This is a genomic window from Streptomyces viridochromogenes (assembly GCF_001270495.1).
GTDB classification, from domain to species: Bacteria; Actinomycetota; Actinomycetes; order Streptomycetales; family Streptomycetaceae; genus Streptomyces; species Streptomyces viridochromogenes_A.
In genome coordinates, this window is sequence record NZ_LGUR01000129.1 from 54505 (window position 1) to 110436 (window position 55932).

Below are 55932 nucleotides of genomic sequence, written 5' to 3' on the forward strand. Positions count from 1 at the left end.
GGCCACCACGCACATGCCCACGGCCACCGGCACCGACCACAGGCGCACGACGCCCCAGGCCAGGACGAAGAGCGTGATGCACGTCCCCATCATGGCGAAGTAGACGTGACGTCGCCGTGCGTACATGACTCCAGGGTAGGTCCGCACACGCCGAAGGGCCGTACCCCAGGCGTCCAACCCACGGGGTACGGCCCTTCGACCGATCAGGGTGTTCCTCAGACCGCGATCGCGACCTCCGCCAGGCCGCCCTGCTGGGCGACGACCGTGCGGTCGGCGGTGGCGCCGGGGACCAGGGCCCGCACGGTCCAGGTGCCCTCGGCCGCGTAGAAGCGGAACTGGCCCGTGGCGGAGGTGGGGACCTCCGCGGTGAACTCGCCGGTCGAGTCCAGCAGTCGGACGTAACCGACGACGGGCTCGCCGTCCTTCGTCACCTGGCCCTGGATCGTGGTCTCACCGGGCTTGATCGTCGAGGCGTCCGGGCCGCCGGCCTTCGCTCCACACATGTCTTTCTCCATAAGGGGTCTGACCGGAAGGAAGGCCGGTCGGTCGGGTTGCTGCGGGTCTGTTCGCTTACTGCTGCTCTTGCTGCTGCTCTTGCTGCTGGTCCTACTTGTTGGCGCCGAGCTCGATCGGAACGCCGACGAGCGAGCCGTACTCGGTCCAGGAGCCGTCGTAGTTCTTGACGTTCTCCACACCGAGCAGCTCGTGCAGGACGAACCAGGTCAGCGCGGAGCGCTCACCGATACGGCAGTAGGCGATGGTGTCCTTCGCCAGGTCGACCTGCTCCTCGGCGTAGAGCTCCTTGAGCTCCTCGTCCGACTTGAAGGTGCCGTCGTCGTTGGCGTTCTTCGACCACGGGATGTTGCGCGCCGACGGGACGTGACCCGGACGCTGCGACTGCTCCTGCGGCAGGTGGGCCGGGGCGAGCAGCTTGCCGGAGAACTCGTCGGGCGAGCGCACGTCGACCAGGTTCTGCGAGCCGATCGCGGCGACGACGTCGTCACGGAAGGCGCGGATCGACTTGTCCTGCGGCTTGGCCTTGTAGGTGGTCTCGGTGCGCTCGGGGACCTCCTCGACCAGCTCGCGGGCGTCAAGCTCCCACTTCTTGCGGCCACCGTCGAGGAGCTTGACGTTCTCGTGGCCGTAGAGCTTGAAGTACCAGTAGGCGTACGACGCGAACCAGTTGTTGTTGCCGCCGTAGAGGATCACCAGCGTGTCGTTGGCGATGCCCTTGGCCGACAGGAGCTTCTCGAAGCCCTCCTGGTCGACGAAGTCGCGGCGGACCGGGTCCTGCAGGTCCTTGGTCCAGTCGATGCGAATCGCGTTCCTGATGTGGTTCTTCTCGTAGGCGGACGTGTCTTCGTCCACCTCCACGATCGCGATACCGGGGTTGTCCAGGTTCTCCTGGACCCAGTCGGCGTCGACGAGGACGTCGCTGCGGCTCATGCTCTTTCTCCTCCGGGGCAGTTGCGGCGGGGCGTGCGAGTGTGCGGGGTGCGCGTTCAAGGCCGAGACGACGCACCTGTGCCCTGGTCAGGGCAGCGGGGAAACGCGGAAGTCGGGGCTTCCGCTCAGAAGGGGCGACAGAGCATGGCGGCAACGCGGCAGAGGTCTACTGCCCGCCGCTTCGTGAGATCCGCCTGTCGCTTCATGGGCTCGATCGTAGGGACGGACATGCGGGCATGTCACCGGTGTGTCGCATGGTGAGACGAGACTGTCCGGGATGTGAGAACGAGAGGCCGCCGAGGCCGGTACCGCACGGCTTCCGGGCGGGTGTATCGGCGGTCACACCTACGGTGCGGACGACGCCGTCTCGCCTGTTGGACGCAGGGCGTCCAACAGGGCCGTAGCCGTACTACCCCGCGAGGCGGACGTTGGAACCCTTCACCGTGATCTCGACGCCGTTCTTCGCCGCCTGGACCTTGTCGAGCTGGATGCCGCCGGGGAGACCGTCGATCTTCTGCTCGAAGTCGGTGATCGCACGGGCCCGGTTCTCGGCGATGTCGGCGCCGCCGAAGTTGGGCAGGTTGTCGGCGTGCACCTTCACGGTGTCGCCCTCGGTGGTGACCGAGCTGAGGACGTAGACCGGGTTCGGCAGCTTGGTGCCGAGGACGGTGGCCTCGACGGCGACCTTGATCTTGCCGTTGCCGCCGTCCGACAGGCCGATGACGCTGGCGGTGACGCCGGGGGCGACCTCGGTGGGCTCGGACTTGGCGGTCTTCAGCAGCTCGGCGTAGGTGATGGACGCGGTGCCGGTGGCGGTGGCCGCGGTGGCGGAGCTGTAGTCGCCGGAGAACTCGACGCCCTTCATGCTGGCGGTGAGGTCGTCGATCCGGATCGTCTTGCCGTCGGTGCCGGTGTCGGCCTCGTAGTCCTTGATGCCGACCTCGACGTCGTCCAGCGAACCGCCGGCGACCTGCGTCAGGAACGGGAAGCCCTTGATGGACACGTCCGGGGCGGCGGCGAGGTTCTCGGAGGTCTGCAGCTTGCCGGCCGCCTCGTCCTCGGCGAACCCCACGGCGAGCCGGTCGGCCAGTACGAAGAGGCCGCCCAGGATCACGACGGTTATCAGCAGTATCCGAAGGGCTCGCATGTCGTGGTGTTCCCCCACCTCAGAGTCGTCAACGACGACGAGCGTAACTCTGCGGAGAGCTTGACCCGGCGAATTGTCGATCACCTGTGACAGCGGGGCATTTCTTCGCCCCCGCCGCCCCTACCCGTCCCGTCCTCCTGGGGCTCCGCCCCAGACCCGCCCCTCAAACGCCGGAGGGGCTGAATTGTCCGGGGGCGCAGCCCACCAGAAGGGGCGCGGGGAACGGCGCGACCAGCCCCCACCGGCCTGCACCCGCCCGCACCCGAAGAACACCCGGGGTCGAAGGGGCGGAGCCCCTGGGGATGGGACGGGTAGGGGCGGCGGGGGCGAGGAAAGCCGGGCTCAGGCGAAGGCCCGTCCCAGCAGGTACACCGCCGGTGCCGCAGCCGCCAACGGCAGCGCGACGCCCGCCGTGAAGTGCACGAACCGCGACGGATAGTCGTAGCTCGCCACCCGGTGCCCGATCAGCGCACCCGCCGCGACCCCCGCCCCGAGCAGCGCCCCACCGGACCCCACCCCGGTCAGGGCACCGACCACACCCCCCGCACCCGCAGCCGCGAGCAACGCGACCACCACGGAGACCGGCGTCGGCAACGGCAGCGCACGGACCAGCACCGCGACGGCGACCGCCACCGCGCCCACACTCACCGCGTCCGCCTCGGCCGCGAGATACCCGCCCGCGATGATCGACAGCGCCGCCGAGGCCACCGTCGCCATCAACCCGTACATCCGCTCGTCCGGATCGGCGTGCGAGCGGAGCTGCAGAACCAGGGTCAGCAGCACCCAGACCCCCAGCGTGCCGAGGATCGCCGCCGGGGCACGGCCGGACGCCAGCAGCGCCACGTCCGCCGTCAGCGCCCCCGCGAAGGCCAGCGCGATGCCCTGCCGGGCGGGCCACATGCCGTTCAGCCGGAACCAGCCCGCCGCCGTCACCGCCTGGAGGGCGACCAGGGGGACGAGAAGGGCGTACGACCCGATCGCCGCCGCGCCCGAGAGCAACAGCCCCAGCAGCGCCGTCAGCCCGGCCGGCTGGATCCCCGGCTCGATGATCGGGGAACGGCCCTCGAGCCGGGCCCGCTGGGCGTCCGTGATGCGGGCGTTGCCGGCCACGGTCGCGGGACCGTACCCGGGGTCTTCACCCGACTCCGCTTCCCTTTCCGGCTCGGACCGAGGCCGGGGCGCCTGCGCCTGTGCGTGGGCCGACCGGGCCTGCGCGTGTGCTTGGGCCTGCGCCTGTGCTTGGGCCTGCGCCTGTGCTTGGGCCTGCGGCCCGCCGTACCCCGCGTACGCGCCCACGCCGGGTGTACCCGCACCCTGCGACGGCAGATAGGACGTCTCCGCCGCCGAGCCGGGAGCCACCGGCGGCTGCACGTGCGTCTCCCAGGTCTGCCCCTGCCACTGCTGCGTGTACTGCTGGGCGGCGGCCTGCTGCTCGTCGTAAGCCTGCTGCCCGGGCCACGCCTGCGGGGCCTGCTGGTGAGCAGGGTGTTGGGCGGGGTGTTGCGCGGGCTGCTGATACGGGTCGTACCCGTCGTACCCCTGATACGGCTGGTCGGTCATCGTCACCCTCCTGCGAACGGCGGGAGCACCTCGACCGTGCCGCCGTCGGCCAGCCGTACCGTCTCATGTTCGCGGGTGCCCACGGGGTCACCGTCGACGAGGAACGAGCATCGCTGCAGGACGCGCACGAGTTCACCGGGGTGTCGCTCGCGGGCGGCGTCGAGCGCCTCGGCGAGCGTGGCCGCGTCGAGCGGCTCCTCGGCGATCCCGGCCGCGGCCTTCGCGGCGGCCCAGTAGCGCACCGTGACCTTTGGCATTCCGGTTCCTCAATCGATCGGCTGTGTACCCCGTCAGGCTAGCCGCCCTGTGCGACGGCCCAGTCCCCGATGCGGGCCAGCAGCGCGTCGCCGGCCGCGTGCTCGGCGTGGCCCATGCCGGGCTCCAGCCAGAGTTCACCGTGGTCACCGGCCGCCTGGGCCAGCATGCGGGGGTGGTCGAGGGGGAAGTAGCCGTCCCGGTCGCCGTGCACGATCAGCAAGGGGGTGGGTGCGATCCGCGGGACCGCCTGCACCGGGGAGAGCGGCACCGGATCCCACTCTCGGTGGTGGATCCGCGTACGGAAGCCGTAGCGGCCCACCAGGCGGCCCTCGGGCCGGGTCACCAGCCAGTGGAGCTTCCGCATCGGAGCCGTGCCCCGGTAGTACCAGCGGGCGGGCGCGCTCACGGACACCACCGCGTCCGAGTGCGCCCCCGCGCTCCCCTCGTGGCCCTCGTGCCCCTCGTGCTCCGATCCGTCCGCGCGGTACAGCGCCGCATGCCGCAGCACCACCGAGCCGCCCATGGAGAAGCCGACGGTCACCACGCGCGCGTGCCCGAGCTCACGGGCCCAGCGCACCGCGGCCGCCAGGTCGAGCACCTCGCGGTCCCCGACCGTCGAACGGCCCCCGGACGCTCCGTGCCCGCGGAAGGAGAAGGTGACGACGGCCCCGTGCCGGGTGAGGGCCTGCGCCACCCGTCGCACATGGGGCCGGTCCACATCGCCGGTGAAGCCATGGGCGACGACGAACACCAAGTCACGGGCAGATGGACGCGAGGCGTCGTATACAACCGCACCCAGGTCGTATACGGAATCGATCGTCACGCCGTCGTCCGTGTGCAGAAACGTCCGCAAAGGTGTACGTCTGGTTGTCTCAGAGTGCGGACGAAGCGTGGATCGTGCCACATGACCTGCCGGACCGTTGCTCATGTGGGCTATTCTGCTGGGCAGAGGACTCGGGCAGCGTAGCCCCCGGGTCCTTTTGTGCTTTCGGAAGCGTTGTATACGGCGCGGGAAACCGCAGGTGTACGGGGCCTTCGGGATCGCAGAGCAGTTCCGTACCGCACACGTCCTCGCAGGGACCGAGGAGGAACCAGACGTATGAGTTCTCTGCTGCTCCTGACCAACGCCCTCCAGCCGTCGACGGAGGTGCTCCCGGCACTCGGCCTGCTGCTGCACAACGTGCGCGTGGCTCCGGCGGAAGGCCCGGCACTCGTCGACACCCCAGGTGCCGACGTCATCCTGATCGACGGCCGCCGCGACCTCCCACAGGTGCGCAGCCTGTGCCAGCTCCTGCGCTCGACCGGCCCCGGCTGCCCCCTCGTTCTCGTCGTCACCGAGGGCGGCCTCGCCGCCGTCACCGCCGACTGGGGCATCGACGACGTCCTCCTGGACACCGCCGGGCCCGCCGAGGTCGAGGCGCGGCTGCGGCTCGCGATGGGGCGTCAGCAGATCGTCAACGACGACTCCCCGATGGAGATCCGCAACGGCGACCTCTCGGTCGACGAGGCGACGTACAGCGCCAAGCTCAAGGGGCGGGTCCTCGACCTCACCTTCAAGGAGTTCGAGCTCCTCAAGTACCTCGCCCAGCACCCCGGCCGCGTCTTCACGCGCGCGCAGCTGCTCCAGGAGGTCTGGGGCTACGACTACTTCGGCGGCACCCGGACCGTCGACGTGCACGTACGACGGCTGCGCGCCAAGCTCGGCCCCGAGCACGAGTCACTCATCGGGACCGTCCGGAACGTCGGTTATCGATTCGTTACGCCCGAGAAGGTCGAGCGGGCCGCCGAGGAAGCCAAGGCCAAGGCCGACCGGGCAAAGTCGGCGGATCCGGACGAGACGGCCGCCCTGGACGGCACCGAGGTCCGTGCCGACGTCTAGCGGGCGAGTGGGCAGGGCGCCGAGGGCATTGCTTTCGCACAGGGGAGTGACCACCCGGCGCCAGGGAAGCGCCTTCACGCCCTGCCCAGAGCGGGTCCATCCGCGTAGACTCCGCGCGTGGCCAAGGTGACTCGCGATGACGTGGCGCGACTGGCAGGTACTTCGACTGCCGTCGTCAGTTACGTCATCAACAACGGACCCCGGCCGGTCGCCCCGGCCACGCGCGAGCGTGTCCTCGCCGCGATCAAGGAGCTGGGGTACCGGCCCGACCGGGTCGCCCAGGCGATGGCCTCGCGGCGCACGGACCTCATAGGCCTGATCGTGCCGGACGCCCGCCAGCCCTTCTTCGGCGAGATGGCACACGCGGTCGAGTGGGCCGCCGCCGAGCGCGGAAAGATGGTCCTCGTCGGCAACTCCGACTACGTCGGCGAGCGCGAGGTCCACTATCTGCGGGCGTTCCTCGGGATGCGCGTCTCGGGGCTGATCCTCGTCTCGCACGCCATGAACGACCTGGCCGCCGCCGAGATCGAGGCATGGGACGCCCGGGTCGTCCTGCTGCACGAGCGGCCCGAGGCCATCGACGACGTCGCCGTCGTCACCGACGACCTCGGCGGCGCCCAGCTCGCCGTACGCCACCTCCTGGAGCACGGCTACGAGTACGTCGCCTGTATGGGCGGCATAGCGGAGACCCCGGCGGTCGGCGACCCGGTCTCCGACCACGTCGAGGGCTGGCGGCGCGCCATGCAGGAGGCCGGGATCTCCACCGAGGGCCGGCTCTTCGAGGCCCTCTACAGTCGCTACGACGCCTACCACGCCGCCCTGGAGATCCTCTCCGGGCCGAACCGCCCGCCGGCGATCTTCTGCTCTACCGACGACCAGGCGATCGGCCTGCTGCGCGCGGCGCGCGAGCTGCGCATCGACGTGCCGGGGCAGCTCGCGGTCGCCGGCTTCGACGACATCAAGGAAGCGGCGCTGGCGGATCCGCCGCTGACGACGATCGCGTCCGACCGGTCGGCGATGGCGCGGGCCGCGGTCGACCTGGTCCTCGACGACGGTCTGCGGGTGGCGGGCTCGCGACGTGAGCGCCTGAAGGTGTTCCCGTCGCGCTTGGTGGTACGGCGGTCCTGCGGCTGCAAGTGAGGGCGGCCGCAAGTGAGGGCCGCCGCACAGTGCGGCTCTGAGGGCCGGCGGGCCTTTATGAAGCCCGTCTGAGAGGCCGCGGCAAGCCGCGAGAACGGCCTTTACATCGGGCATACGAGCTTCTGCCGGGCTTCTCAGGGAGCACTCAGGAAGCTCTCATGGTCGGGCGACAAGCTCATTTCCATGACCGAGAGCTTCCGCCGCAGCGGCGATTACGAGAACCCGTACCAGGGCGCCCAGCAGCACGCCTCCTCTCCCGTGAACCCCGAGTGGCCGCCCCCGCCGGCGTACGAGCCGACGGCCCAGGCCCCCGCGGGGACCGGAACCGGCGCCACTGCCGGCGAAGCCCCCACCGCTCTCCTCACCGAGCCCGTCACCCAGCCGCCGAAGGCGCGGCGCCGGCCCCGCGGCCCGGTCGCCCTGCTCGCCGCCGTGGCGATCGTCGCCGCCGCGATCGGGGGCGGCACGGCGTACGGCATACAGGAGCTGACCGGCAACGACACCGTCGCCACCACCAGCTCCACCAGCACCAACGTCATCCCCTCCAGCCAGAAGGGCACGGTCTCCGGGGTCGCCAAGGCGGTCAGCCCGAGCATCGTCGAGATCAACGCGACCTCGAACGCCGGCTCCTCCACCGGCTCCGGCGTGATCATCACCAGTGACGGCGAGATCGTCACCAACAACCACGTCGTCTCCGGCGCCTCCTCGATCAAGGTGAGCACCAGCGACGGCAAGACGTACACCGCCGAGGTCGTCGGCACCGACAGCAGCAAGGACCTCGCGCTGATCAAGCTGCGGAACGCCTCCGGGCTGACGGTGGCCACCCTCGGCGACTCCTCCGGCGTCCAGGTCGGCGACCAGGTCGTGGCGATCGGCTCCCCCGAGGGCCTGACCGGCACGGTCACCAGCGGCATCGTGTCCGCGCTCCACCGTGACGTGACCGTCTCGACGGACGAGAGCCAGGGCCGGCAGCAACAGCAGCAGGGCGGCGGCGGCTGGCCGTTCGAGTTCGGCGGTCAGGAGTTCAACGGCGACACCGGTTCGTCGACGACGACGTACAAGGCGCTCCAGACGGACGCGTCCCTGAACCCCGGCAACTCCGGCGGCGCGCTGATCGACATGAACGGCAACATCATCGGCATCAACTCCGCGATGTACTCGGCCTCCGGCTCGGGTTCGTCCGACGCGGGCAGCGTGGGCCTCGGCTTCGCCATCCCGATCAACACCGTCAAGGCCGACCTGGCGAAGCTGCGGTCGGGTTCACAGAACTAGCCGGCCCTCTGAGCCGACTCGCCGAGCTGAAGGAGTACGCCATGATCAAGCAGGTTGAGCACACCGCGACCGGCGTCGGTGCGGCCGACTTCGCCCTCGCCCTGGAGGTCGCCGGTGTCCTGCACACGCCCGCGGCCCCGTCCCGGGCACCGGAGCTGGCGACCGCGCCCCTGAACGCCGGTCGCCGGGCCGCCGCGGCCCGCGCCCGCCGCCGTACCGTACGAGGCTGAGCAAGCCGAGAAGCATGCGAGGCTGAAGGCGTTCAGCCGCTCAGCCCCTGTCCCACCGCACCCCGAGGATCCCGAGCCCATGAGCCCCGCCGATGGCGACCGTGACCCGCAGCGCATCCTGATCGTCGACGACGAGCCGGCGGTACGCGAAGCACTCCAGCGCAGCCTCGCCTTCGAGGGGTACGACACCGAGGTCGCGGTCGACGGCGCCGACGCCCTGGAGAAGGCGACCGCCTACCGGCCCGACCTGGTGGTCCTGGACATCCAGATGCCCCGCATGGACGGCCTCACCGCCGCCCGCCGTATCCGCGGCGCCGGCGACACGACGCCGATCCTCATGCTGACGGCCCGTGACACGGTCGGCGACCGCGTGACCGGGCTGGACGCCGGGGCCGACGACTACCTGGTCAAGCCCTTCGAACTGGACGAACTCTTCGCCCGGGTACGCGCCCTGCTGCGACGCAGCTCGTACGCGGCGGCGGCCGGTGCGGGCACGGTGGAGGACGACGAGGCGCTGACCTTCGCGGACCTGCGCATGGACCTCGCGACGCGGGAGGTCACGCGGGGTGGGCGGCCGGTGGAGCTGACCCGTACGGAGTTCACGCTGCTGGAGATGTTCATGGCGCATCCGCGCCAGGTGCTGACCCGTGAGCAGATCCTGAAGGCCGTGTGGGGCTTCGACTTCGAGCCGTCGTCGAACTCGCTGGACGTGTACGTCATGTACCTACGCCGCAAGACCGAGGCGGGCGGGGAGCCGCGGCTCGTGCACACGGTTCGGGGTGTGGGGTATGTGCTGCGGCAGGGTGGGGCGGAGTGAAAGGGGTTCTGCGCCGGTACCGGTCGCTGCCGATCCGCTCACGGCTGGCCCTGCTGGTAGCGGCAGCGGTGGCCTTCGCGGTGGCGGCTGTGTCGGTGACCTGCTGGTTCATCGTGCAGGGGCGGCTGTACGACCAGGTGAACGACGACCTGGGGCAGGCGCGGATGAAGCCCGGGCAGTGGGTAGAGATGCAGAACGCGCTCACCAACTGCACTCAGTCCCCGGAGGGCTCGAAACCCTTCCGGAACCTGTACTCGCAGGTCGTCAAGGCGGACGGGACCCCCTGCGTCACCGAGGACTCCATCGGCGCGGTCAAGGTCACCCAGGCCGACAAGGACGTGATCAAGAACGGGATGGCCAGCCGGGGCATCATCCGCAACGGCACGGCGGACGACGGTACGCCGCTGCGCGTGATGACCGTGCCGCAGCTCGCCCAGAACGCCGGCACAGGTGAGCAGACCTACGTCGCCATCACCATCGCGGTGTCGCTGGAGGGCACCAAGTCCACCCTCAACGACCTCGCCCTCGTCCTCCTCCTCGTCTCCGGCATCGGAGTCATCGGCGCCGGAGCCGCCGGCCTCGCCGTGGCCCGCGCCGGCCTCCGTCCAGTCGACAAACTCACCGAGGCCGTCGAACACGTCGCCCGCACCGAGGACCTGAACATCCGCATCCCGGTGGAGGACGACTCCGAGGACGAGGTGGCCCGGCTCTCCCGTTCCTTCAACTCCATGACCTCCGCCCTGGCCAGCTCCCACGAGCTCCAGCAACAGCTCATCGCCGACGCCGGCCACGAACTGCGCACCCCCCTCACCTCCCTGCGCACCAACATCGAACTGCTCACCCGCAGCGAGGAGACGGGCCGCCCGATCCCCGAGGCCGACCGCAAGGCACTGCTCGCCTCGGTGAAGGCGCAGATGACCGAACTGGCCTCCCTGATCGGCGACTTGCAGGAGCTGTCCCGTTCGGAGGGCCAGCGCGGCGAACGCGTCCAGGTGATCTCCCTGGAGGACACGGTCGAGTCGGCCCTGCGCCGGGCACGGCTGCGCGGCCCGGAGCTGACGATCAGCGCCGACCTCCAGCCCTGGTACGTGCGGGCGGAACCGGCGGCGCTGGAGCGCGCGGTGGTCAACGTCCTCGACAACGCGGTGAAGTTCAGCCCCGAGGGCGGCACGATCGAGGTCGCCCTGACCGACGGTGTCCTCACCGTCCGCGACCACGGCCCCGGCATCCCCGCCGACGAACTCCCCCACGTCTTCGACCGCTTCTGGCGCTCCCCGAGCGCGCGTGCGCTGCCGGGCTCGGGACTGGGCCTGTCGATCGTGGCCCGTACGGTCGAGCAGGCGGGCGGCCAGGTCACGCTGGCCCGCGCGGAGGGCGGCGGCACGGTGGCGACCGTACGGCTGCCGGGGGCGCCGACGCCGCCGCCCGCGGAGCCGCAGGAGTCCTAGCTACGACGACGCGACTCCGGCGCCTGGTTCTTGAGGGCGGCGAGGAAGGACGCCCAGGGGGTCGCGCCGAAGACGAGTACCCGACCGTCCGGGTTCTTGCTGTCGCGGACGGGGACGACGCCGGGGTGGCCGTCGCCGACCTCGACGCAGTCGTTGGCTCCCCCTTCGCTGTAGGACGACTTGCGTCACAGTGCCGCGCTGAGGTCGGGGGTCACGCGGGGCCACCCTTCACTCCCGGCACACCCGCCCAGGGTCGGCCGTTCGGCCGAGCGTAAGGGTGGGGAGCAGGCACAGCCCGGCCTTTCGACTGAGGCGCAGCAAGCGCGCGGGGCACGAGAGTGGTAGGCACGACGCCCGGCCCGACGTCCCTCCCCCCGGACCGGGCCGGGCGCCCCCGCACGAGCGTGGAACATGATCGCGAACGCACACGGCAGCGGCCTCGCACCCCATGTCCAGGCGGTCACGAGCTCGCGTACCGTCCGCCGGTTTTCTCAACTCGCCTACTGGTCACCGGAGTTACTCACGTGAAGCGCCGACAGGCCAAAGCCGATAAAACCCGACAGACACCCCCACCCAGCTGTCGATGTCCTGTCATCCTCACCCGATCCCGACCCTACTCGTGAGTTCTCTGCAATCTTCCTGGCTGTCAGACAGGTGCCGGCCGTACCAGTCGGCGCCGTGCACAGCGCACAGGAGTGAGCCAACCCCCATGCGACTCATTCGCAAATCGACACTCAAGAAGAGCGCCCTGAGCATCGCCTCCGCCGCCCTCGCCATATCCGGCGTGCTGGCGGGCGCCGGTTCCGCCCAGGCGGCCGGTCCCGGCGGTGCTCAGAACGTCCGGGGCGTCGACCCCGGCAACACCGACCTGATGATCGAGCGGCTCTGCAACCAGGAGGGCAGCCTGACCGGCGTCTACGGCGCCCTCAACGTCGACACCGGCGAGTTCAAGACGCAGGACGAGTACCTGAGGGACGTCTTCGGGCTGTGGAAGCCCGCCGGGCCGTGGGAGCTGTTCCGCGGCTGGTGCGGCTACGCCGAGGCCTCGACCTGGTCCATCAAGGGCGAGCCGGTCCGTACGTCCCGGTGGATCGGGAACCGGGGCTCGGCGGACGACAAGGAGACGTTCGTCAGCAGCTACGGCACCAAGACGTTCGCCAAGAAGAGCGTCGGGGGCACCATCAGCCTCTCCCTCGCCAAGAGCATCTTCTCGGGCAGCGTGGGCGGCAGCGCCGGTTACGAGTGGGGCTGGGAGAAGGAGTCCCGCTTCGAGACCCGCAGCGAGAAGACCATCCCGCCGTGCCGGCAGGTGGCCGTGACCTGGACGCCGTACCAGCGCGTGGTACGCGTGAACCCGGTCTTCTACGTCGAGGACTACCAGTGGAACAAGGGTGACGGCGACGTCACCGCCCACACCTGGCGCGGCCGGGACGCGAGCTGGAAGACGATCTACTCGTACGGCTACTACATCGACGGCGTCTCCGACAAGCTCCTGCCCAACGGCCAGCCCGACGGCCGCGAGGACAAGATCGAGCAGAAGCTCGACCCCAACACCTGCACCAAGTAGGCAACCTTTCCGTGCGGGGCGGCGACCGCTCTTCGGAGCAACCATCCCCCCGCACGGAACGGATCGCCGCATGAGCGAGCAACACAGCAAGACCCGTCACCGCAGAAGGAAGACGGCCCTGGCGGTGAGTCTCCCCCTCGCCCTCACCGCCGCCGGAACCATGGCCTACGGCACGGACTTCGGCCTCTTCGGCGAGGACGCGCAGCGCACGGCGTCCGCCGCGAGCGCCGCCGCCCCCGCCTGGGCCACCGCCACCGCCGACGGCTTCGCGTCAGTCAACTCCCTTGGCCAGAACGGCACTTACGGTGGCCGGGACGGACAGATCGTCACCGTCAGGACCCAGGCCGATCTGGAGAAGTACGCGACGGCCGCCGAGCCGTACGTCATCGTCGTCGCCGGGGTCATCAACATGAACCCGGTCGGGAAAGAGATCAAGGTCCAGTCGGACAAGACCATCGTCGGGTCCGGGACGTCCGGGCACATCGTCGGCGGTGGCTTCTTCCTCGGGTCCGGCGTGCACAACGTGATCATCCGGAACCTGACCATCCGCGACTCGTACCAGGGCGTCTGGAACGACAAGGACCACGACTTCGACGCCATCCAGATGGACGGCGCCCACCATGTGTGGATCGACCACAACGATCTGCGGCACATGGCCGACGGACTCATCGACGTCCGCAAGGACAGCACGAACGTCACCGTGTCCTGGAACAAGCTCAGCCAGAACAACAAGACCTTCGGCATCGGCTGGACTGAGAACGTCAAGACGGACATCACGGTCCACCACAACTGGTTCCGCGAGACCGAGCAGCGCAACCCGTCCACCGACAACGCGGCCCACGCGCACCTCTACAACAACTTCCTGGAGGACGTGGCGGGCAACAACATCAAGTCGTCGTACGGCAACTACTCGCGCGGCAAGACGAAGATGGTCCTGGAGAACTCCTACTTCCAGGGCATGAACAACCCCGTCACCAAGGACAGCACCGCGACGCTCGTCCAGCGCGGCAACGTCTTCTCGGGGACGAGTGGCCGTAACGAGAGCGGCGGTACGGCCTTCGACCCGAAGACGTACTACCCGTACACGCTCGACTCGGCGGCGAACGTGCCCTCGCTCCTCAAGTCCGGTGCCGGTCCCCGTAGTTCGATCGGTACGACCAGCAGCTCCACCGTGAGCACCAAGGCCGCGACGACCCTCACCGTCGCCAAGGACGGCAGCGGGCAGTACTCGACCGTGCAGGCGGCCGTGAACGCCGTACCTGCGAACAACGCCTCCCGGGTCGTGATCGCGGTCAAGCCGGGCACGTACCGCGAGCTGGTCAAGGTTCCGTCCAACAAGCCGCACGTCACCATCCAGGGGACCGGGGGGAGCCGCAAGGACACGGTGATCGTCTACAACAACGCGGCCGGGACGCCGAAACCGGGCGGCGGCACCTACGGCACCGGCGGCAGCGCCACCGTCGCCGTCGAGGCCGACGACTTCCAGGCCCGCAACCTGACCATCTCCAACGACTTCGACGAGAAGGCGAACCAGAGCCTGAGCGGCCATCAGGCCGTGGCCCTGCGCACCGCCGCCGACAGGGTGTTCCTGGACGGGATCATCACCGAGGGCGACCAGGACACCCTGCTGCTGGACACGGCCGCGAAGGACAAGCTCGGCCGGGTCTACGTCAAGAACTCCTACATCACCGGCAACGTCGACTTCATCTTCGGCCGGGCGTCGGCCGTGATCGACCGCTCGGTCATCACGCTGAAGAAGCGCTGGGACGGCACGTCGGCCGGCTATGTCACCGCCCCCAGCACGGCGGCGAACCGCAAGGGCATCCTGATCGCCAACTCGGCCGTGACCGGCGACGTCTCCGCGTCCAGCTTCTTCCTGGGCCGCCCCTGGCACGCGGGCGGTGACGCGACCCTCGACCCGCAGACGACGGTCCGCAACACGACCCTCAGCGCGGCGGTCAGGTCCACGCCCTGGACCGACATGAGCGGCTTCTCCTGGAAGGACGACCGCTTCGCCGAGTACAAGAACACCGGCCCGGGTTCCGGTTCCGCGAGCTCCAACCGCCCGCAGCTGACCGACGCCCAGGCCACCGGGCAGGAGGTCGCGGACTGGCTGGGCGACTGGACGCCGTCGGCTTCCTGACGTCCGCGTGGGCGGTGTGGGGACGGAGGCCGGCGACCCCGCGACCCTTGCCGGCCGCTGGACGGCCTTCGTCCCCAGCCCGTCGCGACGGATCGGCCCAACGGCCGAAGTGGGCGGTTTCGCGCGCCACCTGCACGAAATCGCAAGGAGAACGACCATGACTGATGCCGGACGCCCGCAGCGCAGGGCCATCCTCACCGGCGCACCCTCCGCCTGACAGGCCCGGAAGGTTTGAAAGGTTTTAAAGGTTCGGAAGTACCGGAATGTCTAGTGGACCTTGGGGGGACACCTCGTCCAACTTCCCGGGTCGCCCCATGAGTTGACCGCCGAAGGTCAAGGGCAGCGCAGGGGAACACCAAGAACAGCCAAACGCTCGATCATGAGTTCCCCCCACCCGTCCATGATTCAGCAAGGTGAACGTTTGTTAGGAGTTTCGAGCGTACGTTCCCGTCCGTGAACTCTGACAGATCCGTCGGCGCCACGCCGGCCACCGCCGCTCACAAGCGGTTCGCTCTTCCCTCGCTCGCCCGCCGCGCACTCCTGCGGGCCGGGCTGACCGGGGCAGCAGCGCTGGGTACCACCGCCGCACTCGGCACGGCATCCGCCTCCGCCTCCCCCACCGGCAGCACCACCCGTCGCCGCCCCAGCACCCCCGCGGAAGCCCTGCGTGAGCTCGCCGCGGGCAACCAGCGCTGGCGCGCCTTCCGTGAGCGGCACCCCGACGAGTCGCCCTCCGTGCGGCAGGCCCTGACCTCGGGGCAGCACCCTTTCGCCGTCGTGCTCGGCTGCATCGACTCCCGCGTCCCGCCGGAGCTGGTCTTCGACCAGGGCCTCGGTGACCTGATGACCGTGCGCTCCGCCGGCGAGGTCCTGGACGAGGCCGTACTCGGCAGCGTCGCCTACGGCGTGCTCGAACTGGACATCCCCCTGGTCGTGGTCCTCGGGCATCAGTCGTGCGGTGCCGTGAAGGCCGCGGTCGAGTCGGACGAGTCCGGCGAGCGGCTGCCGGCCCACATCCAGTACATAGCCGACCAGATAGCCCCGAACATAGACCGCGCCGAGGAGGGCGACGCCCGCATCGCCTCGACCATCGACGCCAACGTACGAGCCGTCCGCGCCCGTCTGGCCGCGGAGCCCGACCTCGCCGCGAAGGTGACCTCCGGCGCCCTGGCCATCGTGGGCGCCCGCTACGACCTGACGACCCAGCGGGTCCGGCGGGTCGTCTGACGCCCGCCAGGGCAGACCGTTCCCGGCATGCCCGGCGTCAGTGGAAGCCGAGCATGCCGGGGGAGTCGATGTCGACGGTGACCACGCCGGGCGGATAGTTCTGCTCCCGGTCGGTGAGCAGGATCGACATCCCGCCGAACTCTGCGCGCGGCAAGGCGCAATACAGGGCGTGGCAGGTGTCGGCACCGCCGTATCCGTCCCTGATCATCGTGCCGACGCTGACCGCCGCCACCGTATCCAGGGGATCGACGACGACCGAGGAGAAGGCGAGCACCCGCCGTGCAGCCTCCGCGTCCTGCGACTCCGCCTGCATGAGGCAGGCGGCGGGAATGCGGAGGAGGTCGCCCGGAGTGCGGGCCATGTTCCCGGCGAGAAGGTTCAGCGTCTTGTGCCCGTCGGCGAGGGCACGGGTGGCGCCGGTGTCGAGAATGATCACGCGGCCGCCGCCCCACGGGCCATGCGGACCTTCTCGGCAGCGATCCGGTTGATGTTGCCCAATACGTCTGGCGCCTTCTCGAACTCCTCGTCGCTGATGTCAAGGCCGATCACGTCACGCACAACTTGCCGGTCAGCCGCCACCCGCTCGGCGATCTGCGCTGCCGTGGGCTGCTCCGAGGCCAGCTGCTCGACCAGCTGCCCCAATGTCATGCCCCGCTCCTTGGCGACCTGGGCGAGCTGGTCGCGGGCCTGCCGGGACACCTGAATGGTCGTATTCTCCGCCATGCCACCACCATAGGCGCGCCACAGCGCTGGTGGCACGGTTTCTCACCCAGCTCACCCGAAGGAGTGAGACCCGCGGCGATCAAAGCCTGAGGACCAGCGTCTCCTCCGTCAGCGCCCCCACCCCCGCCAGCCGCGCGTACATCCCACCCCGCGCCACCAGCTCCGTGCGCGTCCCCGCCTCCACCAGCCGCCCGCCGTCCACGACCAGCACCCGGTCCGCGTCCGACGCCAGGCTCAGATCGTGGGTGATCATGATCGTCGTACGGCCGGACATGAGGCGCCGCAGCGGCTGTACGACCTGGCGGGCGGCCACCGAGTCGAGGCCGGCCGTCGGCTCGTCGAGGACCAGGACCGGTGCGGCGCGCAGCATCGCGCGGGCGAGGGTGATCCGCTTCAGCTGGCCGCCGGACAGGGCCGCCGTGCCGGGGGCGATGCGGGTGTCGTAGCCCTCGGGGAGCGCGGCGATGAAGTCGTGCGCCGCCGCCGTACGCGCCGCCCGCTCGATGTCCTCGTCGCTCGCGCCCGGCCGGCCGCACGCGATGTTCTCGCGGACCGTGCCCTTGAGGATCAACGTCTCCTGGGGCAGCAGCGCGACGTTCTCGCGCAGGAACTCCAGGGACAGGTCGGTGAGCGGCATGCCGTCCAGGGTGATCGCGCCCGCCGCCGCCCCGGACATGACGGAGGCGGGGCCCCGGAGCCCGAGCGCTCCGGTGACCCCGCCTCTTCCGTCGGCCTCAGCCCTTGTGCGCGACAGGGCGGCGCTTCGGCGCGCCCTTCTTCGGCGCGGCGGGGGCCTTCTGCTTCTTGGCGGCCGGGGCGCCGGTCCTGCAGTTCTTCTGCACGGGGGCGATCTTGTGGAAGCTCATGACTGTTCTCTTTCCTGAGAGTTGTTTGTATTTACCTGGGTGAATTCTTTGTCAGTTCCGGTGGCCCACGGGTCGACGCTTCGGAGTGACTTTCTTATGGGCCTTCTTCTTCGACGCCTGGGCGGGGACGGCGGACTTGCAGGCCTTCTTCACCGGGGCAATCTTGTGGAAGCTCATGAGACTCTCCTTCTTCGATGTCTTCGCTTTCGCGTCGTTCGCTTTCGACATGCAAAACGTTACGGGACGCGGAAGCCGGAAAAGCCAAATCGACTTAGACCTCGATGAATTGAGCCTGAGACAGATTTTCAGGGAGCCCCGGGAACCGAACGGGAATTCACACAGGTTTTATCTCAGGATCTGCCGGACCTATTTCCCGCCGATGGCCAGCCCGGTCCCCTCCAGCCGCACCCTGATCCCGTCCTCCTCCACCCGCACATCCCGCAACCGCACCTGCCCGCTCGGCGGTTCCGGGAGGCGGAAACCCAGGGACAGCTGGTCGGCGAGGACCGGGCGGGTGAGACGGGGGAGGGCGTCGAGGAGGGCGGGGTCGAAGCCCAGGAGCTTGAGGAGCCGGGGGTGGTCGAGGGCCAGGTCGATGAGGTTGAGCCGCATGGCCTGGTGGACGAAGCGCGGGGTGCCGGTCAGGTCGGTCAGCTTGGACTCGTTGCGCAGGGCCTCGCGGACGACCGAGTCGGGCACTCCGAGTCGCCGTACGACCGACGGAATCGACAGAAGGGCCTTCGCCTTGCGGGTCTCGTGGGCCAGGCGGGCCGCCGACTTGCGGCTCAGGTGCAGCCCCTCCGAGGTGCGGGCGCCGGGGCGGTACGTGGCCAGGTCGCCGATGTCCAGGCGCATTCCGCCGATGTGCGTGGCGATGCCGCGGTCGCCGTTCCGTACGATCCGGGCCTCGGCACGCAGGCTGAGATCGTGCCCGGCGACCGGCAGGGTGCCGCGTGCCCGGACGCGATCGTGGCCCTCCCCGGTGAACGTGACCTGGGACGCGCCGAGTTCGCGGTTCAGGTCGGCGAAGGAGAGCAGGACGTCGCCCTCCAGCCGGGGGACGTCGGCGCCGCGCACCGAGGTCGGGCCGTCGGTGTCCAGTCGTACGTCCGACGCCGTCGCCGTGACCTGGGCGAGCGAGATCCGGTCGGCGGCCACGTCGGGGACGGTCACCTTCACCGAGTCCAGTCGCTCGTCGGCGAGTTGGGTGAGGAAGGGGAAGCCGCCGATCTCGACTTCGGGGGCCGCGGACAGGTCGAGGCGCTCCTTGAGGGTGTCCGCCGCTCTGCGCTCGGCGTAGAGGAGGGCCCAGCGGTCGGCGAGGGTGAGGAAGGCGGCGAGGACGAGGAGGCCGACCACCGCCTTCATCGCGAGCGGAAGCCCCGAGAAGCGGCCTCGGCGCCGGCGGCGGCCGTTACGGCGGTGGTTGGGCGGGGCCCAGGGATCGTCCTGGGCCTCCGCCTCATCCGGTAGGCCATCCGGGTCTGCCCGTATGTCCTGCCGTATGTCCTGCCGCTCGTCCTGCCGTATGTCCTCGTGGAGGAACTCGTCCAGCGGGCCGTCGCCCATCGGGCCGTCGTCCAGTCTGCCGAGCTCCTCGTAGGGGTTTTTATAGGGATGCGTCGTTATGTGGTGGGGGGAACGCATCGGCCCATCCGACCATGCGCACACCCCCCACCCGCAACCTCTACCGGAGGTTTGCGATCTAGTTCACGCCGGTTCACCAACTACTGCTTTGAACTACTTCACGATCGTGATCCGGTTCGCCGCAGGCGGCGCGATCGGGTTGGTGGCCGAGGAGTTGGCCGTCAGGTACTCCTCCAGCGCGGTCAGGTCGTCCGAGCCGACCAGGTCGTTCGTGCCCTGGCCCAGCGTCGGGAAGCCGTCGCCGCCGCCCGCGAGGAAGCTGTTGGTGGCGACGCGGTAGGTGGCCGTCGGGTTGATCGCCTCGCCGTTCAGCTTGATCGAGTCCGTCACCACCCGGTCGGCACCCGACTTCGTCAGGTCCAGCGTGTACGTCAGACCCGCGGAGGGCTGGAGGACCTTCGGCGACGCCGCGTTGGTGCCGCTCACCTGCTCCTTGAGCACCTGGATCAGCTGCTCACCGGTGAAGTCCTGGAGGTTCACGGTGTTGGAGAACGGCTGCACCGTGAAGCCCTCGGCGTACGTCACCACACCGTCGCCCTCGCTGCCCTTGGCCGCGTAGGTCAGCGGTGCCCGGACGCCGCCCGAGTTCATCAGCGCCAGGTCCGTCTCCGGGTCCAGCTCCTTGCCGTGGGCCAGCTGCGCGTCCGCGATCAGGTCACCGATCGGGGACTCCGTCCCGGTGTTGCCGATGTCGCCGGATATGTAGCCGATCGCGCGGTTGCCGATGGGCGCCGCGAGGGTGTTCCAGCGGTCGATCAGCCTGGTCATGTCGGGCGCCTTGGGGACGTCCCGGGTGACCACGTGGTTCGCCGACTTCACGGCCGTACGGGCGATGTCGCCGGTGAAGCGGTCGTACGTCAGGGTCGTGTCGGTGTAGAGGCGGCCGAAGGAGGCGGCCGACGTGACCATGCGCGGCTTGCCCGCCGGGTCGTCGATCGTGCAGACGTACGCGGCGTGCGTGTGGCCGGTGACCAGCGCGTCGACCTGCGGCGTGATGTTCTTGGCGATGTCGACGATCGGGCCGGAGATACCGTCGCCCGCGCCGGGCGCGTCACAGTCGTAGTTGTACGACGCCGAGGCCGGGGCCCCGCCCTCGTGGATCAGGGCGACGATCGACTTCACGCCCTGGCGCTGGAGCACCTTGGCGTACTTGTTGATCGTCTCGACCTCGTCCTTGAACTTCAGGCCCTTCACGCCGTCCGCGGAGACGACACCCGGGGTGTCCTCCAGGGTCACGCCGATGAAGCCGACCTTGATGTCCTTCTTCTTCCACACCCAGTAGGGCTTGAGGATCGGCTTGCCGGTCTTCTCGTCGAGGGCGTTCGCGGCGAGGTACGGGAAGTCGGCGCCCTCGAACTCCTCGCCCTCGACGTAGCAGCCGGCCGTGGGGTGGCAGCCGCCCTTCTGCAGGCGGGCCAGTTCCCTGGCGCCCTCGTCGAACTCGTGGTTGCCGACTGAGGTGACGTCCAGGTCGAGCTTGTTCAGCGCCTCGATGGTGGGCTCGTCGTGGAAGAGCCCGGAGATGAGCGGGGAGGCGCCCACCATGTCACCACCGGCGGCGGTGATGGAGTACTTCTCGCCCTCCCGGGCCTGACGCAGATGGGTGGCCAGGTACTCCACCCCACCGGCGTCCACGGTCTTCGTCGTGCCGTCGTGCTGGATCTCCGTGACCCGCCCGGAGGAGCCGGCCGGCGGCTCCAGGTTGCCGTGCAGGTCGTTGAAGGACAGCAGCTGGACGTCCTGGTAGCGGCTGAACTGGCCGTGGCCGCCCTTGGCCGAGCTCTCCGGCGTCGCCGTGGCGGGGAGCGCCGCGGCCAGCGCGCCGACGGTGGCGAGTCCTGCGGCGGCCGCGACGAAGGCGTACGTACGGCGTCTGCGGTGGTGCTGGTGGGATGTGGCTGACATCCGCCCCCCTGTGAGTGGTGATGACCCGTAGGTCCTGAATGACCTGCGAGTCGCGAGTGACATGGCCCCGTCGGGCGGCAGCCTAGAGTCAACGCGCGTAGCGCAACAGGGGGTGCCTGGTTACACCTTGATTGCTTCTGTGCCGGGACTTTGTCCGAACGGCCCCTTACCCTCGTACGCATGACCAGCGACGACACCGCACACCCCCTCCCGACCCGTTCCATCGAGACCCGCTCCGAGCTCTCCCCGGAGCAGACCGAGGCCGTACTGGAGCTGCTCGCGGAGGCCTCCCGGAACGACGGGCAGCAGGCGGTGTCCGAGCAGGGGCGGCTTCAGCTGCGCGGCGGGGAACGCGAAGGCGTGTCGCATCTGCTGCTGACCGTGGCCGGCGAACTCGTCGGCTACGCCCAGCTGGAGGACACCGACCCGGTGGAGGCCCCGGCCGCCGAGCTGGTCGTCCACCCCGCGCACCGCGGCCACGGGCACGGCCGCGCGCTGGGCTCGGCCCTCCTCGGCGCGTCCGGCAAGCGGCTGCGGGTGTGGGCCCACGGCGGCCACTCCGCCGCCCGCCACCTCTCCCAGGTCCTCGGCCTGACCCTCTTCCGCGAACTGCGCCAGATGCGCCGCCCGTTGGCGGACCTGGCCCTGCCGGACCCGGTGCTCCCCGAGGGCGTGACGGTCCGCGCCTTCGTGCCCGGCCAGGACGACGCGGCCTGGCTCGCCGTGAACGCCGCCGCCTTCGCCCACCACCCCGAGCAGGGCTCCCTCACCCAGCGCGACCTCGACGACCGCAAGGCCGAGTCGTGGTTCGACCCGGCGGGCTTCTTCCTGGCGGAACAGGACGGCGAGCTCATCGGCTTCCACTGGACGAAGGTCCACGCGGAGGAGGGGCTCGGCGAGGTGTACGTCCTCGGGGTACGCCCGGACGCGCAGGGCGGCGGCCTGGGCAAGGCCCTGACGACGATCGGGCTGCGGCATCTGGCGGGGCAGGGGTTGCCCACGGCGATGCTCTACGTCGACGCGGACAACAAGGCGGCGGTGGCGGTGTACGAGCGGTTGGGGTTCATGACGTACGAGACGGACCTTATGTACCGCACTGAGACGTGATGCGCCGGGCTGAGACCTGGCGGCAAACCGAACATAACTCCCGTAAGGGGCGGCAGCCTTGACGCCGCCCCTTTTCTTCCACCACCCTTTCACTACTCAATTAGTGAAAGGGTGGTGGAACGGATGGTCGAGTACCGCATCGACCGGCGCTCCGGCGTCGCCACCTATGTGCAGATCGTCCAGCAGACCAAACAGGCCCTGCGCCTGGGCCTGCTGGAGCCGGGCGACAAGCTGCCCACGGCCCGCGAGGTCGTCGAGGCCACCGCCATCAACCCCAACACCGTGCTCAAGGCCTACCGCGAACTGGAACGCGAAGGGCTGGTCGAGGCACGCCGGGGGCTCGGCACGTTCGTGCGGCGCGGGCTGAACACCGCGCCGGCCGACTCGCCGCTGCGCATCGAACTGGACGCGTGGGCCGCACGGGCCCGCGAGGCCGGGCTGGACCGCGACGACGTGGACGCTCTCTTCACCTCCGTTCTGGACACGCACTTCAAGGGGGACGACTCATGACCGAGACCGCCATCGAGGCGGCCGCGCTGACCAGGAGGTTCGGGCGACGCCGCACAGCCGCGCTGGACGGCTGCGCCTTCCGGCTCCCGGCGGGCAGCGTGTGCGCCGTCGTCGGGCCGAACGGCGCGGGCAAGTCGACGCTGCTGTCCCTCGCCGCCGGACTCCTGCGGCCCACCGAGGGCGCGATCACCGTCCTCGGCCAGGCCCCGGCGGCCGTCCGCGAGCGGCTCGCGTACGTCGCCCAGAACAAGCCCCTGCACCCCCAGCTCACCGTCGCCGACACCCTGCGCTTCGGCCGCGAGCTGAACCCACGCCGCTGGGACGACCGGGTCGCCGCGCGGATCGTCGCCGAGGGCGACCTCGCCCCGGACGCGAGGATCCGCACGCTCTCCGGCGGCCAGCGCACCCGCGTCGCCCTCGCGCTCGCCCTCGGCAAGCGCCCCGAACTGCTGCTCCTGGACGAGCCGATGGCCGACCTCGACCCGCTCGCCCGGCATCAGCTGATGGCGGCGCTCATGGCCGACGCCGCCGAACACGGGACCACGGTTGTCATGTCCTCGCATGTCGTGGCCGAGCTGGAGGGCGCCTGCGACCACCTCCTGCTGCTCGGCGCCGGCCGGGTCCGCCTCGCCGGCCCGCTGGACGACGTCCTCGCCGCGCACCGGCTCGTCACCGGCCGGGCCGACGCGTCCCTGGACCCGCACACCGTCGTCGAGTCCCGTACGACAGGACGTCAGGTCACCGCTCTCGTACGGCCCGAGGGTGCCCTCGGCGACGGCTGGCAGAGCACCGCCCCGACCCTGGAGGAGCTGGTCCTGGCGCACCTGCGCACCCCCGAGGCCCCGGCCCTCCACCTCGACGACGCGCGGGAGGCCGCCGTATGACCGCCGTGACGACTATCGAGACGTCCACCGCCGCCACGCCCGCCCGGGGCCCGCGCGGCCTGCTCTGGGCGATGCTGCGGCTGCACCGCTGGGCGCTGTGGTTCTGGGTGCTGCTGGTGGCCGTCGGCGCGGGAGCGCTGCTGTGGGCGTACGGTCCGGGCGCGGACGCCGCCTGGTCCGAGTACCGCACCCTGCACTGCGACACGAACGATCCCGGCCTGGGCTGCGACGCCCTGGGCCCCGCCTACAACATGTACGACACGGCCGTCGGCATCGGCGCCGGACTCCTCGGCCTCGCTCCCTTCCTCACCGCCGCCTGGGCGGGCGCCGCGCTCATCGGACGTGAACTGGAGGGCGGTACCGCCCAGTTGGCGTGGACGCAGTCGGTCACGCCGGCCCGCTGGCTGGCCGCCAAGCTCGCCGTCCCGGCCGCCCTCCTCACCACCGGCATGCTCGTGCTCACGCTGCTGCACCGCACGCTGTGGTCGGCGGACGGTCAGCTGCGGGCGGCGATGGGCTCGCGGAGCTGGTACCAGGGCACCGCCTTCGAAGCCAATGGCATCGTCGGCATCTCCTACGCCCTCCTCGGCCTCGCGGTCGGCGTCCTGGCGGGCCTGCTCCAGCGCCGCGCCCTGCCCGCGCTCGGGCTGGCGGTCGTCGGCCTGGCGCTCATCACGACCGTGCTCGGCACCCTGCGCCCGTACCTGTGGCCGCTCGAGACGCTCACGAACAAGCACGAGTACCCGCCGTACATCGGCATGGTCGTCGACGAGGGCGCGCTCACCTCCACCGGCGCCCGCGTCGGGGACCCCATCTGCGTCGACGACACCAAGTGCCTCGCCGACCACGACATCGTCGGCTTCTACCGCGACTACCACCCGTCCTCCCACTTCTGGCCCCTCCAGCTGGTGGAGACCGGCATCGTCCTCGCCGTCGCCGCGCTGACGGTCGTGATCGCCTTCCGGCTGCTGAAGCGCCGTACCGGAGCCGCCGTATGACCACCGCGCTCTCCGCCACGGCGGCTCCGGCCGCCCGCACCCCGCGCGGGCCACGCGGCCTGGTCTGGGCCGTGCTGCGGGTGCACCGCACGGCCCTGGTCTTCGGGGGCCTCGCCCTGGCCGTCGCGACGGCCTGCCTGATCTGGATGTACGCCATCGCGGACGACGCCCGCCGGGGCAACGTCCCCTGCGCCGAACCGGCCCACGACGGCTTCCCCTCCTGCGCATCGGTCGAAGCGATCACCGTCGACAACACCTACGCCGACGGCATCGACCTGCTCACCGCGGCCCTGTCCTACGTGATCTTCCCCGTGGCCGCCTGGGCGGGCGGCGCGCTGATCGCCCGCGATCTGGAGAGCGGCACCGCGCGGCTGGCCTGGACCCAGTCGGTCACCCCGGCACGGTGGCTGGCCGCCAAGCTCGCCGTCCCGGCCGTCCTGCTCACCGCCGCCACCGGCACGGTCGCGCTGCTGGGTGTGTGGGCGCGACAGGACGACGACCCCAACCTGGTCGGGGACTGGTACTACCCGGACGTCTTCATCAGCACCGGCCCGACCGCCGTCGCGTACCCCTTGGCGGGCCTCGCCCTCGGCGCACTCACCGGCCTGCTGCTCCGCCGGGCCCTGCCCGCCACCGGCGCCGGCTTCGCGGCCGCGCTCGTCCTCTACAACGTCCTGGAGCGCACCCGCGAGAACCTCTGGCCCACGGTGACCCGTACCGAAGCGGGCGGCTTCGAGCTGCCGCGCTCGGCCTGGCAGATGAGCTGGGACGGCCCCACCCGGGCGACCCGGGCGATGTACCACCCCCAGTCCCACTTCTGGCCGCTCCAGTACGTCGAGACCGGCATCCTGCTCGCCGTGGCCGCCGCCGCGACCCTGACCGCCTTCGCGGTACTGCGCCGCCGCACTCCCTGAGACCCCGCCCGTACGTCCCTCCACGGGGGGAGGGACGTACGGCCGGACCGACGACCCGTCACCTGGACGCCCGCGAGCCGCCCCCCGCTATCCCACACGCCATGTCTCCGTAACCATTGGTTCAGACGGGCTTGCGACGCTCAGCGAATGACGCCCGCCGTGCCAGAGCCTTCACCGCCGCCCGAGGGGGCCGCTGGGAACGGGGAGCCCCGACGCCTCCCGATCACGCTCCCGCCCGCCGCTTCCGACGCGCCCGTAATGCTCGCAACGCGGAACAATGGGCACATGAGCCAGTCCTCCAACGCCCAGGCACAGGTCCAGCACCCGCAGCCCTCCGTGGGCTCCATAGCGGCGCACCGTCCGCACACGGTCTCGGCGGTCGTCTCCGATCTGGAACCCGACATCGACGCCGACCTCGACGCGTACGAGGTCACCGAGATCGAAGGTGTCCAGCTGCCCCAGGGCCGGTTCCTGGACCGGGAGCGCAGCTGGCTCGCGTTCAACGAGCGCGTCCTCGAACTCGCCGAGGACCCGAACACCCCGCTCCTCGAACGGGCTAACTTCCTGGCGATCTTCGCCAGCAACCTGGACGAGTTCTTCATGGTCCGGGTGGCCGGACTGAAGCGCCGTATCGCCACCGGTGTCGCCACCCGGTCCGCGTCCGGCCTCCAGCCCCGCGAGGTCCTGGAGATGATCTGGGCCCGCTCCCGTGAGCTGATGGCCCGGCACGCCGCCTGCTACCACGAGGACGTCGCCCCCTCCCTCGCGGAAGAGGCCATCCACCTGGTCCGCTGGAACGAGCTCACGGAAAAGGAGCAGGCCCGCCTCTTCACCCTGTTCCGGCACCAGATCTTCCCGGTCCTGACCCCGCTGGCGGTCGACCCGGCGCACCCGTTCCCGTACATCTCCGGGCTCTCCCTGAACCTGGCCGTACGGGTCCGCAACCCCGTCACCGGCACCCCGCATTTCGCCCGCGTCAAGGTGCCACCGCTGCTCTCCCGCTTCCTGGAGTCCTCCCCCGGCCGGTTCGTCCCGCTGGAGGACGTCATCGGCGCCCACCTGGAGGAGCTGTTCCCGGGCATGGAGGTGCTGGAGCACCACGCCTTCCGGGTCACCCGCAACGAGGACCTGGAGGTCGAGGAGGACGACGCCGAGAACCTCCTCCAGGCCCTGGAGAAGGAGCTCATGCGGCGCCGCTTCGGGCCGCCGGTGCGCCTGGAGGTCGAGGAGAACATCAACCAGGAGGTCCTGGACCTGCTGGTGCGCGAGCTGAAGATCAGCGAGGCCGAGGTCTACCCGCTGACCGGCCCCCTGGACCTCACGGGCCTCTTCCGCATCGCCTCCATCGACCGGCCCGAGCTGAAGTACCCGAAGTTCGTCGCGGGCACCCATCGCGATCTCGCCGAGGTCGAGTCGGCGTCCGCGCCGGACATCTTCGCCGCGCTGCGCAACCGGGACGTGCTGCTGCACCACCCGTACGACTCCTTCTCCACGTCCGTGCAGGCGTTCCTGGAGCAGGCGGCCGACGACCCGGACGTCCTCGCGATCAAGCAGACCCTGTACCGGACGTCCGGCGACTCCCCCATAGTCAACGCGCTCATCGACGCGGCCGAGGCCGGCAAGCAGGTCCTCGTGCTGGTCGAGATCAAGGCCCGCTTCGACGAGCACGCCAACATCAAGTGGGCGCGCAAGCTGGAGGAGGCCGGCTGCCATGTCGTCTACGGCCTCGTCGGCCTGAAGACCCACTGCAAGCTGTCGCTGGTGGTCCGCCAGGAGGGCGAGACGCTACGGCGCTACAGCCACGTCGGCACCGGCAACTACCACCCGAAGACGGCGCGGCTGTACGAGGACCTGGGGCTGCTGACAGCCGACCCGCAGGTCGGCGCGGACCTGTCCGACCTGTTCAACCGGCTGTCCGGCTACTCGCGCCGGGAGACGTACCGCCGGCTGCTCGTGGCCCCCAAGTCCCTGCGCGACGGCTTGATCTCGCGGATCAACAAGGAGGTCCAGCACCACCGTGCCGGGCGTCCCGCGCACGTCCGCATCAAGGCCAACTCCATCGTCGACGAGGCGCTCATCGACGCCTGCTACGCCGCGTCCCAGGCGGGCGTGCCGGTCGACATCTGGGTCCGCGGCATCTGCGCGATCCGCCCGGGCGTGACGGGACTGTCGGAGAACATCCGCGTCCGCTCGGTCCTCGGCCGCTTCCTCGAACACTCCCGGATCTTCGGCTTCGGCAACGGCGGCGAACCCGAGGTGTGGATCGGCAGCGCCGACATGATGCACCGCAATCTCGACCGTCGTATAGAAGCCCTGGTCAGGGTCGTCGACCCGGCCCACCGCGCCGCGCTCAACCGGCTCCTGGAGACCGGCATGTCCGACACCACCGCGTCCTGGCATCTGGGCCCGGACGGCGAGTGGACCCGGCACGCGACGGACGCGGAAGGCCAGCCCCTGCGCAACGTCCAGGAGATGCTCATAGACGCCCGGAGGCGCCGGCGTGGCACAGCAACACCTTGATCCGACGGACCCCACGGCCGGGGCGGTGACCGGGGACGCCCTCGCGGGCTACCTGCGCGCCCAGGCCACGGAGTTCCTCCGCGCCCTGCGCCTGCACCGGGAGACCGGTGCGGGGGCGGCGGCGGGCGGCTCGGAGGAGTCCGTCGACGCGGCCCGGGCCCTGCGCCGCTCGGCCCGCCGCATCAGCGCCAGCCTGCACACGTTCCGCCCCTTGCTGGACACCGACTGGTCGGAGGCCATCCGCCCCGAACTGGCCTGGGTGTCGGGAACGCTGGCCATGGAACACGCCTACGCGGCCCGCCTGGAGCGCCTGCTGCAGGCACTGCACCGGCTGTCGGGGGCCACCGCGCTGCCGGCGCAGGCGGGCGTCGTCGACATCGCCGACGCGACCGGCACCGCCGGCCGGATCCCCGCCCCGCAGAAGGAGGCACCCCCGGCGGGTCCCGCCACCCACCCGGCGGCCACCCCCGACCGCGGCAATCTCACCGTGGGCGCGGCCAAGTCGGGCGCGCTGCTCGACCGCCAGCTCACCCTCGCCCGGACCCGCGCGCACAGCACCGCACTCCAGGCGCTCGGCTCCTCCCGTTTCCACGCCGTGGCAGACAACATCGCCGTGCTGGCCAGCGAGGTCCCCCTCACCCCGGCCGCGGCCACCGCCGACCTGCGTCCGCTCGCGGCCGCCGCCGAGGAGCGGCTCACCGACGCGGTGGCGGGGCTGCCGCTGGTGACCGCCGGCCACCCCTACAACGCGGCGGCCCTGATCCACGGCCTGTCCCCGGACCCGGCCCCGCATCCGCAGGACGCGCCCTGGCACCAGGTCCGCCTGCTGCTGCGCCTGCACCGCTACGCCCGCGAGGTCCTGCACGGCGACAGCGACCCGGTGGACGTACGGCTGCTGGCGGCCGGCCAGTCCCTGAACCGGCACCGCGACGCGTCCGAGGCGGCGGCCGCCGCGGCCCAGGCGGCCCGCACCCCGCGGATCGCGCCGGCGACGGCGTACGCCCTCGGTGTGCTGCACGCCGACCAGCGGCACGAGGTGGAGGCGGCCCGGTTCGCGTTCCAGCAGTCCTGGCAGCGGCAGACGGTGGGCACGCCCTAGGCATCCCCACAGCGGGGCCACCCGGCAGAAGGAGGCATCTCCGGTGACACACGCGAACGACCTCACCGTCCAAGCGGCCGGCTGCGTCCTGTGGCGGCGCTCACCGAGCGACGGTGAGCTGGAGATATGCCTGATCCACCGGCCGAAATACGACGACTGGTCCCACCCCAAGGGCAAGCTGAAACGCGGCGAGGACCACCTGGCCGGTGCGCTGCGCGAGGTGGCGGAGGAGACAGGGCACTCCGCCGAGCCCGGAGCCGAGCTGCCGACCCTGCGCTATCTGGCCAACGGCCGCCCCAAGGAGGTCCGCTACTGGGCGGCCGAGGCGGGCCCCGGCACCTTCACCCCGGGGACCGAGGTGGACCGCCTGCTGTGGCTCTCCCCCGCGGCCGCCCGGAGCCGCCTGACCCAGCCGAGGGACCGCTCGCTCGTGGACGCCCTGCTGGCGTCGCTGCGCCTGGCTTAGTCCGCACCAACCCCCACAAAGCCTCGGAACGAACCCGTGTCCTCGACGTAAGCGTTCCGTGACCTCACCGCACCGTCCCCAGGGGTTCACCCCGCGTTCATTTACGGCCTTCGGCGCCTTCACCTGTTCTGCCTAATTTCAGCCTTGCACGATGACGGACCGCGCCCACGGGGGGCCGGGCCCGCATCAACCATTCTTCGCACGCCGCCGAATTCAGGACGGCGGCTCCTGGAAGGAATTCCCTCAAGTGAAGCTTCAGCGCAAGAACCGGCGGGCTCTCGCTCTCGGCGCTCTCGCCGTCTCCGGCGCCCTGGCCCTCACGGCGTGCGGCTCCGACGACACCGGCAACAGCAACGGCGGCGACACCTCCGCCAGCGCCAACGCCGGCAACATCAAGTGTGACGACGCCTCGGGCCAGCTGCTCGCCGACGGGTCCTCCGCGCAGAAGAACGCGATCGACGCCTGGGTCAAGCAGTTCACCGCTGCCTGCAACGGCGTGCAGATCAACTACAAGGGCGGCGGCTCCGGCGCCGGTGTCACCGCGTTCACCCAGGGCCAGGTCGCCTTCGCCGGTTCCGACTCTGCGCTGGACGAGGAGGAGATCACCGCCTCCAAGAAGGTCTGCACCGGCGGTCAGGGCATCGACCTGCCGATGGTCGGCGGCCCGATCGCGGTCGGTTACAACGTTCCGGGTGTCGAGAACCTGGTCCTGGACGCGCCGACCCTCGCCAAGATCTTCAACGACAAGATCAAGAACTGGAACGACCCGGCGATCGCGAAGCTGAACCCCGAGGCGAAGCTTCCCGACCTGAAGATCCAGGCCTTCCACCGCTCCGACGAGTCCGGCACCACGGACAACTTCACCAAGTACCTGATCGCCACCGCCAAGTCCGAGTGGCCCTACGAGGGCGGCAAGGCCTGGCAGGCCAAGGGCGGCCAGTCCGCCGCCGGCTCCTCCGGTGTCGCCCAGCAGGTCAAGCAGACCTCCGGCGCCATCAGCTACATGGAGCTGTCGTACGCCAAGGACGGCATCGACGCGGTCCAGATCGACACCGGTGCCTCCGCCCCGGTCGAGGCCAACGTCGCCAACGCCACCAAGATGATCGCCGCCGCCAAGCGTGTCGGCACCGGCAAGGACATGGCGCTGGAGCTGGACTACGCCACCAAGGAAGAGGGCGCCTACCCGATCACCCTGGTGACGTACGAGATCGTCTGCGACAAGGGCAACAAGTCCGAGACCCTGCCCGGCACGAAGGCGTTCCTGCGCTACATCGCCTCCGAGGACGGCCAGAAGATCCTCACCGAGAACGACTACGCCCCGATGCCCGAGGAGATCATCTCCGAGGTCCGTACCACCATCGATGGCCTGAGCTGACCTGAGTGCGGTCCGGTCCGGTGAAAACCCGGACCGGACCGCACCGTCCGGTGCACCGCCGCCCGGAGCCGTACCGCTACGGCTCCACCGAGCCGCCGCAGACCGCGAACGGCTCCGCAGACCGGAGAACCCGATGGACATATCGACACAGAAGACTCAAGCTTCTCCCCCCATCCCACAGCCCACGGACGCCGAGCAGAAGCGCGCGGCCCGTGGCGCCACCCGGCCCGGTGACCGGGTCTTTCTCGCGCTCTCCCGCGGGTCCGGCATCTTCCTGCTGGTGATCATGGCCGCCATCGCGGTCTTCCTCACCTACCGGGCGAGCCTCGCGATCAGCAAGGACGAGGCGAACTTCCTCACCGCCTTCGAGTGGAACACCGGCACGATCCCGCCGAAGTTCGGCATCGCGGTCCTGGTCTACGGCACGATCGTCTCCTCGATCATCGCCATGGTCATCGCGGTCCCGATCGCCGTCGCCATCGCGCTGTTCATCACGCACTACGCCCCGCGCAAGCTCGGCGGCCCCATCGCCTACGTGATCGACCTGCTCGCCGCGGTGCCGTCCATCGTGTACGGCCTGTGGGGCGCCCTGATCCTCGTACCGCAGATGGACGGCCTCTTCGGCTGGCTGGACAGGTACCTGGGCTGGACCGGCATCTTCTCCTGGGACGGCGGCCCCGCCCGTTCGATGCTGACCGTCGGCATCCTGCTCGCGATCATGATCCTGCCGATCATCACCAACGTGAGCCGCGAGGTCTTCCGCCAGGTCCCGCAGATGCAGGAGGAGGCGGCCCTGGCGCTCGGCGCCACCCGCTGGGAGGTCATCCGCATGTCGGTCCTCCCCTTCGGCCGCTCCGGCGTGATCTCCGCCTCGATGCTCGGCCTCGGCCGCGCCCTCGGCGAGACGATGGCCGTGGCCACCGTGCTCTCCCCCGACTTCGACATCCACGCCAGCCTGCTCAACGCGGGCGGCGGCACCTTCGCCCAGAACATCGCCAGCAAGTTCGGTGAGGCGTCCGAGTTCGGCCGTGACGCGCTGATCGCCTCCGGTCTGGTCCTGTTCGTCATCACCCTGCTGGTCAACGGCGCGGCCCGCGCGATCATCGCCCGCCGCAAGGAGTACTCGGGGGCCAACGCATGAGCAACGCCGCCATTGCCGACAAGCGCCCCAGCACGCTGCAAGGCGCCCGTCTGCCCAAGTGGTCCCCGTACGCCATCGCCGGCGGCTCCGTCGCCGTCGCGATCGGCATCGGCCTGGCCGCCGGCCTGGACAGTCGCGTCCAGTGGGGCCTGATCGCCGGCCTCCTCTTCGTCTTCGGCACGTACGTCATCGCCGCCCGCGTCGAAGGCCGTCGCCAGGCCAAGGACCGGATCGCCACCTCGCTGGTCTGGGTGGCCTTCCTGCTCGCCGTCGTCCCGCTGGTCTCCCTGATCTGGGAGACCGTGCAGCGCGGTGTGAAGGTCCTCGACGTCTACTTCCTGACCCACTCCATGGGTGTGGTCGCCGACGCCGAGCCGGGCGGCGGTATCTACCACGCCATCCTCGGCACCCTGGAGCAGGTCGGCCTCGCCACCCTGATCGCCGCGCCGGTCGGTGTCCTCACCGCGATCTACCTCGTGGAGTACGGCCGCGGGAACCTCGCCCGGTCCATCACCTTCTTCGTCGACGTCATGACGGGTATCCCGTCGATCGTCGCGGGCTTGTTCATCCTCAGCCTCATGCTCATGCTGGAGATGCAGCCCTTCGGCTTCGCCGGCTCGTTGGCGCTCGCGATCCTGATGATGCCGGTGGTGGTCCGCTCCACGGAGGAGATGCTCAAGCTCGTCCCGAACGAGCTGCGTGAGGCCTCCCTGGCGCTCGGCGTCCCCAAGTGGCGCACCATCCTGAAGGTGGTCGTACCGACCTCCATCGGCGGCATCACCACCGGCATCATGCTGGCGGTCGCCCGTATCACGGGTGAGACCGCGCCGGTGCTGCTGCTGGTGTTCGGCAACAGCTTCATCAACGCCAACCCGTTCGAGGGGGCGCAGGCGTCGCTGCCGCTGTACATCTACCAGCAGTGGGCGAACAGCGCCGGGTCGCCCGCCGCGTACGACCGTGCCTGGGCGGCATCGCTCACGCTGATCGCCTTCGTGATGCTCCTCAACCTGGTGGCCCGCGGGATCGCCCGCTGGAAGGCCCCGAAGACCGGTCGCTGACGCGGCCACAGCGACTGATCAGAATCTGGAAGTGAAGCAGACATGGCCAAGCGAATCGACGTAAGCGGGCTGACCGCCTACTACGGCTCCCACAAGGCGATCGAAGACATCTCGATGACGGTCGAGCCGCGCTCGGTGACGGCCTTCATCGGCCCGTCCGGCTGCGGCAAGTCGACGTTCCTGCGCACGCTGAACCGTATGCACGAGGTGACGTCGGGCGGCCGCGTGGAGGGCAAGGTCCTCCTGGACGACGAGGACCTGTACGGCCCCGGCATCGACCCGGTGTCGGTCCGTCGCGAGGTCGGCATGGTGTTCCAGCGCCCGAACCCCTTCCCGACGATGTCGATCTTCGACAACGTGGCGGCCGGCCTGCGCCTGAACGGCAACTACAAGAAGAGCGAGCTGCAGGACATCGTCGAGAAGTCCCTGAAGGGCGCGAACCTCTGGAACGAGGTCAAGGACCGCCTGAACAAGCCGGGCTCGGGCCTCTCCGGCGGCCAGCAGCAGCGTCTGTGCATCGCGCGCGCGATCGCGGTGGAGCCGAACGTCCTCCTCATGGACGAGCCCTGCTCGGCCCTCGACCCCATCTCCACCCTCGCCATCGAGGACCTGATCGGCGAGCTGAAGGAACGCTTCACGATCGTCATCGTGACGCACAACATGCAGCAGGCGGCACGCGTCTCGGACCGTACGGCCTTCTTCAACCTCGCCGCCGTGGGCCAGCCCGGCAAGCTGATCGAGATCGACGACACGGAGCGCATCTTCTCCAACCCGTCGGTCCAGGCCACGGAGGACTACATCTCCGGCCGCTTCGGCTGATGAACCCCTCGCGGTGCTGCATGGCGGTGCCACCGCGAGGCAGATAAAGGGCCCGCCCCCCGGCTCCCGGGGGGCGGGCCCGCACTGCTTTTCCAGCCCGTCCGGCGTCCGAGGACTGGGCCGTTACCGTCCCGATCTCCCACCAACCCACAGGGGCGACCCTTCCAGCCCGCCCGGCGTTCGAGGACAAGGCCACTACCGTCCCAAACCCCCACCCACCCGCAGAGGCAATCTCTCAGCCCGTCCGGCGTTTGAGGACGAGGCCGCAGGCCGATGGGGGTCCAGGGGGCGGAGCCCCCTGGCGGGGTGGAAGGGGCGGAGCCCCTTCAAGGGATGGGACGGGTAGGGGCGGCGGGGGCGAGGAAAACGCACCCCGCACAGCGAACGGCCGCCTACAGGAACGCCAGCTTCACAATCCCGAACGCCCCCGCCGCCACCACCGCGGCCGCAGGCATCGTGATGAACCACCCGAGGACAATGTTCTTGGCCACACCCCACCGCACGGCGTTCACCCGCTTCGTGGCCCCCACACCCATGATCGCGGACGTGATGACATGGGTCGTGGAAATCGGCGCCTTGAACAGAAACGCCGTAGTGAACATGATCGACGCCCCCGTGGTCTCCGCAGCGAACCCCTGCGGCGGATCCAGCTCGATGATCTTCCGCCCCAGCGTCCGCATGATCCGCCACCCGCCCGCGTACGTCCCCAGCGACAGCATCACGGCACACACGATCTTCACCCACACCGGAATCGGATCGCCGTAGTCCTCGACATCGGCGATGACCAGCGCCATCACCACGATGCCCATCGTCTTCTGCGCGTCCTGCAGACCATGCCCGAGCGCCATCCCGGCCGCCGACACGGTCTGCGCGATCCGGAAGCCACGCTTGGCCTTGTGCGGATTGGCCCGCCGGAAGATCCACATGATCGCGGTCATCACGAGATAGCCCGCGCACAGCCCCACGACGGGCGACACGAACATCGGGATGACGACCTTCTCCAGGACCCCGCTCCAGTACACCGTGGTCCCCCCGGCCAGCGCCGCCCCCACCATGCCGCCGAACAGCGCATGCGAGGAGGAGGAGGGCAGCCCGAAGTACCAGGTGACGAGATTCCAGGTGATCGCGCCCACCAGGGCCGCGAACAGAATCCCCATCCCCTTCGAGCCCTCGGGTGTCTGGATCAGCCCCTCACTGACGGTCTTGGCGACCCCGGACCCCAGGAAGGCACCGCCGAGGTTCATCACCGCGGCCATCGCCAGCGCGGCCCGCGGCGTCAGCGCCCGCGTCGACACGGACGTCGCGATCGCGTTCGCCGAGTCGTGGAAGCCGTTGGTGTACGTGAAGAAGAGCGCGACCCCGATGGTCGCGACCAGCGCGAAGGTGTCCATGGGCGGGTCTCAGGACTCCTTGACGGCGATGGTCTCCACCGTGTTCGCCACGTGCTCGAAGGCGTCCGCCGCTTCCTCCAGCACATCCACGATCTGCTTGAGCTTGAGGACCTCGATCGCGTCGTACTTGCCGTTGAAGAGGTGGGCGAGAAGCTTGCGGTGTATCTGGTCGGCCTGGTTCTCGAGGCGGTTGACCTCGATCCAGTACTCCGTGAGGTTGTCCATCGTGCGCAGGTTCGGCATGGCCTCGGCCGTGAGCTCCGCGGCCCGCGCCAGCACCTCGATCTGCTGCTCGACGCCCTTGGGCAGTTCCTCGACGTTGTAGAGGACGACCAGGTCGACGGCCTCCTCCATGAAGTCCATGATGTCGTCGAGGCACGATGCGAGGTTGTAGATGTCCTCGCGGTCGAACGGCGTGATGAACGAGGAGTTCAGCTGGTGGAAGATCGCGTGCGTGGCGTCGTCACCTGCGTGTTCCGCGGCCCGCATACGCTCTGCGATCTCGGCCCGGCCGGCGGTGTCCGCCCCGAGCAGTTCCATCAGGAGCTTCGAGCCCGTGACGATGTTGTCCGCGGATGCGGCGAACATGTCGTAGAAGCTCGTCTCCCGGGGGGTCAGACGAAATCGCACGTGAGGGTCCTCAAGAAGGATCGGTTTCGGTCAGGCTGATGCTAGGCGCATCATCCGGCCACGGCTAATGGGCCGTCCTCCAGTGTCGCCCATCAGGCACAGTGGTCGGCACGGGGGCTGCCCAGTGGTCCAGTCCAACGGCCGGTAGCGGTTCGGCCACAGGGCCCTATACCCAGCAAAGTTCGGTACGATATACCCAGTAGGGGTATATGAAGCGGTTTACGTCTGGAGGACGCGATGACGACCACCGAGGCCGGCGCGGGTGCGCCCTCCGCCCCTGACGAGACCGTGGAGACAAGTGTCACGGGCGCCACGGATGCCACGGACGCCACCGACGTGGTGACGGACCACGACCGGGGCATCCACGGCTACCACAAACAGAAGGACGAACACCTCAAGCGCCTGCGCCGTATCGAGGGCCAGATCCGCGGCCTGCAGCGCATGGTCGACGAGGACGTCTACTGCATCGACATACTCACGCAGGTCTCCGCCTCCACCAAGGCCCTGCAGTCCTTCGCCCTGCAACTGCTGGAGGAGCACCTCCGGCACTGCGTCGCCGACGCGGCCCTCAAGGGCGGTGCGGAGATCGACGCCAAGGTGGAGGAAGCGACGAAGGCGATCGGCCGACTGCTGCGCACCTGACGGCGACGCAACGCGGGGGCGGACTCACTCCCCCTCCGTGTCCCGCTCCTCCGCGACCCTCAGCACCTCGTCGATGCTTTCCAGACTGAGCCGGTCCTCGCGGGCGGTCGAGGCCGCGATGATGAGCTCTCCGCACAGCTCGATCTCGGCGAGGGCCACGTGGTCCTGAACTGCCGTACCGCCGACCGGAGCCACGTGCATCACCTCTTCTCTGCCGTTACCGACTTCCTAGAGTAGGGAGCGGCCTACACACCGCGCATGGCACGGACGGGCTAGTTCTTGACGCCCGTCACGCACGCATACCCCGGCTCTCACTCCTCCGCGATCTTGCCCGCGTAGATGTCGTCGCCGTCCGGCAGCCGTACGTCGACGGGGGCCCCGAAGTCGTACAGCAGGGTCGTCGAGGCCACGGCGACGGCGTCCTTCTGCTGCCCGTTGACGAAGCTGAACCGATGCCGCACCTTCCGGATCCGCCCGTCCTCATCGAGGTACACGTCGAACGGAACCTCGCTGGTGGCGAACCCTTTCGCCGCTGCCGCAAGCGCTTCCGAGTTCCCCTCGGAAGCCTCCCGCGAGGCCACCACCAGATCAGCGGTCCCCCGGTAATGCCGCACCGCCGTACCGGCGACGTCCTCCTCGCCCACGTACGTCACCGTCCGCGCCCCGCGCAGCACCTCGGCCGCGGCGAACGGATCGGTCGCGCCACCGGTGACGAGGTTCCCGTCGGAGAGCGACCGCGTGTCGACCCGCACCCACTTGTCGGCGGGCACACCGGCACCCCGGTTCTTCATGAACAGCGCCCCAGGGGCAAGCAGCTCCATGATCGGCCGCTGCGCGGTGGCCCCGGCAGGATCCTGCGGCAGCAGGACCTTCAGCCGCCCCCGCTGCTTGCGGAAGTCGTACACACCCTCGCCCCGGATGGTGACCCGGGTCCCCCCGGCGGCCATCTCCATGGACGTCCGGGCCTTGGAACTCCGGGCGCCGACCAGCGCGTCAGCGGCACGTCGAACGATCACCTCGGCATCCCCGTCACGCCCGTCCCCGACAGCGGCGCCGCTCTCCGCCACACACCCACTGCCCGCCAGACACACGCACAGGACCCCAGCCGCAACGCCCGCCCCACGCCACCGCCTGTGCTGCTGCCGCTCCGTCATCGCCTGCCTACCCCCAGCCGGTACGTCCGTCACGGGCCCCCTGTCGTTCCGGTTAACGACGAGTAGGTGCCCCTCGTCACGCACGCGGAGGCGTCGCGCTTACTTGCCTTGGGTAACGTTGTGGCCGTGGCGCAGCAGGACGGACCAACCTCCCCCGCACATCCCGACGACCCCACGGAACACCGCACGACAACCGTGGAGAAGGGCCGCTTCTGCACGGCCCACTGCACCTGCGGCTGGCGGGGCCCAGCGAGACGCGCGCGCAGCCTGGCCCGAGCGGATGCGGAGGGGCACGTGCGTCTTTGAGACGACGCCGGCATTCTCAGCCGGTCCGGCACTTGAGGACGAGGCCCTTCGGGCGGACGGGGTCCGGGCATTTCAGCCCCTCCGGCACTTGAGAACGAGGCCCTTCGGGCGGACGGGGTCCGGGCATTTCAGCCCCTCCGGCACTTGAGAACGAGGCCCTTCGGGCGGACGGGGTCCGGGCATTTCAGCCCGTCCGGCGCTTGAGGACGAGGCCCTTCGGGCCGATGGGGGTCCAGGGGGCTCCGCCCCCTGGCGGGGTCGAAGGGGCGGAGCCCCTTCAAGGATGGGACGGGTAGGGGCGGCGGGGGCGAGACTCTCCCGGCCCGCACCCGGAGAAACCGCCGCTACGTGGAACCCCGCCCTCCGCGACCCCGTCTCGTTCCACGAACCCCCTAGGAGGCGACATGGAACGGCGTACCTTCATCGGCGGCGGCACCGCAGCAGCCCTCACCGCCATGACGGCAACCGCCTGCAAGACCGGCACCGACACCACCTCGGGCACAACCACCGGCACCCGAACCACCGCCACCACCGCCACCGCCGCCTCCGCCCCCGCCAACTGGGCCGCCCTGGCCCAAGACCTCGACGGCCGGCTCATCCGCCCCGGCGACACCGACTGGAAGTCGGCCCGCCTGCTCTACAACACCCGCTTCGACTCCCTGAAGCCCGCCGCGGTCGCCTACGTCGCCCACCCCGACGACATCCGCACCACCCTCGCCTACGCCCGAGCCCACAACCTCCACGTCGCCATCCGCAACGGCGGCCACTCCTACGCCGGCTGGTCCTCCGGCAACAACCGCCTGATCATCGACGTCTCCAAGCTCAACCGCATCCGAGCCACCGGCGACACCGCCGTGGTCGGCGCCGGCTCCAAGCTCATCGACGTCTACCGAGCCCTCGCCGCCAAGGGCGTCACCATCCCCGCCGGCTCCTGCCCCAGCGTCGGGGTCTCCGGCCTCACCCTGGGCGGCGGCCACGGCGTCACCTCCCGCGCCTACGGCCTGACCTGCGACAGCCTCACCCAGGCCACCCTGATCACCGCCGACGGCAAGCAGCTCACCGCCAACGCCACCACCCACAAGGACCTCTTCTGGGCCCTGCGCGGCGCCGGCAACGGCAACTTCGGCGTCGTCACGGAACTCCAGTTCAAGACCCACCCCGCCCCCCAGGCCGTAGTGGCGTACATGACCTGGCCCTGGTCGAAGGCGGCCACGCTGATCAACGCCTGGCAGGAGTGGGGCCCGACCCAGCCCGACGAGATCTGGTCGGCGCTGACCATCTCGAACCACGCGGGCAGCACCCCGACCGTCACCCTCGCGGCGTTCTCGCTGGGCACCTACGGCGAACTCAAGAACGCGGTGGACCGCCTGGCCGACGGCCCCGGAGGCCCCGGCCCCGCGAGCAACGTCTCGATCAAACGCCGCTCGTACGAGGAGTCGATGGAGCTGTACGCCGGCTGCTCGTCCTTCGCCACGGACGCGCAGTGCCACCTCCCCGGCTCCACCCCGGGCCGCTCCCCGGAGGGCGCGCTGAGCCGCGAGACGTACACCGCGAAGTCGGACTTCTTCGACCGTAAGCTCTCAACAGCGGGCATAAAGACACTGCTGCGACAGATGGAGTCGGTCAGCGGCGGCTCCGGCAGCATCGCCCTCACGGCCCTCGGCGGAGCCGTCAACCGCGTCTCCCCCACCGCGACGGCCTTCGTGCACCGCCGCTCCCGCATGCTGGCCCAGTACATCGCCTCCTGGCGCGCCGGCACCTCGGGCTCCACGGCCCAGTCCTGGCTGACGGCGGCCCACGACGCGATGCGCCCGTACGCTTCGGGCGCCGCGTACCAGAACTACACCGACCCGACCCTGAAGAACTGGCGCAAGGCGTACTACGGGGACGCGGCGACGCGCCTGACGAAGCTGAAGAAGCAGTACGACCCGGAGGGCTTCTTCAGCTACCCGCAGGCGCTGTAGCCCTTGCCGCTGGTGGCGCGTGACCTGATGGCCCTCGCCCCTGGCCTGCCCTTGCCCCTTACTCTTCTACCCCTTGCCGTTATGACGTCGGCTAGGCGGCGAGGTCCCGCTCCTCAGCCTCCGCGGGCTCTTTCCGAGCCCCCGGAATCATGGCCTCCTGCCCACCCGCCCGGGATGTGCCCCGCGCCCTGATGAGCCACCCGCCCCTGGGCGACCGCTCGACGGCGGACATCACGGGCGTCAGCAGGGCCATCGCCAGGGGCGACAGCAGCAGGGCCACGGCGGTACCGAGCGCGAACCCGCCGACGACGTCGGTCGGATAGTGCACGCCCATGTAGATGCGGCAGAACCCTTCGAGAAGAGCGAGGCCGATCCCGACCAGCCCGAACTTCCGGTTGGCGACGAACAGCCCGACCCCGAGGGCCATGGCGATCGTCGCGTGGTCACTCACGAAGGAGTAGTCGGTCTTGCCGGTCACCAGGACTTCGAGCCCCTGGTGATCGAGAAACGGCCGGGGCCGCTCGACGAACCCCCGGATCGGCACGTTCACCAGTACCGCGATCCCGGCGGCCAGCGGCGCCCACACGAGCGCGGCGACGGACGAGGCGGCGTCCTCGTCGCCCCGGCGCCGGACGGACCACCAGCACCACACGACCAGCAGCACCATGGCGAGCACCAGCCCGTACTCACCGACGTACTCCATGACCCGGTCGAACCAGTGCGGGGCGTCCTTGGCCAGGCCATTGATGTCGAAGAGCAGGTCGACGTCGGGGTTCGACCCGGAATCTGCGAGTCCAGCCATAATGCCGCGGCCCCTTCGTCGTCTCTTAGCTCGGCGCAACTTGCGTACGCCGCTCCGCCCACCCCCGTGGTTGTAGATCCGGCTACGACACCAGGAACGCACGGCCCCTGTTGATACGTTCCACACTCCACTGAATGATCACGCAGACGTTATCGAAGAGAGACCCATCGCCGCAGCTCAGGGGGTGGGTTCACGCTCCGTCTACACCGTCGTGGGCAGCGCTTTCGCGCCATCTTCGGTCACCCGGGTGGCCCCGAAGTAGTCCGGGGTGTCGATCGGGTCGAATCGGATCACAGCACCCGTTCTCGGCGCGTCGATCATGTACCCGCCACCCACATAAATCCCGACATGCCGGATGGCCCGGGAGTTGGTGAGGTCGTCCGAGAAGAACACCAGGTCCCCGGGCAGCAACTCGTCCCGGTCCGGATGGGGCCCCGCGTTGTACTGATCGTTGGCGACCCGCGGCAACGAGATCCCGACACTGTCGTACGCGGCCTTCGTCAACCCCGAACAGTCGAACCGCCCATCGTCCGCAGCGGTACCGTCACCGCCCCAGAGGTAGAGCGTGCCGAGCTTCTTCTGGGCGTAGTAGATGGCGCCGGCGGCCTGCTTGCTGGGATCCACCCGGTTGACGGGCGCGGCGAAGCTCTGCTCCAGAGTCGTGATCGTCTTCACGTAGTTCTGGGTCTCCTTGTACGGCGGCACACCCCCGTACTTGATGACCGCGTACGCCCCGGCGTTGTAGGACGCGAGCATGTTCTTCGTCGGGTCGCCGGGCACGTCCTTCACGTACGAGGCGAGCGCACAGTCGTACGACGCGGCCGACGGAATCGCGTCATTCGGATCCCATACGTCGCGGTCACCGTCACCGTCGCCGTCGACCCCGTGCGTGGCCCATGTCCCCGGGATGAACTGCGCGATGCCCTGCGCCGCCGCCGGGCTCTGGGCCTTCGGGTTGAACCCGCTCTCCTGGTAGAGCTGGGCGGCGAGCAGGGCGGGGTTGATGGCGGGGCACAGGTTGCCCCACTTCTGCACGAGCGCCGAGTAGGCGGCCGGCACGGCCCCCTTGGCCAGGGACTTGGACGCTCCGCCCACTCCGCCCGCGAGGTTCCCGGCGACGATGTAGACCCCGACGACGAGCAGCATCACGAAGCTGAGCCCCGCCGCGAGAGCGGCGCCCGCCACGATCCATGCCTTACGCACCGTCAACCGCCCCTCGCCTGACAGGAGTCCGCCCGCGCCAGTCTAGGAGCTTCCCACGCGGAAGCCGCGGCAACCGATGCTCTCGTCATCAGTCGGGCTGCCGGGTTCCCCAGGTTCCCTCCCGCCCCGCTTCCCGATACAGCGCCGCCGCCTCCGCCCCGAACACCACGCTGAACGACACGTCCGCCGTCGCCCCACCCCCCTCGTGCCCACCGAGCACGCCCACGACCTCCCCGTCTCCGTTGACCCAGGGACTGCCGCTGGTCCCGCCGCTGAATCCCGGACACGCGATCCGCTGCTGGCTGCGGCCGTACGAGGTCGGCTCGTCGGTGCAACCGACCGGCACCCGGCGGGAGTTGGGGTAGCCGGTCACGGTCACCGCCGTGGCCCCGGTGGCCATCCCCGCGACGAACCGATTGCCGCCGACGACGTCCTCGACCCCTTCCCCGGCGCCACCCTCGCCACCCCGCCGGTCCGCCACCACCGCGAACGCCACGTCACTGTCCTCGCCCCGCCCCTTCGCCCACCCCTCCGGCAGAAACCGCCTCCCGAGCCTCCACACCCCGTACGGCGCCTCGCCGTCCCGGTACCCCGGCACGAACACGACGTCCTGCGCGCCGCCGTCCAGGCAGTGCGCCGCGGTGACGACGAGGTCGTGCTGCGGGCTGTGCACGACCGAGGCGGTACAGAAGCGCCGGCCACCCGAGAACAGGGCACCGACACGGGCGGTCTGCGCGGTGGCCGCGGCGACAACGGTGACTCCGAAGGGGCCCGAGCCGTCCTCCGCGGCCGCGGAGGAGGCAGAGGTGACGGAGGCGACGGCGAACAGGACGGCGACGGCGTGCAGGGCGGAGCGGGCGGAACGTGAGGGACGCTTCATCGGGCCCCACCCTTCCGCACGAAGGTGAGAAAATGGTCAGCCCCGCCGACCGGGATCCAGCCGTACGGGGAGACATGCCGGACGCTCACACGGTCAGTTCCGCCTGGGGCGGCACGGAGGAGACCGGGTCCTGCCGGATGTACCACTCCGTCGCCGGGATCCGCTCCCGTACGTCCGCCGGGAAGCCGGCGAGCAACCCCGGCACCGCCCCTGGCTCCACCTCGGTCCGATGGGCCAGTACGGCGGCCCACTTCTGCTCCAGCCAGGGCCGGACGTCCACGGTCGCGGTGATCCGCTCGTCCGGAACGGTGTTCATGCCCTCGCCCGAGAACCATGGGCATCGGCGGACCACCTCCGGAGACGCCCTACCCCTGAGTACGCATACTCAGGCACCAGGTCATCCGGCCCGGCAGACTGTGCCGCGACCGATCAACCGACCGACCAACCGACCGACCAACCAACTGACCGACGACCAACGCATCTTCGAAGGCATCTTCAGGGGGAACCAACGTGACAAGAACCAGCCGCGCCCTGGCCATGACGGCACTGGCGGCCTGCGGACTGACCGGCCTGGGGGCGGCGCCCGCCGCCGCGTCGACCGATGTTCTGCTGCCCCATCCCGGCCCGGAGGGCCTGGTGTGGGTGCCGGAACAGACGGGAGACGGCGGAGTCGCGTCCGGCGGCGCCTGGGACAGGCTGCCGACCGTGCTCACGGTGGCGTGCGAGGGCGGCGGCGATGTACGGGTGACGATGTCGCAGGAGACGGAGATCGCCGCTTTCTCGGTCGACTGCCCCGCCGACGGGGCCGGTGTGGGCTCCGTGACCATGGATCCCGGCGTGGTCCGTCCCGGATCCTTCTCGATCGGCGTCGACGCTTCGGCGGACAACATCCGGTGGGCGCTGACGGTGACCCAGCCGGAGTCGTAGACCCTACGATCCGGCTCAAGTCGCGCCCAGGTGACGGCCGAGCGCCACGCCCTAACACTCGGCCGCCACCACGCCCTCGACCTCAGCCTCGACCTCTCCCTCACTCTTCCCCAACGGCCAGCTCACGCCCGTCAGTTCCTCCGAAACCGTCCACAACCGCCGCGCCACCACCGCATCGCTCGCCGCCGTGGTCCGCCCCACCAGCGTCGGCGCACCCCGCATCTCACCGAGCCCGTCAGGCCCGACATAGCACGCGCCGGGCAGGTCCTGCGTCGCGGCGTACAACGTCGGCAGCGCGCCCGCCCTGTCGTCCTGGGCGAAGAACCTGTTGCCGATCTTCATGAAGCCACGCATCAACGAACTCCCCGCATGGCTCTGCAGGTTGGTGGCGGCATAGCCGGGGTGCGCGGCCAGGGCGCGGACCCGGGAGCCGGACTCCGTCAGGCGGCGCTGAAGCTCCAGCGTGAACAACAGGTTCGCCAGCTTCGACTGGGCGTACGCGCGGTTCGGGTCATAGCCGGACGTCCAGTTCAGGTCCTCGAAACGGATCCTCGCGCCGAACCAGCGGTGGGCACCGGACGACAACGTCACGACCCGGTCGGCGACGTACGGCAGAAGCAGGTTCGTCAGCGCGAAATGGCCCAGATGGTTCGTGCCGAACTGCATCTCGAAGCCGTCCGCCGTCCGCTGCTCCGGCAGCATCATCACGCCGGCGTTGTTGATCAGCAGGTCCAGCGGCCGACCCTGCCACGTGTCCGCGAACTCCCGCACGGACGACAGGTCCGCCAGATCCAGGCGCCGCACCTCCGTGCTGCCGTTCACCGTCGCGGCCGCCGCCCGGCCGCGCTCCGGGTCCCGCACGGCGAACACCACATGCGCACCCGCTCGCGCCAGCGCGTCCGCCGCCCTCAGCCCGATCCCGCTGTTGGCGCCGGTGACGACGGCTGTCCGTCCGGTGAGGTCGGGGAGGCTGGTCGCGTCCCAAGTCTGCTTGGCCATCCGGGTCATCTCCTTCTTGTCAGTCTCAGCCCTCTAGGCACTCGGCCTACGCGGCTTCTCGGCCTCCTGAGCCTCCTGAGCCATGCCTCGAATGTAGGCGTCGCCAACAATGATGTCAATGACAACAATGATGGCGGCGCCAACAAAGATGGCACCGCCAACATCAAGCTACGATGGTCCAATGCCCGAGAGCCGCCCCTACCACCACGGAGACCTGCGCGCCGCCCTGCTCGCGGCAGCGGAACGCACCCTGCGCGAGAAGGGCACCGCCGCCCTCTCACTCCGCGAACTGGCCCGCGAGGTCGGCGTCAGCCACGCCGCCCCCGGCCGGCACTTCAAGGACAAGCAGGCCCTGCTCAACGCCCTGGCCCTGGCCGGCTACGAGCGGCTCGCCCAGTCACTGAACACGGCCGACGACCCCGCCCTCCCCCTGGAGCCACGCCTCACCGCCCTCGTCAGGGCCTACCTCGCCTTCGCCATCGACAACGCCGCGCTCCTGGAGCTCATGTACGCCCGCAAGCACGAGCCGGACGCCTCGGAACAGATGGCCGCCGCGGTCGAGCAGACGGTGGGAAGCCTCGAACGGGTCCTCGCGGAAGCCCAGCAGCGGGGCGAGGTCATCGACGGTGACCCGGCGGAGCTCAACCTCGTCACGGGCGCCACCCTCCACGGCGTGGCCGGCTTCATCAGCGCCGGCTGGCTGACGCCGGAAGCCGCCCTGGCGGGCGCGGAGGGCCTGGTCCACTTTCTGCTGCACGGCTTGAAGCCGCGCTGACGGCGACACCGCAGGAGCGCGGGCCCGCAGGCCCGCGCCACGGCGATGGTCGCTCACGCCCCGAAGGCACCGCGCAGAACACTGATCGCCTGCCCGATGGCAGCCTCCGCGGCCCGAGTCTCCCGCAGCGCGTTCAGCATCACGAAGTCGTGAATGACCCCCTGATACCGCACCGCGGTGACCGGCACGCCCGCCTCCCGCAACTTGTTCGCATACGCCTCCCCCTCGTCCCGCAGCACATCGGCCTCGGCCGTGATGACCAGCGCCGGCGGAAGCCCCTGAAGCTGCTCGACGGAGGCCCGAAGCGGCGACGCGGTGATCTGCGCCCGCTCGGCCTCATCGGTCGTGTACTGATCCCAGAACCACTGCATCGCATCCCGCCGCAGGAAGTACCCCTCGGCGAACTGCCGGTACGAGCCGGTGTCGAAGGCAGCGTCGGTGACCGGATAGAAGAGCACCTGCTGGACCAGTGGAACATCCCCGCGCTGCTTGGCCATCAAGGTGAGCGCGGCACTCATGTTGCCGCCCACCGAGTCACCGGCCACCGCGATCCGCCCGGCGTCCAGGTTGTTGCCCGCCCCCTCGCTGACGACCCACCGCGCGACGGCGTAGTTCTGCTCGATGGCGACCGGATAGCGCGCCGTCACCGCGCGCTATCGCCCCCTCCTCGACGAACTCGGCCTGACCTACCCGCAGTACCTGGTCATGCTCGTCCTCTGGGAGCAGGACTCGATCTCCGTACGCGACCTGGGCACGGCCCTCCAGCTGGAGTCCAGCACCCTCTCCCCCCTGCTCAAGCGCCTCGAAGCGGGCGGCCTGCTGCGCCGCGAGCGCCGCCCCGACGACGAGCGCTCGGTCGCCATCCGCCTCACCGAGGCCGGGGCCGGACTCCGCGACCGCGCGGCCACCGTCCCGCTCGCCATCGGCGACGCCATGGGCCTGACCCCCGAACAGGACGCCCTGGCCAAGCAGCTGCTCCGCCTGATCACCACGAACGTCACCGAGAACTGAGCCCCGCGGCGCCCCACCTTCCGGCCCCGGTCAAGCCAAGGCCATCGCCCACCCATCCCCACGCCATTGATCAGCAATCCCCAACTTCCCTGAGCAATACGGAAGTCAGGATTGCGAAACTCATCTTGTTGTCACGTACTCAACAAGCGACAGTCGTCGGCGGGCCGCCGCCCCCACCGGGAACCACACCGGTGGACCCCCACCCGCATGCCTCTTCCCCCACTCCTCACCGGAGGCTGTCCGTTGCGTACGTCGACCCTCAACCCACTGACCAACCCCGGCAGATGGCGCCGCTTCACGTCCACGGCCGCCACCGCGGCCGCGACCACCGCCGCACTGCTCCTCGCAGGGCTCGCCACCGCGACCCACGCGACCGCCACCCCGCAGACCCCCGCCAGCTCCTCCGCCACCACGAAGGTCACCTGGACCGCCACCCCGTGCGCCACGCCCAAGCACAAGGGCGACCTGGCCTGCAACTCGGTCCGCGTGACCGGCGGCACCACCGCCTTCGAGAAGCAGCGGGCGGCCAGAGACGGCAACAAGGACGGCATCACCCCGAAGGCCGGTGACACCACCACCCCCTCCGGCTACGGCCCGTCCGACCTCCAGGACGCCTACGGCCTGACGTCCGCCGCCGCCTCCAACGGCGACGGCGAGACCATCGCGATCGTCGACGCGTACGACGACCCGAACGCCGAGGCCGACCTCGCCAAGTACCGATCGCAGTACGGCCTCTCCGCCTGCACCTCCTCCAACGGCTGCTTCAAGAAGGTCGGCCAGACCGGTTCCACGACCTCCCTCCCCTCCGCGGACAGCGGCTGGGCCCAGGAGATCTCCCTCGACGTCGACATGGCGAGCGCCACCTGCCCGAACTGCAACATCCTGCTGGTCGAGGCGTCCTCCGCCTCCATGGAGGATCTGGGCACCGCGGTGAACGAGGCGGTCAAGCTGGGCGCCAAGTACGTCTCCAACAGTTACGGCGGCTCGGAGTCCTCCTCCGACGCCTCGTACGACTCCGCGTACTTCAACCACCCGGGCCTCGCCATCACCGTCAGCGCCGGCGACTCGGCCTACGGCGCCGAGTACCCGGCCGCGTCCCGGTACGTCACCGCCGTGGGCGGCACGAAGCTGTCCGCCTCCTCCACCTCGCGCGGCTGGACGGAGTCCGTCTGGAAGACCAGCAGCACCGAAGGGACCGGCTCCGGCTGCTCCTCGTACGACACGAAGCCGAGCTGGCAGACCGACAGCGGCTGCGGCAAGCGCATGATCGCGGACGTCTCGGCCGTCGCGGACCCGGCGACCGGCGTCTCGGTCTACGACTCCTACGGCGTCACGGCCGGCTGGTACACCTTCGGCGGCACCAGCGCCTCCGCCCCGATCATCGCGGGCGTCTACGCCCTGGCCGGCACCCCGTCCAGCGGCTCCTACCCCGCCCGGTTCCCGTACGACGCCGCCGGTACGTCCGCCCTCAACGACGTCACCTCCGGCAACAACGGCACCTGCTCCACGTCGTACTTCTGCACCGCCCGCTCCGGCTACGACGGCCCCACCGGCTGGGGCACCCCGCAGGGCCTGGACGCCTTCACCGGCTGACCCTCCGTCACCAGCCCTGACAGCAACGGGCCACGGCACCCCGTCGTGGCCCGTTCGCCATGCCGGGATAGCCTTCACCCGCAGAACACGGGCACGACCACTCACCCGACCGGCCGTCAGAAACGGCCCCCGGCGTGAGGATGGCTAACGACGGAACCACACGACAGGTTCCGCTCAGGCCTCATTGCCCGGGGTGACCTGCCGTGATACACAGAGTGACCGTACGAGCTATTCGTACGAATCCCGCCCATCAATGACGCCAAGTCGACATACGACAGCGCCATTGTCGGCGAGAATGAGGGCTGACCTCTGCGCACCGCAGGGGACTGCGGAACTACCCGACAGGGGCGGTGACTTACATGCTCTTTGCGGCCGATAAGGGCGACATCAACACCATCATCGGCGGGATCGCTCCGGACTGGGGTCCCTTCGGCAGCCTGGGCAACGAGGCGAAGGTGATGATCGAGGTCGTGATGGCGGTGGCCATCCTGCTCTGCCTCGGTATCGCCATCTGGGGCGCGGCCAAACAGCGCATCGGCGCCACGGCACTGCGCGACACCTTCAGCGCAGAGCAGGGCAAGGGCCTGATCATCGCCGGCCTGACGGGCGTCTTCATCATCGGCTCACTGGGCACGCTGTTCACCATCGTGTACGGCATGGCCGTCTAGGCGACCCCGTCCCCGCCCGTCCACTCCGGGCACGCCCGGCCCCCTCGTCCCCCACCCACCCGTCGTGCCCACCGGCTGAGGTTGCGTTTCCCTGATGTCGAGTCACCACACCGCGCCCATGCGGGAACCAGCACGGCTACCGTCGTACTCCTACGTGTTTTTGTCCGACGTCGAGGGGGCGTACGCGGCATGAGTCTCGGAGACGAGCGGGAGCCCTCCGGCGGCTACGGAGGCACGGGTCAGACCCGCACACGGCTGCCCGAAAGCGGCGGTGACGTGTACGGGGGCGCGCGGCGGGGTGGCCGCTCGTCGTCCCGGAGCCTGGTCACCGTGGTCGGCGTGGTCGTCCTCCTCATCGCAGCGATCGCCTTCGCGAACCGTGGAGGCGACGACTCCGCGGCCCCCTCCGGGGATGAGAACCAGCCGAATTCCTCATCCACGGCAGCGAGCGGGACCCGTCCGGTGGATGGCAAGGCCGGGGGGATTCCCGGGGGGTTCGCGCGGGATGAGCAGGGGGCGCAGAGTGCGGCGGCGAACTATGCGGTGACGCTGGGTTCGACCGGCATGTTCAGCAAGGAGAGTCGGCACAGCATCGTCGACACGATTTACACGCCGACGGCAGCCGCAAAGCTCCAAGGCGCGATGGACCAGGCGTACTCACCGGACTTCCTCAGCAAGCTCGGCCTTGACGCGAGCGGTAACGCCCCGGAGGGCAGCACGTTCGTATCGCGCACTGTGCCTGTGGGCACCAAGGTCGAACAGTTCACACAAAGCAGCGCCAAGGTCTCTGTCTGGTACATGGGCCTCATCGGCATGTCGGGCCAAGGCTCGACCGACCCCGTGAGCTCAACGTGGAAGACCTGGACCTTCGAGCTGCAATGGGTCAGTGATAACTGGAAGATCACCGCGGACACCCAGAAGGATGGCCCGGCGCCGGTGCCCGGTGACGACAGAGCCGCCAGCTCCGACGAGATCAGCAAGGCCATCGAGGAGTACGGAGGGTTCACGTATGCCCGGTAACCCGCGTCGCGTACTCAAGATCACGGCACTGGTCGCGGCCGTGCAGACGGGTGCCGTTCTGCTGGCCACCCGCGCCTACGCGGCACCTACGCCTACACCCACACCGACAGCGAGCGACGATCCCTGTGACCTGCTCATCGGTCCGGCCAAGCAGTACTGCGAAAAAGACAACGGCGGAAGCTCCAGAAGCGGCGGCACCCCCTCCCTCACCGACCCCACCTCCACCCTCGACCCCCTCTCCTCCCTCGCAAAGGGCTGCGCCGAAGCCGCCGCCTGGACCGTCAACAAGCTGAGCGAGGCCGTGAAGGAGACCGCCAACGTCGACTTCACGAACGAGAAGTTCCTCCAGCAGTACGCGGTCGTCTTCGCGGCATCGACCATCCTGACCCTCCTCCTCTGGCTCCTGGCGGTCGCCAAGCGAGCCGTCCGAGGGGTCCCCCTCAGCACCGCCATCTCGGAGGCGATCGGCTTCCTCTGGCTGACGGTGCTGGCGTCGGCCTTCACGCCGCTGATCCTCTACACGGTCGTATCGGCCACCGACGGCATCACGGACGTCCTGGCGAAAACGACGGGCGACCAGACGGACACCTTCTTCGGCACCTTCTCCGGAGCCCTGGAGAAGGGCGAGGACATCGGCGGCGGCCCGATCATGCTGATCGTGGTGTCCCTGGTCTCCATCCTCGCCGCCGGCGTCCTCTGGCTGGAGCTCGTCATCCGCGCCGCCCTGCTCTACGTCGGCGCCCTCCTCGGCACCGTCGTCTACGCCGGCCTGGTCGACAAGAACCTGTGGGGCCACGTCCGCCGCTGGGCGGGCATCATGATCGCCGTCATCCTCGTGAAGCCGGTCATCGTCATAGTGCTCGGCCTGGCGGGCGCCCTGTCCGCCGACGACGGCCCGAACGCCTTCTCCGCCGTGGTCTCCGGCCTGGCCATCATCCTGCTCGCCATCTTCGCGAGCGCGATGATCTACCGCTTCGTGCCGGGCTTCGGCGACGAGCTCGCCGGCTCCCGCAACAACCGCATCATGCGGGGCGCCGAAGGCAAGGCCGCCGCTGTCATCAGCTCCCCGGCGACCCTCGTCGCCCAGGGCATCAAGACGCACAGCTCCCGCGCGGACAACCAGGGCGGCGGCCAGGGCGGCTCGGGCGCCCGCCCCTCCAACCCCGCCTCCGGCGGCGTCGCCGCGCACAGCTCGCGCTCCTCGAACGGAGGCGGCGGATCTGTCCCCTCCGCCGCACCCGCGCCCCGTTCGAGCAGCCCGGTGAACACCCCCCACGCCAGTAACACCCGCAACAGCAATCGTTCAGGAGGTGACGGGCGTTGACGACCGAGTCCCACGTGTCCCACGCGGTCACGCCCCGCCGTTCATATCTGATCGGCCGCGCCCGGCCGAACGCGATCGTCGGCCGCAACCGCGAGACCGGCGAGATCGCGCTGATCATCGGGGGCGCGTTCCTCGGCATGATGTGCGGGCTCCTCGTCCCCGTCCTGTCCCTGCGCATCGTGCTGCTGATGGGCTTCCCGCTGCTCGCGCTGGCGGCGGTCTACGTGCCGTACAAGCACCGGACCTTCTACAAGTGGTTCGAGATCAACCGCAGCTACAAGCGCACCCTCCGCCAGGGCACGGCCTACCGCTCCGGCGTCGTCGAGGCCGGCACCCGCCTCGACGGGCGCGAGATCGAGGTCGGCCCGCCGCCCGGCATCGGCCGCATCACCTGGCTGGCCGCCCCCTTCGGGCCCGACGAGATCGCCGTGCTCCTGCACGCCGACCGTCGCACGGTCACCGCCGCCATCGAGATCGAGGGCCCCGGCGTGGGCCTGCGCGACTCCGAGGACCAGGAAGCCCTCGTCGACCGCTTCGGCACCCTGCTGAAGCATGTCGCCAACGGCGACGGCTTCGTCACCCGCCTCCAGATGCTCGCCCGCACCCTCCCCGCCGACCCCGACGCCCACGCCAAGGACGTCGCTCAACGCGGCGACGAGCGGGCCCTGGGCTGGCTGCAGCAGTCGTACGACCAACTCCAGTCGATGGTGTCGACGAGCAGCGAGCAGCACCGCGCATACCTCGTCGCCTGCATGCACTTCACCCGCGAACTGGCCGCCGAGGCCCAGGCGATGGCCCGCGCGGCCCGCCCGCACGGCGGCAAGGTCGACCGGGACGCGGGTCTCGCCGTCGTCATGGCCCGCGAGCTGACCGACATCTGCTCGCGCCTCCAGGAGGCCGACATCCGCGTACGGCAGCCCCTCGGCCAGGGCCGCCTCGCCTCCCTCATCCACTCCATGTACGACCCGGACCACCCGATCGACCACATCCAGGCGATGACGAAGCGCAACGCCTGGCCGGCCGAACTGGACGCCATGGAGCCCACGTTCCTCCAGGCCAAGACCCGGGAGTCGTCCACCCGGGCGCCCTGGTGCCACGCCACCGCCTGGGTGAAGGAGTGGCCGATGACCCCGGTCGGCGTCAACTTCCTGGCGCCGCTCCTGGTCCACACCCCGGACGTCATCCGCACGGTCGCCGTCACGATGGACCTCGAACCCACCGAGGTCGCCATCGAACGCATGCTGACCGAGAAGACCAACGACGAGGCGGAGGCCAGCCGCGCCGCCAAGATGAACCGCACCGTCGACCCCCGCGACATCGCCGCCCACAACCGTCTCGACCAGCGAGGCGAAGACCTCGCGAGCGGTGCCGCCGGCGTCAACCTGGTCGGCTACATCACCGTCTCCTCCCGCTCCCCCGAGGCCCTGGCCCGGGACAAGCGGACCATCCGGGCGTCAGCCGGAAAGTCGTATCTGAAGCTGGAATGGTGCGACCGCGAGCACCACCGGGCATTCGTCAACACACTCCCCTTCGCCACCGGCATTCGGAGGTAGGACCTGATGCGGGACCCGCTGTCCGTCCTCACCGACGCCTTCACGTCCTTCCTCTTCGGGAAGGTCGAGACGACCCGGCTGCCGGTGCGCACGTCGACGGGCCAGGCCCAGGCGGTCTACCTCCCGACCGCCGCGCCGGGTCTCGGTGACTCGGGGGTGATCATCGGCCGCGAGGTGTATTCCGGCAAGGGCTACATCTACGACCCCTTCCAGCTGTACGGCCAGCAGCTCCCCGCCCCGCACTGGCTGGTCCTCGGCGAGTCCGGAAACGGCAAGTCGGCCCTGGAGAAGACCTACGTCCTACGCCAGCTCCGCTTCCGCGACCGCCAGGTCGTCGTCCTCGACGCCCAGGGCGAGGACGGCGTCGGCGAGTGGAACCTCATCGCGCAGGAGCTGGGAATAACTCCCATCCGCCTGGACCCGATGGCGGCCCTGGACATGGGGATCCGCCTCAACCCGCTCGACCCCGCGATCACGACGACGGGCCAGCTGGCCCTGCTCCGGACGATCATCGAGGTCGCGATGGGGCACGGCCTCGACGAACGCTCGGGCTTCGCCCTGAAGGTCGCGCACGCCTACGTCAACGAGACGATCGTCGAGCGCCAGCCGGTCCTCTCCGACATCGTCGAGCAGCTACGGCACCCAGAGCCGGAGTCCGCCGAGGCGATGAACGTCGCCATAGACGACGTACGGGCCTGGGGCCTGGACGTGGCACTGGTGCTGGACCGCCTGGTCGACGGTGACCTGCGCGGCATGTTCGACGGTCCGACCACGGTCGGCATCGACCTCGACGCGCCGCTCATTGTGTTCGATTTGTCCCACATCGACCGCAACTCGATCGCCATGCCGATCCTGATGGCGATCGTGGGCGTATGGCTGGAGCACACCTGGATCCGCCCCGACCGGAAGAAGCGCATCTTCCTGGTCGAGGAGGCCTGGCACATCATCAACAGCCCCTTCGTGGCCCAGCTCTTCCAGCGCCTGCTGAAGTTCGGCCGCCGCCTGGGCCTGTCCTTCGTCGCCGTCGTCCACCACCTGTCCGACGTCGTCGACGGCGCGGCGGCGAAGGAGGCCGCCGCGATCCTGAAGATGGCGTCCACCAGGACCATCTACGCCCAGAAGGCGGACGAGGCGAGAGCGACGGGCCGCGTCCTGGGCCTCCCACGCTGGGCGGTGGAGATCATCCCGTCCCTCACCCCCGGCATCGCGGTGTGGGACGTCAACGGCAACGTCCAGGTCGTCAAACACCTGGTCACCGAGACGGAACGTCCTCTGGTCTTCACCGACCGCGCGATGACCGAGTCGTCCGCCGACCACGAGCTGACCGACGACGCCCTGCGCGCCGCCGAGCTGGAGGCGGAGGAACGGGCGGCGGCCTTCGTGGAACAACACCTCGGCGACTCCGAATCGACGGTGGCATAGGGCCGGCGCAGGGCAAGGAGGCAGCGTGAGACCGGACGACCGCCGGGCACACCGGGACCACCGGGACGGCCAGGGAGGCATCCCCGACGGCCTGCTCATCGGCATACTCGCCTTCCTCCTCGGCATGACCCTGCTGGTCTGGACGGCGACGGGCCTCGCAGCCCTGTTCGCCCACGGCTCCTGGCCCTCCGGCGTCACCTTCACCCACACCCCCCTGGCCATGCGCTCCCTGATCACCCAGCCCCACGACATCCCGGGCGCGTGGCCGGAGACACCGAGCGAGCAGCTCTCCGGGTACGGCCTGTTCTGGGGGCTGTTCATCGGCCAGCTGATGGTCCTGATCGTGCTGACCGTGTTCGTGCTCGGGACAGTGGCAAGGTGGCGGGCCGTCAGGGCCGGTCGGCGCGGTGGAAAGGCAGAGGTCGCGGGAGAGCCCGGGAATGCGGAGGCGCCAGGACCGATGGCGCACGATGTCCCGGCACCGCACGTCATACCTGCGCCCAGAACGGAGCTGGCGCCGCTACCGGCACCCCAGCCACCGGCACAGGCACAGCCACAGCCACAGCCGACGGGGCATTCTGACGCCGGCCGGCCGACGGCGCTCACCGCACCCCGGGGACTCGGCGAACCGGCGTGGGACAGGCTTGTCATAGCCACAAGGGAAAGCCGCCAGGCAACCGCAACCCAGGCCGTACACGACGCGGAAGGCCCCGCCCTCGTAGTCACCTCGAACCCGGCCCTCTGGCAGGACACAAAGGACGCCCGCGCAAAACTCGGCCCAGTCCTCCTCTACGACCCCGCCCACCGCTGCGACACCCCGGCCCGCATCCACTGGACCCCCACAACAGGCTGCGAGGACAAGCAGACCGCGGTCTCCAGAGCCACCGCACTCCTGACCCCGGTCCGCCCCACCTCCCGCCTGGACCAAGCGGTCAGCGACACCGCCGAAACGCTCCTGCGAAGCTACCTCCACGCCGCGGCCATCGACGGCCGCACCATCCGCCACGTCCACCGCTGGTCCCAGGGCGGCCAGATCCAGGACGCCGTACGCATCCTCCGCACCAACCCGAAGGCCGCCCCCGGCGCGGCGGGCGAACTCGAAGCCGCCCTCACCGCCCACCCCGAACGCCGGGACATGGCACAGGAGTTGACCACCAGAGCCCTCTCGGCCCTCTCCACGGTCAACATCCGGGAGTCCTGCACTCCAAACCGAACTGATGCCCTCACCTTGGATTCCTTCGTCCATGAAGGGGGCACGCTTTATGTGGTGGGTGAATCCATCGAGGACCCCCGAACCAACCCGGGCGCCATGCCACTCCTGACGGCCCTCGCCGCAAGCGTGGTCGAGCGCGGCCGGCGCATGGCCGAACGGTCATCCTCCGGTCGCCTCGACCCACCACTGACGCTCGTCCTGGACGACGTCGCCGCCGTGGCTCCGCTTCCCCAGTTGCCGGAGCTGCTGGCCACCGGAGCAGACCGGGGCATGCCGACCCTGGCCCTGC

At 69.9% G+C, this 55932-nt stretch carries 56 protein-coding genes and 4 pseudogenes (2 of these 60 cut by a window edge); 34 read left to right on the forward strand and 26 right to left on the reverse strand.

The features are described from left to right. The 8 genes from ADK36_RS15025 to ADK36_RS15055 all read right to left on the reverse strand — a co-directional run. A protein-coding gene (locus ADK36_RS15025) for a DUF3099 domain-containing protein (protein ID WP_048585388.1) crosses the window boundary here: on the reverse strand, positions 1-126 show its start. The gene continues 135 nt to the left of window position 1, outside the view; only the first 126 of its 261 coding nucleotides appear in the window; the start codon lies at positions 124-126; its stop codon lies off the left edge, out of view. Between the two features lie 89 nt (positions 127-215). Further along, positions 216-503 carry a DUF1416 domain-containing protein gene (locus ADK36_RS15030; RefSeq protein WP_003991226.1) on the reverse strand — a complete coding sequence of 96 codons (288 nt, stop codon included), beginning with the start codon at positions 501-503 and terminating at the stop codon, positions 216-218. Positions 504-606: 103 nt separating this feature from the next. Beyond that, the gene (locus tag ADK36_RS15035; RefSeq protein ID WP_048585387.1) at positions 607-1446 is read right to left on the reverse strand and encodes a sulfurtransferase; all 840 of its coding nucleotides are present in this window, start codon (positions 1444-1446) and stop codon (positions 607-609) included. 125 nt (positions 1447-1571) lie between these two features. Continuing rightward, positions 1572-1676 (reverse strand): putative leader peptide, encoded by a 105-nt coding sequence (locus ADK36_RS51440; protein ID WP_370260121.1) that lies wholly within the window; start codon positions 1674-1676, stop codon positions 1572-1574. 179 nt (positions 1677-1855) lie between these two features. Further along, positions 1856-2593 (reverse strand): LmeA family phospholipid-binding protein, encoded by a 738-nt coding sequence (locus ADK36_RS15040; protein WP_053197879.1) that lies wholly within the window; start codon positions 2591-2593, stop codon positions 1856-1858. Between the two features lie 342 nt (positions 2594-2935). Further along, positions 2936-4153: a hypothetical protein gene (locus tag ADK36_RS15045; protein ID WP_053197880.1), complete on the reverse strand. Its 1218-nt coding sequence runs from the start codon at positions 4151-4153 to the stop codon at positions 2936-2938. A gap of 2 nt (positions 4154-4155) precedes the next feature. Further along, complete coding sequence (locus ADK36_RS15050; protein WP_048585541.1) at positions 4156-4410, reverse strand: MoaD/ThiS family protein; 255 nt, start codon at positions 4408-4410, stop codon at positions 4156-4158. A 38-nt stretch (positions 4411-4448) separates the two neighbouring features. After that, positions 4449-5339: an alpha/beta hydrolase gene (locus ADK36_RS15055; protein ID WP_078916598.1), complete on the reverse strand. Its 891-nt coding sequence runs from the start codon at positions 5337-5339 to the stop codon at positions 4449-4451. A gap of 171 nt (positions 5340-5510) precedes the next feature. On the opposite strand from ADK36_RS15055, the gene ADK36_RS15060 reads away from it, so the two are divergent. The 6 genes from ADK36_RS15060 (at position 5511) to ADK36_RS15085 (ending at position 11197) form a co-directional block, all read left to right on the forward strand. Then, entirely contained in the window at positions 5511-6290 is a 780-nt protein-coding gene (locus tag ADK36_RS15060) for a winged helix-turn-helix transcriptional regulator (RefSeq protein WP_048585543.1), read from the forward strand. Between the two features lie 117 nt (positions 6291-6407). Beyond that, positions 6408-7430, forward strand: coding sequence for a LacI family DNA-binding transcriptional regulator (locus ADK36_RS15065; RefSeq protein ID WP_030052138.1), 1023 nt, complete (start codon positions 6408-6410; stop codon positions 7428-7430). 183 nt (positions 7431-7613) lie between these two features. Next, on the forward strand, positions 7614-8702 hold the full coding sequence (locus ADK36_RS15070) for a S1C family serine protease (RefSeq protein WP_053197883.1): 1089 nt from the start codon (positions 7614-7616) through the stop codon (positions 8700-8702). A 41-nt stretch (positions 8703-8743) separates the two neighbouring features. Further along, positions 8744-8932, forward strand: a complete 189-nt coding sequence (locus tag ADK36_RS15075; RefSeq protein ID WP_048585545.1) for a hypothetical protein — start codon at positions 8744-8746, stop codon at positions 8930-8932. Between the two features lie 79 nt (positions 8933-9011). Then, positions 9012-9749: a response regulator transcription factor gene (locus tag ADK36_RS15080; RefSeq protein WP_048585546.1), complete on the forward strand. Its 738-nt coding sequence runs from the start codon at positions 9012-9014 to the stop codon at positions 9747-9749. Next, positions 9746-11197 (forward strand): HAMP domain-containing sensor histidine kinase, encoded by a 1452-nt coding sequence (locus ADK36_RS15085; RefSeq protein WP_048585547.1) that lies wholly within the window; start codon positions 9746-9748, stop codon positions 11195-11197. The genes ADK36_RS15080 and ADK36_RS15085 overlap by 4 nt, the downstream gene beginning before the upstream one ends. On the opposite strand, the pseudogene ADK36_RS50160 reads toward ADK36_RS15085, so the two are convergent. Further along, positions 11194-11370 (reverse strand): annotated as a pseudogene (locus ADK36_RS50160) (DUF397 domain-containing protein); the annotation flags it as partial. The gene ADK36_RS15085 and the pseudogene ADK36_RS50160 sit on opposite strands and share 4 nt — an antisense overlap. Before the next feature lie 536 nt (positions 11371-11906). On the opposite strand from ADK36_RS50160, the gene ADK36_RS15090 reads away from it, so the two are divergent. The 3 genes from ADK36_RS15090 to ADK36_RS15100 all read left to right on the forward strand — a co-directional run bounded on the left by ADK36_RS15090 (position 11907) and on the right by ADK36_RS15100 (position 16134). Then, positions 11907-12764: a hypothetical protein gene (locus ADK36_RS15090; RefSeq protein WP_048585548.1), complete on the forward strand. Its 858-nt coding sequence runs from the start codon at positions 11907-11909 to the stop codon at positions 12762-12764. A gap of 70 nt (positions 12765-12834) precedes the next feature. Further along, positions 12835-14907: a pectinesterase family protein gene (locus ADK36_RS15095; RefSeq protein WP_053197885.1), complete on the forward strand. Its 2073-nt coding sequence runs from the start codon at positions 12835-12837 to the stop codon at positions 14905-14907. Between the two features lie 453 nt (positions 14908-15360). After that, a complete protein-coding gene (locus ADK36_RS15100; RefSeq protein WP_048585550.1) occupies positions 15361-16134 on the forward strand; it encodes a carbonic anhydrase in 774 nt (257 codons plus the stop codon). Positions 16135-16171: 37 nt separating this feature from the next. Here the strand turns inward: ADK36_RS15100 and ADK36_RS15105 are convergent, their stop codons facing one another. The 7 genes and pseudogenes from ADK36_RS15105 to ADK36_RS15125 all read right to left on the reverse strand — a co-directional run bounded on the left by ADK36_RS15105 (position 16172) and on the right by ADK36_RS15125 (position 21275). Next, positions 16172-16570, reverse strand: coding sequence for a hypothetical protein (locus ADK36_RS15105; RefSeq protein ID WP_048585551.1), 399 nt, complete (start codon positions 16568-16570; stop codon positions 16172-16174). Next, on the reverse strand, positions 16567-16857 hold the full coding sequence (locus ADK36_RS15110; RefSeq protein WP_053197887.1) for a hypothetical protein: 291 nt from the start codon (positions 16855-16857) through the stop codon (positions 16567-16569). Before ADK36_RS15110 ends, ADK36_RS15105 begins: the two co-directional genes overlap by 4 nt. A 79-nt stretch (positions 16858-16936) precedes the next feature. Beyond that, positions 16937-17518: pseudogene (locus tag ADK36_RS15115) on the reverse strand (ATP-binding cassette domain-containing protein); the annotation flags it as partial. Between the two features lie 73 nt (positions 17519-17591). Beyond that, the gene (locus ADK36_RS50970) at positions 17592-17723 is read right to left on the reverse strand and encodes a hypothetical protein (protein WP_267887408.1); all 132 of its coding nucleotides are present in this window, start codon (positions 17721-17723) and stop codon (positions 17592-17594) included. 51 nt (positions 17724-17774) lie between these two features. After that, complete coding sequence (locus tag ADK36_RS50975) at positions 17775-17900, reverse strand: hypothetical protein (protein WP_267887409.1); 126 nt, start codon at positions 17898-17900, stop codon at positions 17775-17777. Positions 17901-18089: 189 nt separating this feature from the next. Further along, positions 18090-19370 carry an LmeA family phospholipid-binding protein gene (locus ADK36_RS15120; RefSeq protein ID WP_048585554.1) on the reverse strand — a complete coding sequence of 427 codons (1281 nt, stop codon included), beginning with the start codon at positions 19368-19370 and terminating at the stop codon, positions 18090-18092. A gap of 93 nt (positions 19371-19463) precedes the next feature. Next, positions 19464-21275 (reverse strand): bifunctional metallophosphatase/5'-nucleotidase, encoded by a 1812-nt coding sequence (locus ADK36_RS15125; protein ID WP_048585555.1) that lies wholly within the window; start codon positions 21273-21275, stop codon positions 19464-19466. Between the two features lie 180 nt (positions 21276-21455). On the opposite strand from ADK36_RS15125, the gene mshD reads away from it, so the two are divergent. From mshD to pstB, 12 genes are all read left to right on the forward strand, one after another. Next, complete coding sequence (gene mshD, locus ADK36_RS15130) at positions 21456-22382, forward strand: mycothiol synthase (protein WP_048585556.1); 927 nt, start codon at positions 21456-21458, stop codon at positions 22380-22382. Positions 22383-22505: 123 nt separating this feature from the next. Continuing rightward, positions 22506-22892: a GntR family transcriptional regulator gene (locus ADK36_RS15135; protein ID WP_048585584.1), complete on the forward strand. Its 387-nt coding sequence runs from the start codon at positions 22506-22508 to the stop codon at positions 22890-22892. Next, positions 22889-23776: an ABC transporter ATP-binding protein gene (locus ADK36_RS15140; RefSeq protein ID WP_053197892.1), complete on the forward strand. Its 888-nt coding sequence runs from the start codon at positions 22889-22891 to the stop codon at positions 23774-23776. Before ADK36_RS15135 ends, ADK36_RS15140 begins: the two co-directional genes overlap by 4 nt. After that, on the forward strand, positions 23773-24774 hold the full coding sequence (locus tag ADK36_RS15145) for an ABC transporter permease (RefSeq protein WP_053197894.1): 1002 nt from the start codon (positions 23773-23775) through the stop codon (positions 24772-24774). Before ADK36_RS15140 ends, ADK36_RS15145 begins: the two co-directional genes overlap by 4 nt. Continuing rightward, positions 24771-25688, forward strand: a complete 918-nt coding sequence (locus ADK36_RS15150) for a hypothetical protein (RefSeq protein WP_048585559.1) — start codon at positions 24771-24773, stop codon at positions 25686-25688. Before ADK36_RS15145 ends, ADK36_RS15150 begins: the two co-directional genes overlap by 4 nt. 285 nt (positions 25689-25973) lie before the next feature. After that, the gene (locus tag ADK36_RS15155; RefSeq protein WP_048585560.1) at positions 25974-28208 is read left to right on the forward strand and encodes an RNA degradosome polyphosphate kinase; all 2235 of its coding nucleotides are present in this window, start codon (positions 25974-25976) and stop codon (positions 28206-28208) included. Then, positions 28189-29307 carry a CHAD domain-containing protein gene (locus ADK36_RS15160; protein WP_048585561.1) on the forward strand — a complete coding sequence of 373 codons (1119 nt, stop codon included), beginning with the start codon at positions 28189-28191 and terminating at the stop codon, positions 29305-29307. The genes ADK36_RS15155 and ADK36_RS15160 overlap by 20 nt, the downstream gene beginning before the upstream one ends. A 43-nt stretch (positions 29308-29350) precedes the next feature. Next, positions 29351-29773, forward strand: a complete 423-nt coding sequence (locus tag ADK36_RS15165) for an NUDIX hydrolase (RefSeq protein WP_048585562.1) — start codon at positions 29351-29353, stop codon at positions 29771-29773. A gap of 247 nt (positions 29774-30020) precedes the next feature. Then, a complete protein-coding gene (gene pstS, locus ADK36_RS15170) occupies positions 30021-31148 on the forward strand; it encodes a phosphate ABC transporter substrate-binding protein PstS (protein WP_048585563.1) in 1128 nt (375 codons plus the stop codon). A gap of 133 nt (positions 31149-31281) precedes the next feature. Then, entirely contained in the window at positions 31282-32289 is a 1008-nt protein-coding gene (gene pstC, locus ADK36_RS15175; protein WP_048585564.1) for a phosphate ABC transporter permease subunit PstC, read from the forward strand. Then, positions 32286-33347 carry a phosphate ABC transporter permease PstA gene (gene pstA, locus ADK36_RS15180; RefSeq protein WP_048585565.1) on the forward strand — a complete coding sequence of 354 codons (1062 nt, stop codon included), beginning with the start codon at positions 32286-32288 and terminating at the stop codon, positions 33345-33347. Before pstC ends, pstA begins: the two co-directional genes overlap by 4 nt. 42 nt (positions 33348-33389) lie before the next feature. Then, a complete protein-coding gene (gene pstB, locus ADK36_RS15185) occupies positions 33390-34166 on the forward strand; it encodes a phosphate ABC transporter ATP-binding protein PstB (protein ID WP_048585566.1) in 777 nt (258 codons plus the stop codon). A gap of 392 nt (positions 34167-34558) precedes the next feature. On the opposite strand, the gene ADK36_RS15190 is transcribed toward pstB, so the two are convergent. After that, positions 34559-35557, reverse strand: coding sequence for an inorganic phosphate transporter (locus ADK36_RS15190; protein ID WP_048585567.1), 999 nt, complete (start codon positions 35555-35557; stop codon positions 34559-34561). Positions 35558-35566: 9 nt separating this feature from the next. Continuing rightward, a complete protein-coding gene (locus ADK36_RS15195) occupies positions 35567-36187 on the reverse strand; it encodes a DUF47 domain-containing protein (protein ID WP_048585568.1) in 621 nt (206 codons plus the stop codon). Between the two features lie 237 nt (positions 36188-36424). Between ADK36_RS15195 and ADK36_RS15200 the strand changes: the two genes are divergently transcribed. Beyond that, positions 36425-36829, forward strand: coding sequence for a metal-sensitive transcriptional regulator (locus tag ADK36_RS15200; protein WP_048585569.1), 405 nt, complete (start codon positions 36425-36427; stop codon positions 36827-36829). 24 nt (positions 36830-36853) lie between these two features. On the opposite strand, the gene ADK36_RS49505 is transcribed toward ADK36_RS15200, so the two are convergent. Further along, on the reverse strand, positions 36854-37030 hold the full coding sequence (locus tag ADK36_RS49505) for a hypothetical protein (protein WP_199830182.1): 177 nt from the start codon (positions 37028-37030) through the stop codon (positions 36854-36856). A 110-nt stretch (positions 37031-37140) separates the two neighbouring features. Then, positions 37141-37983, reverse strand: coding sequence for a hypothetical protein (locus ADK36_RS15210; RefSeq protein WP_048585570.1), 843 nt, complete (start codon positions 37981-37983; stop codon positions 37141-37143). 126 nt (positions 37984-38109) lie between these two features. On the opposite strand from ADK36_RS15210, the gene ADK36_RS50165 reads away from it, so the two are divergent. Beyond that, positions 38110-38289 carry a hypothetical protein gene (locus tag ADK36_RS50165; protein WP_078916602.1) on the forward strand — a complete coding sequence of 60 codons (180 nt, stop codon included), beginning with the start codon at positions 38110-38112 and terminating at the stop codon, positions 38287-38289. Positions 38290-38693: 404 nt separating this feature from the next. Continuing rightward, positions 38694-40253: an FAD-binding oxidoreductase gene (locus ADK36_RS15215; RefSeq protein ID WP_048585571.1), complete on the forward strand. Its 1560-nt coding sequence runs from the start codon at positions 38694-38696 to the stop codon at positions 40251-40253. Between the two features lie 91 nt (positions 40254-40344). Here ADK36_RS15215 and ADK36_RS15220 read toward each other — a convergent pair whose 3' ends face one another. The 4 genes from ADK36_RS15220 to ADK36_RS15235 all read right to left on the reverse strand — a co-directional run bounded on the left by ADK36_RS15220 (position 40345) and on the right by ADK36_RS15235 (position 43454). Continuing rightward, positions 40345-41055 carry a phosphatase PAP2 family protein gene (locus ADK36_RS15220; protein WP_048585572.1) on the reverse strand — a complete coding sequence of 237 codons (711 nt, stop codon included), beginning with the start codon at positions 41053-41055 and terminating at the stop codon, positions 40345-40347. Between the two features lie 201 nt (positions 41056-41256). After that, positions 41257-42201, reverse strand: a complete 945-nt coding sequence (locus tag ADK36_RS15225) for an NlpC/P60 family protein (RefSeq protein WP_425315351.1) — start codon at positions 42199-42201, stop codon at positions 41257-41259. Positions 42202-42346: 145 nt separating this feature from the next. After that, entirely contained in the window at positions 42347-43138 is a 792-nt protein-coding gene (locus ADK36_RS15230; protein ID WP_048585573.1) for a trypsin-like serine peptidase, read from the reverse strand. A gap of 85 nt (positions 43139-43223) precedes the next feature. Continuing rightward, a complete protein-coding gene (locus tag ADK36_RS15235; protein ID WP_053084753.1) occupies positions 43224-43454 on the reverse strand; it encodes a hypothetical protein in 231 nt (76 codons plus the stop codon). A 194-nt stretch (positions 43455-43648) separates the two neighbouring features. On the opposite strand from ADK36_RS15235, the gene ADK36_RS15240 reads away from it, so the two are divergent. Beyond that, positions 43649-44065, forward strand: coding sequence for a hypothetical protein (locus tag ADK36_RS15240; protein ID WP_234329771.1), 417 nt, complete (start codon positions 43649-43651; stop codon positions 44063-44065). 51 nt (positions 44066-44116) lie between these two features. On the opposite strand, the gene ADK36_RS15245 is transcribed toward ADK36_RS15240, so the two are convergent. Next, positions 44117-45064, reverse strand: a complete 948-nt coding sequence (locus ADK36_RS15245) for an oxidoreductase (protein WP_425315492.1) — start codon at positions 45062-45064, stop codon at positions 44117-44119. A 181-nt stretch (positions 45065-45245) separates the two neighbouring features. Between ADK36_RS15245 and ADK36_RS15250 the strand changes: the two genes are divergently transcribed. Continuing rightward, positions 45246-45839: a TetR/AcrR family transcriptional regulator gene (locus tag ADK36_RS15250; protein WP_048585576.1), complete on the forward strand. Its 594-nt coding sequence runs from the start codon at positions 45246-45248 to the stop codon at positions 45837-45839. A 53-nt stretch (positions 45840-45892) separates the two neighbouring features. Here ADK36_RS15250 and ADK36_RS15255 read toward each other — a convergent pair. Continuing rightward, positions 45893-46480 (reverse strand): annotated as a pseudogene (locus tag ADK36_RS15255) (alpha/beta hydrolase); the annotation flags it as partial. On the opposite strand from ADK36_RS15255, the pseudogene ADK36_RS15260 reads away from it, so the two are divergent. The 8 genes and pseudogenes from ADK36_RS15260 to ADK36_RS15295 form a co-directional block, all read left to right on the forward strand. Then, positions 46476-46850: pseudogene (locus ADK36_RS15260) on the forward strand (MarR family winged helix-turn-helix transcriptional regulator); the annotation flags it as partial. The pseudogenes ADK36_RS15255 and ADK36_RS15260 overlap by 5 nt on opposite strands. A 243-nt stretch (positions 46851-47093) precedes the next feature. After that, positions 47094-48443: a S53 family peptidase gene (locus tag ADK36_RS15265; protein ID WP_053197901.1), complete on the forward strand. Its 1350-nt coding sequence runs from the start codon at positions 47094-47096 to the stop codon at positions 48441-48443. 359 nt (positions 48444-48802) lie between these two features. After that, positions 48803-49111, forward strand: coding sequence for a hypothetical protein (locus ADK36_RS15270; RefSeq protein WP_003991275.1), 309 nt, complete (start codon positions 48803-48805; stop codon positions 49109-49111). A 189-nt stretch (positions 49112-49300) separates the two neighbouring features. Further along, on the forward strand, positions 49301-50131 hold the full coding sequence (locus ADK36_RS15275; protein ID WP_053197903.1) for a hypothetical protein: 831 nt from the start codon (positions 49301-49303) through the stop codon (positions 50129-50131). After that, complete coding sequence (locus ADK36_RS15280; protein WP_053197905.1) at positions 50121-51455, forward strand: hypothetical protein; 1335 nt, start codon at positions 50121-50123, stop codon at positions 51453-51455. Before ADK36_RS15275 ends, ADK36_RS15280 begins: the two co-directional genes overlap by 11 nt. Continuing rightward, entirely contained in the window at positions 51452-53008 is a 1557-nt protein-coding gene (locus ADK36_RS15285; RefSeq protein ID WP_048585580.1) for an SCO6880 family protein, read from the forward strand. The genes ADK36_RS15280 and ADK36_RS15285 overlap by 4 nt, the downstream gene beginning before the upstream one ends. A 6-nt stretch (positions 53009-53014) precedes the next feature. Then, the gene (locus ADK36_RS15290; RefSeq protein WP_048585581.1) at positions 53015-54430 is read left to right on the forward strand and encodes an ATP-binding protein; all 1416 of its coding nucleotides are present in this window, start codon (positions 53015-53017) and stop codon (positions 54428-54430) included. A gap of 25 nt (positions 54431-54455) precedes the next feature. Then, a protein-coding gene (locus tag ADK36_RS15295; RefSeq protein ID WP_053197907.1) for a type IV secretory system conjugative DNA transfer family protein crosses the window boundary here: on the forward strand, positions 54456-55932 show its 5' portion. The gene runs 56 nt beyond the window's last position; the window shows 1477 of its 1533 coding nt (coding positions 1-1477); it begins with the start codon at positions 54456-54458; the stop codon falls past the right edge of the window.

Excerpts from the sequence above, each read along its gene's own strand:
- ADK36_RS15030 (WP_003991226.1), bottom strand. The coding sequence starts at position 503 with ATGTGTGGAGCGAAGGCCGGCGGCCCGGACGCCTCGACGATCAAGCCC.
- ADK36_RS15035 (WP_048585387.1), bottom strand. The coding sequence starts at position 1,446 with ATGAGCCGCAGCGACGTCCTCGTCGACGCCGACTGGGTCCAGGAGAAC.
- ADK36_RS51440 (WP_370260121.1), bottom strand. The coding sequence starts at position 1,676 with ATGTCCGTCCCTACGATCGAGCCCATGAAGCGACAGGCGGATCTCACG.
- ADK36_RS15040 (WP_053197879.1), bottom strand. The coding sequence starts at position 2,593 with ATGCGAGCCCTTCGGATACTGCTGATAACCGTCGTGATCCTGGGCGGC.
- ADK36_RS15045 (WP_053197880.1), bottom strand. The coding sequence starts at position 4,153 with ATGACCGACCAGCCGTATCAGGGGTACGACGGGTACGACCCGTATCAG.
- ADK36_RS15050 (WP_048585541.1), bottom strand. The coding sequence starts at position 4,410 with ATGCCAAAGGTCACGGTGCGCTACTGGGCCGCCGCGAAGGCCGCGGCC.
- ADK36_RS15055 (WP_078916598.1), bottom strand. The coding sequence starts at position 5,339 with ATGAGCAACGGTCCGGCAGGTCATGTGGCACGATCCACGCTTCGTCCG.
- ADK36_RS15060 (WP_048585543.1), top strand. The coding sequence starts at position 5,511 with ATGAGTTCTCTGCTGCTCCTGACCAACGCCCTCCAGCCGTCGACGGAG.
- ADK36_RS15070 (WP_053197883.1), top strand. The coding sequence starts at position 7,614 with ATGACCGAGAGCTTCCGCCGCAGCGGCGATTACGAGAACCCGTACCAG.
- ADK36_RS15075 (WP_048585545.1), top strand. The coding sequence starts at position 8,744 with ATGATCAAGCAGGTTGAGCACACCGCGACCGGCGTCGGTGCGGCCGAC.
- ADK36_RS15080 (WP_048585546.1), top strand. The coding sequence starts at position 9,012 with ATGAGCCCCGCCGATGGCGACCGTGACCCGCAGCGCATCCTGATCGTC.
- ADK36_RS15090 (WP_048585548.1), top strand. The coding sequence starts at position 11,907 with ATGCGACTCATTCGCAAATCGACACTCAAGAAGAGCGCCCTGAGCATC.
- ADK36_RS15095 (WP_053197885.1), top strand. The coding sequence starts at position 12,835 with ATGAGCGAGCAACACAGCAAGACCCGTCACCGCAGAAGGAAGACGGCC.
- ADK36_RS15110 (WP_053197887.1), bottom strand. The coding sequence starts at position 16,857 with ATGGCGGAGAATACGACCATTCAGGTGTCCCGGCAGGCCCGCGACCAG.
- ADK36_RS50970 (WP_267887408.1), bottom strand. The coding sequence starts at position 17,723 with ATGAGCTTCCACAAGATCGCCCCCGTGCAGAAGAACTGCAGGACCGGC.
- ADK36_RS50975 (WP_267887409.1), bottom strand. The coding sequence starts at position 17,900 with ATGAGCTTCCACAAGATTGCCCCGGTGAAGAAGGCCTGCAAGTCCGCC.
- ADK36_RS15120 (WP_048585554.1), bottom strand. The coding sequence starts at position 19,370 with ATGCGTTCCCCCCACCACATAACGACGCATCCCTATAAAAACCCCTAC.
- ADK36_RS15125 (WP_048585555.1), bottom strand. The coding sequence starts at position 21,275 with ATGTCAGCCACATCCCACCAGCACCACCGCAGACGCCGTACGTACGCC.
- mshD (WP_048585556.1), top strand. The coding sequence starts at position 21,456 with ATGACCAGCGACGACACCGCACACCCCCTCCCGACCCGTTCCATCGAG.
- ADK36_RS15135 (WP_048585584.1), top strand. The coding sequence starts at position 22,506 with ATGGTCGAGTACCGCATCGACCGGCGCTCCGGCGTCGCCACCTATGTG.
- ADK36_RS15140 (WP_053197892.1), top strand. The coding sequence starts at position 22,889 with ATGACCGAGACCGCCATCGAGGCGGCCGCGCTGACCAGGAGGTTCGGG.
- ADK36_RS15145 (WP_053197894.1), top strand. The coding sequence starts at position 23,773 with ATGACCGCCGTGACGACTATCGAGACGTCCACCGCCGCCACGCCCGCC.
- ADK36_RS15150 (WP_048585559.1), top strand. The coding sequence starts at position 24,771 with ATGACCACCGCGCTCTCCGCCACGGCGGCTCCGGCCGCCCGCACCCCG.
- ADK36_RS15155 (WP_048585560.1), top strand. The coding sequence starts at position 25,974 with ATGAGCCAGTCCTCCAACGCCCAGGCACAGGTCCAGCACCCGCAGCCC.
- pstC (WP_048585564.1), top strand. The coding sequence starts at position 31,282 with ATGGACATATCGACACAGAAGACTCAAGCTTCTCCCCCCATCCCACAG.
- pstA (WP_048585565.1), top strand. The coding sequence starts at position 32,286 with ATGAGCAACGCCGCCATTGCCGACAAGCGCCCCAGCACGCTGCAAGGC.
- pstB (WP_048585566.1), top strand. The coding sequence starts at position 33,390 with ATGGCCAAGCGAATCGACGTAAGCGGGCTGACCGCCTACTACGGCTCC.
- ADK36_RS15190 (WP_048585567.1), bottom strand. The coding sequence starts at position 35,557 with ATGGACACCTTCGCGCTGGTCGCGACCATCGGGGTCGCGCTCTTCTTC.
- ADK36_RS15200 (WP_048585569.1), top strand. The coding sequence starts at position 36,425 with ATGACGACCACCGAGGCCGGCGCGGGTGCGCCCTCCGCCCCTGACGAG.
- ADK36_RS49505 (WP_199830182.1), bottom strand. The coding sequence starts at position 37,030 with ATGCACGTGGCTCCGGTCGGCGGTACGGCAGTTCAGGACCACGTGGCC.
- ADK36_RS15210 (WP_048585570.1), bottom strand. The coding sequence starts at position 37,983 with ATGACGGAGCGGCAGCAGCACAGGCGGTGGCGTGGGGCGGGCGTTGCG.
- ADK36_RS15215 (WP_048585571.1), top strand. The coding sequence starts at position 38,694 with ATGGAACGGCGTACCTTCATCGGCGGCGGCACCGCAGCAGCCCTCACC.
- ADK36_RS15220 (WP_048585572.1), bottom strand. The coding sequence starts at position 41,055 with ATGGCTGGACTCGCAGATTCCGGGTCGAACCCCGACGTCGACCTGCTC.
- ADK36_RS15225 (WP_425315351.1), bottom strand. The coding sequence starts at position 42,201 with ATGCTGCTCGTCGTCGGGGTCTACATCGTCGCCGGGAACCTCGCGGGC.
- ADK36_RS15230 (WP_048585573.1), bottom strand. The coding sequence starts at position 43,138 with ATGAAGCGTCCCTCACGTTCCGCCCGCTCCGCCCTGCACGCCGTCGCC.
- ADK36_RS15235 (WP_053084753.1), bottom strand. The coding sequence starts at position 43,454 with ATGAACACCGTTCCGGACGAGCGGATCACCGCGACCGTGGACGTCCGG.
- ADK36_RS15245 (WP_425315492.1), bottom strand. The coding sequence starts at position 45,064 with ATGGCCAAGCAGACTTGGGACGCGACCAGCCTCCCCGACCTCACCGGA.
- ADK36_RS15250 (WP_048585576.1), top strand. The coding sequence starts at position 45,246 with ATGCCCGAGAGCCGCCCCTACCACCACGGAGACCTGCGCGCCGCCCTG.
- ADK36_RS15270 (WP_003991275.1), top strand. The coding sequence starts at position 48,803 with ATGCTCTTTGCGGCCGATAAGGGCGACATCAACACCATCATCGGCGGG.
- ADK36_RS15275 (WP_053197903.1), top strand. The coding sequence starts at position 49,301 with ATGAGTCTCGGAGACGAGCGGGAGCCCTCCGGCGGCTACGGAGGCACG.
- ADK36_RS15280 (WP_053197905.1), top strand. The coding sequence starts at position 50,121 with ATGCCCGGTAACCCGCGTCGCGTACTCAAGATCACGGCACTGGTCGCG.
- ADK36_RS15290 (WP_048585581.1), top strand. The coding sequence starts at position 53,015 with ATGCGGGACCCGCTGTCCGTCCTCACCGACGCCTTCACGTCCTTCCTC.